At 41.5% G+C, this 56,570-nt stretch carries 47 protein-coding genes, 2 tRNA genes, 2 pseudogenes and 1 riboswitch (1 of these 52 cut by a window edge); of the genes and pseudogenes, 15 read left to right on the top strand and 36 right to left on the bottom strand.

The window, feature by feature from the left end:
• Window positions 1-628 carry the 5' portion of a formyltetrahydrofolate deformylase gene (purU, locus tag KQP79_RS15400; protein WP_004297049.1) on the bottom strand. Its footprint begins 230 nt before the window's first position, so the window shows 628 of its 858 coding nt (coding positions 1-628); the start codon lies at window positions 626-628; its stop codon lies off the left edge, out of view.
• A 442-nt stretch (window positions 629-1,070) separates the two neighbouring features.
• Here purU and KQP79_RS15405 point away from each other — a divergent pair.
• Together KQP79_RS15405 and KQP79_RS15410 are read left to right on the top strand one after the other, a co-directional pair.
• Window positions 1,071-1,144: transfer RNA gene (locus KQP79_RS15405), tRNA-Asp, on the top strand.
• Window positions 1,145-1,199: 55 nt separating this feature from the next.
• Window positions 1,200-1,273: transfer RNA gene (locus KQP79_RS15410), tRNA-Asp, on the top strand.
• A 217-nt stretch (window positions 1,274-1,490) separates the two neighbouring features.
• Here KQP79_RS15410 and KQP79_RS15415 read toward each other — a convergent pair.
• The 6 genes and pseudogenes from KQP79_RS15415 to KQP79_RS15440 all read right to left on the bottom strand — a co-directional run.
• Window positions 1,491-1,913 (bottom strand): GNAT family N-acetyltransferase, encoded by a 423-nt coding sequence (locus KQP79_RS15415; RefSeq protein ID WP_004311505.1) that lies wholly within the window; start codon window positions 1,911-1,913, stop codon window positions 1,491-1,493.
• A gap of 64 nt (window positions 1,914-1,977) precedes the next feature.
• On the bottom strand, window positions 1,978-2,556 hold the full coding sequence (locus tag KQP79_RS15420) for a Crp/Fnr family transcriptional regulator (protein ID WP_004311506.1): 579 nt from the start codon (window positions 2,554-2,556) through the stop codon (window positions 1,978-1,980).
• 105 nt (window positions 2,557-2,661) lie between these two features.
• On the bottom strand, window positions 2,662-3,225 hold the full coding sequence (locus tag KQP79_RS15425; protein WP_004311507.1) for a flavodoxin: 564 nt from the start codon (window positions 3,223-3,225) through the stop codon (window positions 2,662-2,664).
• 98 nt (window positions 3,226-3,323) lie between these two features.
• Window positions 3,324-3,398: pseudogene (locus KQP79_RS15430) on the bottom strand (sugar O-acetyltransferase); the annotation flags it as partial.
• A gap of 55 nt (window positions 3,399-3,453) precedes the next feature.
• A complete protein-coding gene (locus KQP79_RS15435; protein ID WP_004304034.1) occupies window positions 3,454-4,281 on the bottom strand; it encodes a carboxymuconolactone decarboxylase family protein in 828 nt (275 codons plus the stop codon).
• 11 nt (window positions 4,282-4,292) lie between these two features.
• A pseudogene (locus KQP79_RS15440) lies at window positions 4,293-4,661 on the bottom strand (putative quinol monooxygenase); the annotation flags it as partial.
• An 831-nt stretch (window positions 4,662-5,492) separates the two neighbouring features.
• Here KQP79_RS15440 and KQP79_RS15445 point away from each other — a divergent pair.
• Entirely contained in the window at window positions 5,493-9,704 is a 4,212-nt protein-coding gene (locus KQP79_RS15445; RefSeq protein WP_004311436.1) for an acyl-CoA dehydratase activase, read from the top strand.
• Between the two features lie 4 nt (window positions 9,705-9,708).
• The gene (locus tag KQP79_RS15450; RefSeq protein ID WP_004304037.1) at window positions 9,709-10,329 is read left to right on the top strand and encodes a TetR/AcrR family transcriptional regulator; all 621 of its coding nucleotides are present in this window, start codon (window positions 9,709-9,711) and stop codon (window positions 10,327-10,329) included.
• Window positions 10,330-10,518: 189 nt separating this feature from the next.
• Here KQP79_RS15450 and KQP79_RS15455 read toward each other — a convergent pair whose 3' ends face one another.
• From KQP79_RS15455 to KQP79_RS15500, 10 genes are all read right to left on the bottom strand, one after another.
• Window positions 10,519-10,941 carry a pyridoxamine 5'-phosphate oxidase family protein gene (locus KQP79_RS15455; RefSeq protein WP_004309698.1) on the bottom strand — a complete coding sequence of 141 codons (423 nt, stop codon included), beginning with the start codon at window positions 10,939-10,941 and terminating at the stop codon, window positions 10,519-10,521.
• A 92-nt stretch (window positions 10,942-11,033) separates the two neighbouring features.
• Entirely contained in the window at window positions 11,034-11,912 is an 879-nt protein-coding gene (locus KQP79_RS15460; RefSeq protein WP_008648609.1) for a helix-turn-helix domain-containing protein, read from the bottom strand.
• Window positions 11,913-12,035: 123 nt separating this feature from the next.
• Entirely contained in the window at window positions 12,036-12,584 is a 549-nt protein-coding gene (locus KQP79_RS15465; protein ID WP_004297054.1) for a Crp/Fnr family transcriptional regulator, read from the bottom strand.
• 40 nt (window positions 12,585-12,624) lie between these two features.
• Complete coding sequence (locus tag KQP79_RS15470) at window positions 12,625-13,989, bottom strand: MATE family efflux transporter (protein WP_004304040.1); 1,365 nt, start codon at window positions 13,987-13,989, stop codon at window positions 12,625-12,627.
• A 236-nt stretch (window positions 13,990-14,225) separates the two neighbouring features.
• Complete coding sequence (locus KQP79_RS15475; protein ID WP_061448637.1) at window positions 14,226-15,791, bottom strand: STM4011 family radical SAM protein; 1,566 nt, start codon at window positions 15,789-15,791, stop codon at window positions 14,226-14,228.
• An 11-nt stretch (window positions 15,792-15,802) separates the two neighbouring features.
• On the bottom strand, window positions 15,803-17,080 hold the full coding sequence (locus tag KQP79_RS15480) for an STM4012 family radical SAM protein (RefSeq protein WP_022199476.1): 1,278 nt from the start codon (window positions 17,078-17,080) through the stop codon (window positions 15,803-15,805).
• Window positions 17,077-17,931 (bottom strand): STM4013/SEN3800 family hydrolase, encoded by an 855-nt coding sequence (locus tag KQP79_RS15485; protein ID WP_004304043.1) that lies wholly within the window; start codon window positions 17,929-17,931, stop codon window positions 17,077-17,079. Before KQP79_RS15485 ends, KQP79_RS15480 begins: the two co-directional genes overlap by 4 nt.
• Window positions 17,918-18,928 (bottom strand): STM4014 family protein, encoded by a 1,011-nt coding sequence (locus KQP79_RS15490; RefSeq protein ID WP_004309702.1) that lies wholly within the window; start codon window positions 18,926-18,928, stop codon window positions 17,918-17,920. The genes KQP79_RS15485 and KQP79_RS15490 overlap by 14 nt, the downstream gene beginning before the upstream one ends.
• 3 nt (window positions 18,929-18,931) lie before the next feature.
• On the bottom strand, window positions 18,932-20,005 hold the full coding sequence (locus KQP79_RS15495; protein WP_004304045.1) for an STM4015 family protein: 1,074 nt from the start codon (window positions 20,003-20,005) through the stop codon (window positions 18,932-18,934).
• Window positions 20,006-20,206: 201 nt separating this feature from the next.
• Window positions 20,207-21,343, bottom strand: a complete 1,137-nt coding sequence (locus tag KQP79_RS15500) for an OmpA family protein (protein WP_008774604.1) — start codon at window positions 21,341-21,343, stop codon at window positions 20,207-20,209.
• A 430-nt stretch (window positions 21,344-21,773) separates the two neighbouring features.
• A riboswitch (cobalamin riboswitch) is annotated at window positions 21,774-21,995 on the top strand.
• A 129-nt stretch (window positions 21,996-22,124) separates the two neighbouring features.
• On the opposite strand from KQP79_RS15500, the gene nrdD reads away from it, so the two are divergent.
• The gene (gene nrdD / locus KQP79_RS15505) at window positions 22,125-24,218 is read left to right on the top strand and encodes an anaerobic ribonucleoside-triphosphate reductase (protein WP_061448636.1); all 2,094 of its coding nucleotides are present in this window, start codon (window positions 22,125-22,127) and stop codon (window positions 24,216-24,218) included.
• Entirely contained in the window at window positions 24,202-24,687 is a 486-nt protein-coding gene (nrdG, locus tag KQP79_RS15510) for an anaerobic ribonucleoside-triphosphate reductase activating protein (RefSeq protein WP_004297064.1), read from the top strand. The genes nrdD and nrdG overlap by 17 nt, the downstream gene beginning before the upstream one ends.
• Window positions 24,688-24,766: 79 nt before the next feature.
• On the opposite strand, the gene KQP79_RS15515 is transcribed toward nrdG, so the two are convergent.
• The 6 genes from KQP79_RS15515 to KQP79_RS15540 all read right to left on the bottom strand — a co-directional run bounded on the left by KQP79_RS15515 (window position 24,767) and on the right by KQP79_RS15540 (window position 30,453).
• Window positions 24,767-25,927, bottom strand: a complete 1,161-nt coding sequence (locus tag KQP79_RS15515) for a MalY/PatB family protein (RefSeq protein WP_004304046.1) — start codon at window positions 25,925-25,927, stop codon at window positions 24,767-24,769.
• A 3-nt stretch (window positions 25,928-25,930) separates the two neighbouring features.
• Window positions 25,931-26,794: a DUF3737 family protein gene (locus tag KQP79_RS15520; RefSeq protein ID WP_022199478.1), complete on the bottom strand. Its 864-nt coding sequence runs from the start codon at window positions 26,792-26,794 to the stop codon at window positions 25,931-25,933.
• Window positions 26,795-26,805: 11 nt separating this feature from the next.
• Window positions 26,806-27,357 carry a cyclophilin-like fold protein gene (locus KQP79_RS15525; protein WP_249363212.1) on the bottom strand — a complete coding sequence of 184 codons (552 nt, stop codon included), beginning with the start codon at window positions 27,355-27,357 and terminating at the stop codon, window positions 26,806-26,808.
• Between the two features lie 17 nt (window positions 27,358-27,374).
• Window positions 27,375-28,406 carry an alpha/beta hydrolase gene (locus tag KQP79_RS15530; RefSeq protein ID WP_004326669.1) on the bottom strand — a complete coding sequence of 344 codons (1,032 nt, stop codon included), beginning with the start codon at window positions 28,404-28,406 and terminating at the stop codon, window positions 27,375-27,377.
• Between the two features lie 129 nt (window positions 28,407-28,535).
• Window positions 28,536-29,741, bottom strand: a complete 1,206-nt coding sequence (locus KQP79_RS15535; RefSeq protein ID WP_022199480.1) for an MFS transporter — start codon at window positions 29,739-29,741, stop codon at window positions 28,536-28,538.
• 16 nt (window positions 29,742-29,757) lie between these two features.
• A complete protein-coding gene (locus KQP79_RS15540) occupies window positions 29,758-30,453 on the bottom strand; it encodes a flavodoxin family protein (RefSeq protein ID WP_004309708.1) in 696 nt (231 codons plus the stop codon).
• Window positions 30,454-30,643: 190 nt separating this feature from the next.
• On the opposite strand from KQP79_RS15540, the gene KQP79_RS15545 reads away from it, so the two are divergent.
• Both KQP79_RS15545 and KQP79_RS15550 read left to right on the top strand, forming a co-directional pair.
• On the top strand, window positions 30,644-31,549 hold the full coding sequence (locus tag KQP79_RS15545) for a helix-turn-helix domain-containing protein (RefSeq protein WP_022199481.1): 906 nt from the start codon (window positions 30,644-30,646) through the stop codon (window positions 31,547-31,549).
• 141 nt (window positions 31,550-31,690) lie between these two features.
• Window positions 31,691-33,448 (top strand): 1-deoxy-D-xylulose-5-phosphate synthase, encoded by a 1,758-nt coding sequence (locus KQP79_RS15550; protein WP_022199482.1) that lies wholly within the window; start codon window positions 31,691-31,693, stop codon window positions 33,446-33,448.
• Between the two features lie 174 nt (window positions 33,449-33,622).
• On the opposite strand, the gene KQP79_RS15555 is transcribed toward KQP79_RS15550, so the two are convergent.
• Window positions 33,623-34,513 (bottom strand): helix-turn-helix domain-containing protein, encoded by an 891-nt coding sequence (locus tag KQP79_RS15555; protein ID WP_004304051.1) that lies wholly within the window; start codon window positions 34,511-34,513, stop codon window positions 33,623-33,625.
• Between the two features lie 155 nt (window positions 34,514-34,668).
• Here KQP79_RS15555 and KQP79_RS15560 point away from each other — a divergent pair, with 155 nt between their 5' ends.
• Window positions 34,669-35,340 (top strand): YczE/YyaS/YitT family protein, encoded by a 672-nt coding sequence (locus KQP79_RS15560; protein WP_004297076.1) that lies wholly within the window; start codon window positions 34,669-34,671, stop codon window positions 35,338-35,340.
• Window positions 35,341-35,496: 156 nt separating this feature from the next.
• On the opposite strand, the gene KQP79_RS15565 is transcribed toward KQP79_RS15560, so the two are convergent.
• The 3 genes from KQP79_RS15565 to KQP79_RS15575 all read right to left on the bottom strand — a co-directional run bounded on the left by KQP79_RS15565 (window position 35,497) and on the right by KQP79_RS15575 (window position 40,642).
• A complete protein-coding gene (locus KQP79_RS15565) occupies window positions 35,497-38,856 on the bottom strand; it encodes a S41 family peptidase (protein ID WP_061448635.1) in 3,360 nt (1,119 codons plus the stop codon).
• A gap of 17 nt (window positions 38,857-38,873) precedes the next feature.
• Entirely contained in the window at window positions 38,874-39,695 is an 822-nt protein-coding gene (locus KQP79_RS15570) for an MBL fold metallo-hydrolase (RefSeq protein ID WP_022199484.1), read from the bottom strand.
• Between the two features lie 407 nt (window positions 39,696-40,102).
• Window positions 40,103-40,642 carry a flavodoxin family protein gene (locus tag KQP79_RS15575; RefSeq protein WP_138343473.1) on the bottom strand — a complete coding sequence of 180 codons (540 nt, stop codon included), beginning with the start codon at window positions 40,640-40,642 and terminating at the stop codon, window positions 40,103-40,105.
• Window positions 40,643-40,836: 194 nt separating this feature from the next.
• Here KQP79_RS15575 and KQP79_RS15580 point away from each other — a divergent pair, with 194 nt between their 5' ends.
• The 6 genes from KQP79_RS15580 to KQP79_RS15605 all read left to right on the top strand — a co-directional run bounded on the left by KQP79_RS15580 (window position 40,837) and on the right by KQP79_RS15605 (window position 46,790).
• Window positions 40,837-41,526: a Crp/Fnr family transcriptional regulator gene (locus KQP79_RS15580; RefSeq protein ID WP_004304055.1), complete on the top strand. Its 690-nt coding sequence runs from the start codon at window positions 40,837-40,839 to the stop codon at window positions 41,524-41,526.
• A gap of 136 nt (window positions 41,527-41,662) precedes the next feature.
• Window positions 41,663-42,499, top strand: coding sequence for an AraC family transcriptional regulator (locus KQP79_RS15585; RefSeq protein WP_004304056.1), 837 nt, complete (start codon window positions 41,663-41,665; stop codon window positions 42,497-42,499).
• Between the two features lie 376 nt (window positions 42,500-42,875).
• Window positions 42,876-43,949: an alpha/beta hydrolase gene (locus KQP79_RS15590; protein ID WP_061448633.1), complete on the top strand. Its 1,074-nt coding sequence runs from the start codon at window positions 42,876-42,878 to the stop codon at window positions 43,947-43,949.
• A gap of 9 nt (window positions 43,950-43,958) precedes the next feature.
• The gene (locus KQP79_RS15595) at window positions 43,959-45,152 is read left to right on the top strand and encodes an MFS transporter (protein WP_061448632.1); all 1,194 of its coding nucleotides are present in this window, start codon (window positions 43,959-43,961) and stop codon (window positions 45,150-45,152) included.
• Window positions 45,149-45,988, top strand: a complete 840-nt coding sequence (locus tag KQP79_RS15600; protein ID WP_004309718.1) for an aldo/keto reductase — start codon at window positions 45,149-45,151, stop codon at window positions 45,986-45,988. The genes KQP79_RS15595 and KQP79_RS15600 overlap by 4 nt, the downstream gene beginning before the upstream one ends.
• A gap of 40 nt (window positions 45,989-46,028) precedes the next feature.
• Window positions 46,029-46,790: an NADPH-dependent oxidoreductase gene (locus KQP79_RS15605; protein WP_004297088.1), complete on the top strand. Its 762-nt coding sequence runs from the start codon at window positions 46,029-46,031 to the stop codon at window positions 46,788-46,790.
• 66 nt (window positions 46,791-46,856) lie between these two features.
• On the opposite strand, the gene KQP79_RS15610 is transcribed toward KQP79_RS15605, so the two are convergent.
• From KQP79_RS15610 to KQP79_RS15645, 9 genes are all read right to left on the bottom strand, one after another.
• Complete coding sequence (locus tag KQP79_RS15610; RefSeq protein ID WP_008648626.1) at window positions 46,857-48,137, bottom strand: alginate export family protein; 1,281 nt, start codon at window positions 48,135-48,137, stop codon at window positions 46,857-46,859.
• A gap of 29 nt (window positions 48,138-48,166) precedes the next feature.
• Entirely contained in the window at window positions 48,167-48,958 is a 792-nt protein-coding gene (locus tag KQP79_RS15615) for a cytochrome c biogenesis protein (RefSeq protein ID WP_004297090.1), read from the bottom strand.
• Complete coding sequence (locus KQP79_RS15620; protein WP_004304069.1) at window positions 48,955-50,190, bottom strand: cytochrome c biogenesis protein ResB; 1,236 nt, start codon at window positions 50,188-50,190, stop codon at window positions 48,955-48,957. The genes KQP79_RS15615 and KQP79_RS15620 overlap by 4 nt, the downstream gene beginning before the upstream one ends.
• Before the next feature lie 12 nt (window positions 50,191-50,202).
• Window positions 50,203-51,684 (bottom strand): ammonia-forming cytochrome c nitrite reductase, encoded by a 1,482-nt coding sequence (gene nrfA, locus KQP79_RS15625; protein ID WP_004297092.1) that lies wholly within the window; start codon window positions 51,682-51,684, stop codon window positions 50,203-50,205.
• A 39-nt stretch (window positions 51,685-51,723) separates the two neighbouring features.
• Entirely contained in the window at window positions 51,724-52,323 is a 600-nt protein-coding gene (gene nrfH / locus KQP79_RS15630; RefSeq protein WP_004309722.1) for a cytochrome c nitrite reductase small subunit, read from the bottom strand.
• Window positions 52,324-52,485: 162 nt separating this feature from the next.
• The gene (locus tag KQP79_RS15635) at window positions 52,486-52,977 is read right to left on the bottom strand and encodes a DUF4625 domain-containing protein (RefSeq protein WP_004309723.1); all 492 of its coding nucleotides are present in this window, start codon (window positions 52,975-52,977) and stop codon (window positions 52,486-52,488) included.
• Window positions 52,974-55,133, bottom strand: coding sequence for a TonB-dependent receptor (locus tag KQP79_RS15640; RefSeq protein ID WP_022199488.1), 2,160 nt, complete (start codon window positions 55,131-55,133; stop codon window positions 52,974-52,976). The genes KQP79_RS15635 and KQP79_RS15640 overlap by 4 nt, the downstream gene beginning before the upstream one ends.
• A gap of 87 nt (window positions 55,134-55,220) precedes the next feature.
• Window positions 55,221-55,535 carry a hypothetical protein gene (locus tag KQP79_RS25910; RefSeq protein ID WP_004297096.1) on the bottom strand — a complete coding sequence of 105 codons (315 nt, stop codon included), beginning with the start codon at window positions 55,533-55,535 and terminating at the stop codon, window positions 55,221-55,223.
• Between the two features lie 145 nt (window positions 55,536-55,680).
• Window positions 55,681-56,301: an HU family DNA-binding protein gene (locus KQP79_RS15645; protein WP_004309726.1), complete on the bottom strand. Its 621-nt coding sequence runs from the start codon at window positions 56,299-56,301 to the stop codon at window positions 55,681-55,683.
• Window positions 56,302-56,570 lie beyond the last annotated feature (269 nt).

The following is a 56,570-nucleotide window of genomic DNA, read 5'->3' on the forward strand; positions in this document are numbered from 1 at the left end:
AAGCTGCGTGATAAGGCTTCGCCCCTACAAACGCAGGAAGGAAAGAATGATGAATATTGATAATCTTATTCGGATAAGCATTAATCATCTGTTCGGAGATCACCTGCATATAGCGTGCCAATACAATAAATGTAATCTTATGTTTGGCAAGCAATTCCATCTCTTTGCGCTCCTGTTCTTCTTTCGTCTCCTTGGTGATAGGGAACAGATAGAAAGGAATTCCGAAACGTTCTGCCACGTGCTGCAAATCCGGATGATTACTTATAATAAGAGGTATCTCTACATTCCACTCTCCTGCCGTATACCGGGCTAACATATCGAAAAGACAGTGTGACAGCTTGGATACGAAAATAGCCATACGTGGTTTTACATCAGAGAAATAAAGACGAAAATCCATTTCATATTTTTGCCCGTAGAGTGTTCTGAAATAATCTTCAATTTTTTCCTGTGGAACCAGAAAATCTTTCAGTTCCCATTCAATACGCATGAAGAAGATGTTCTCTACATGATCTACATACTGATCCAAATAGATAATATTTCCTTTGTTTACCGTAATAAAGTCTGTCACTTCCGCTAGGATTCCCGGTTTGTCGGGACAGTGCAATAACAGTTTGGCTGTTGTCATCATTCTTTCTACTAATTAACGATTCTAGGCAGATTATTTTCTACCTTTCTAATTTTAGTCCGCAAAAATAACGATTTATTGCAAAATTACGAATTATTCAAGCAGAAAGTTGATATAAAAACGGTGATTTCTTACAGATAGAAAGATATCGAGAGTTATTTTCAATGAAAAGAATGACAAACTTTAGGATAGTGACGCCATTGCCTTCGGATAGTGACGGTATTCCATCGTGATAGCGTCACTATAACGATCAGATACCGTCACTATCCGAAGAGAAGAAAAACGAATATTTTTTTTCATTACAAAAGTACTCAAAATGAGACACTAAGCATTTTTCTTGTTTTTTCTTGAAAAAAACTTTTCTCAAAACGCTTGCAGGTTTACAAAAAACAACTACCTTTGCACCCGCAATCGAGAGAGATGCAGATTAATAAATTGAAATTCTGGTGCGTTAGTTCAGTTGGTTAGAATACATGCCTGTCACGCATGGGGTCACGGGTTCGAGTCCCGTACGCACCGCTTCTTTCACTAAGAAGCAGAGAGAAATATAAATGAGTTAATCCAATTAAAATTTGGTGCGTTAGTTCAGTTGGTTAGAATACATGCCTGTCACGCATGGGGTCACGGGTTCGAGTCCCGTACGCACCGCGAAAGCAAATAGTAAATTAAAGCAAAGCTCTGAAATTCAAGAAATTCAGAGCTTTTTTCTTTTTCTTCACTTCATTTAAAACAGAGTTTAAGTAGGCGATAGATGTGCCCATTCAAACTCTACAATGATTTTTTAACCAATCATTTTATTCAAATGTAACATTCATCTTCAATTAAAGGTACCTATACTAAGCATCTGTTTATAATTGAACAGAGACTACAACTGCATGTGTAAAATAGGATATTCCTTACCTTCTCCGTCCAAATTCGACCTTTTATATATGTTAAAACCCATATATTCATAAAAACCGACAGCTTGAACATTTTGCTCATTCACATCAACTTTAGTTACTTGCAAATTATCTATGGCATAAGTTATTAATTTTTTTCCGATTCCTGCGCCTCGATACTTATTGTCAATAAATAACATTTCAAGATTTCCTTCTGCAATTCCCATAAATCCGATTAAGATTCCCTCTTGTTCAAATCCGAATAGATTAACATACTGAAAATATACCGGAAGTCGTTCCTTATAATATAGAAAATCTTCCTCTTTAAGAAAATCATGTGTACTCAATACTGCACTTTCCCAAATTTCCATCAAACGTGGATAATCCGTAACTTTAATTTTTCTAATCATACTTGTAATTGCAATTTAAAGCCGCAAAGTTCGTTACTTATACATTCAAAACACTGAACCCAAGTTAAAAAATACGTTTACGGATTCTGCTTAGTGCTTGCTGTGTGATACCCAAATAAGAAGCTATATCTTTTAATGGTATATAGTTTAATGTAATACCATATTCTTCCATCATCTGTAGATAATACTGTTCAGGAGAATATTTAATCAAGTCGATATTTCTTTTCAAAAGTTTATTCAACAATATAGCATTTAAATCTTCAAATACAGTTTTTACTTTAGGGATAGCGGTATATAGTTCATTTACTTGCTTCTTGTCTATTCGGTAAATAACACTATCTACAATTGTTTGCACATTAAATGCAGACCTAGTTTGTAATGTAAAAGATATGTTTGACATTGAAAATGTACCCTCTTTACAAAACCAGAAAGTTTGTTCTTCCCCGTTATGATTTAAAAGCCAACAACGTAATATTCCATCAAAAACGAAATAACTATACCTCTCTGTTTCTCCTTCCTTAATCAAAAATGTACCTTTACTAACTAATATTCGTTCAAAATATTGGTCGAATAACTTAAACTCCTCCCAATTAAAAATATTAGTACTAAAATTAAATTCTTTAAGTAGTTTTTCTAAAAGCATAATCTAAATATGATTCGTAATATACTTACTCATTTAATATATTCACTATTACTTCCGCCCTATTTAACTTCTCATATTTAGTGAATATATTTTCAGTAGCCATTTTTATATTACTCCTTTCGCCCAGTCTCCGGCCTGCTTGACACTTCCGTTCAACAATCGGCTTTCTCCCCATACGATTTTTGGATAAAGTTTCTTGAGTTGTTTTACACTATTAGTTATTGAGCTTCCTCCGGAAGTAGCAAATGGAATAACGGTTTTACCGGAGAAATCATATTTCTCAAGGAATGTATTGACCGGACGCGGACATAAATTCCACCATATCGGGTAACCAAGGAATATCACGTCGTAATCTTTCAGATTAAGCGCTTCTCCCCCCAATTCTGGACGTGAATTTTCAGTCGTCATTTCAATTGAACTACGGCTACTCTTGTTGTTCCAGTCGAGATCTGCCGAGGTATAGGCTGTAGCGGGAGTTATCTGATAAAGTTTGCCGCCAACCGTTTTTGCAATGGCATCGGCGGCTTTTTCTGTAGTTCCAGTACAAGAGAAATAGGCAACCAGGATTTTCTTATCGGACTGTACATTAGTATCCGCTGTCTGATTCTGCGCTTTTGATGAGCAGCTAAAGCAAAGGAGACTCATAAATATGAATATAATCTGTTTCATTTTATTTTGATTTTAAATATTTCTTATCATTAATTAGTTTAGACATTATCACGATGGAGTAACCCCACAGGCGTTTTCATTCTTCCATTACTTTGATAATTGCCCATATCGTCCATCAAACGATGTATTTCTTCTGTATTAAGCGCTTTGCGCGTCTTTACATATTCCTTAAAATTCCTCGGTAGTCATATTATTTCCTTTCAAAAGATAAAGCAGGATTAGCAAAAATCATCGTTTAGTCTGTTCGAGTTTGTTATACTCGTCATCTGTGACCGGCTCAAGCCACTCATTGGAAGTGTTTTCACCGGAAACTTCGAAAGCCAGATGAGCAAACCAACTGTCGGCAGCAGCTCCGTGCCAGTGTTTCACATTGGCAGGAATATGGATAACCGTACCAGGCAGAATCTCTACCGCCGGTTTACCTTCTTCCTGATACCAGCCTCGACCGGCTACACCGATAAGCATCTGTCCGCCACCTTTCGTTGCACGGTGAATATGCCAGTTATTGCGGCAACGTGGTTCAAAAGTAACGTTAGAGATATTCACCTGCTCGCGCGAAACCGGAGCAAGATAACTGTTACCAATAAAATACTGTGCATAGGCTGTATTGGGTTCGCCAATAGGGAAAATCATCTCACGCTGGAAAGCTGTTTTGGCATCCTCACCAACAATATCTTCAGACCATACTCCTTTTGCCAAATTGAACGCTGCCCACGCTTTCGGCCAACCTGCATAGAAACCTATATGAGTGATAATCTCTGCGATCTCCGTGCGGGTGATGCCGTTCTTCTTCGCCGACTGAAGATGATAAACGAGCGAATTGTCCGTGATTCCCATACTGATAAGGGAGGTAATGGTTACTAAACTGCGGTCACGCAGACCGAGTTTGTCAGTGCGGCTCCAAACTTCTCCAAAGAGAACATCGTCATTAAGTTCCGCAAACTTGGGGGCAAACGTTCCTAACTGGTCGCGTCCTGCCGTCTGTACTATCTTTTCTTGTGCCATAACATTGAGTGTTAAAATACTAAATACTGAAAATAAAAGGAGTTTATTCATAATCATTTCGTTTATTGAATGAAGTTATTAATGCAATTTGCGGGGTTAAGCGGCATTTGGTCAGAGAGTACGAGAGTCTTAACCATGTGCAGCGTTCCTTGCTTGTACTTTTGAAAATGCTCCGATGCAATATGAGATTTATAAGCCTCCTGACTCGCGTAAGTTTCAAGAATAGTTATCCTGCCAGGATTCTCTTTTTCGCTGACGGCATACATAGTCAGCACTCCCGGTTCAGTACGCAAGGAGACTTCACCCACTTCGGTCGCATATTTCATATATTCTTCAAGATACTCCGGATAAACCTCGATTTTCGATAGCCGCACAATACCGTCAGCCGCCATAGGTAATTTGGCGCACATACCAGGCTGCTGTTTTATATCCTTTTTCCCTGTCATACTGCATGATAACATAACGAATAAAGACAAAACACTTAGAATTGTTTTTATCATCATCTTCTATCTTTTCATTGTTAAACTTCTGATTACAAATTTACTGCGATAAAACGAATGGAATTGTATATCAATTACGGATTTTTGTACCCAAATCCCCGATTCTGTAATAAAGCCGAATAAAAATCAGATATTAGAAGTAAAGTTATTCATCTGTTTTGAGACCGATAAGCTACTTTTCTCATCAGACTCTTGACAAATGACTTTTTATGTTGTATCTTTGAGAAAAGAAAAAGTATAAACAACATGAAAATAGAAAGAAATAATCATACATAAATCATAAATAACCTGGTATTTTACAATACCACTCCTATACGATATGGGGCAATAGTCGAATGATTATTGCCCCATTTTGTTTATAATTCAGCTTAAAATCTCTCGTCTGATCCTAGAACTGTTCTACAATAGTTTATAATAAACTCGAATACCGTTTTACTAAAACTATCAAAAAGTTTATTATAAACAGAATCCGGGTTTATTAAAAGCCACGTTACCTTTTGTCAAAAATAGAGTAAACAAGATTTCTAAGATTCACCATAAAAGATCTACTACAACCCAACAAGTAATATAAATACACAATTATTCATTTACGTCTTTTTTTACACGATCGTTTTCCTCCCTCACATTCCATCTTTCTTTTTTCCCAATTCGTTAATTAAATCAAAAACTTCAATTACGATTTGCCGTATCTACCATATTTTTACATACATTTGCGTCTGACACAGATGTCAAACACGAGGTCTAATTTAAGATATTTGGTATATGAATGTATATAAAGTGGGTTTAGATATAGGCTCTACTACCACTAAGATGGTAGTATTGGATAAAGATGGAACTACAGTCTTGTTTTCCGGATACAAAAGGCATCAGGCAAAAATACAAGAATGTTTACTCGGATTTCTTTATCAAATAAAGGAACAGTTGGGTGATATTCCTTTATCTTTCCACATTACGGGCTCTGTTGGAATGGGAATTTCAGAGAAATGCTCTCTGCCGTTTGTGCAAGAGGTTGTAGCTGCAACAAACTATGTGTGCCGGGAGCATCCGCACACAGCCACTATGATCGATATTGGAGGAGAAGATGCGAAAGTTGTTTTCTTTCAGGACGGACAGGCTACAGACCTGCGCATGAATGGAAATTGCGCCGGCGGAACCGGGGCTTTCATTGACCAGATGGCTATTCTGCTTGGAGTCTCCATCGACGAATTGAATGAACTAGCACTTCGTTCCAATCAGGTATACTCTATCGCTTCACGCTGCGGAGTATTCTGCAAAACGGACATACAGAATCTGATAGCCAAAAATATATCTAAAGAAAATATAGCAGCTTCCATTTTCCATGCAGTAGCCGTACAGACCACTGTCACACTTGCACGCGGTTGCAATATCGTAGCTCCGGTATTACTCTGCGGTGGCCCATTGACTTTTATTCCGGCCCTTCGAAAAGCATTTGCCAACTATCTGAATCTGTCACAAGATACAGATTTCATATTACCGGAAAAAGGAAATCTGATCCCTGCCTGGGGAGCAGCATTGGCAGAGAACAATGAAGAAAGTATTCATCTCTCCAACCTGATACAGGTAATAGAAAACAAACTAAGTGTTACCTCACCTTTCCAGAGTGATCTTTCTCCTATATTCGACAGTGAGGAAGAATATCGGTCATGGAAAAAAGAAAAAGACCAGTATAAAATTCAATATGCCAGTCTGCGTCCCGGATTACAGGAAGCAACTATCGGCATAGACTCCGGCTCTACTACCACCAAAATCGTAGTACTCGACAACAATCATCGTATCCTTTACTCCTATTATCACGACAACAACGGAAACCCTATAAAAACAGTAGAGAACGGCTTGCAGAAACTATATGAAGAATGCCGGAGACGAGGAACTACCCTGCGCATAAAAGGAGGATGTTCTACCGGTTACGGAGAAGATCTGATAAAAGCGGCTTTCCACATGGATGCGGGAATCATTGAAACCATCGCTCATTATGCTGCTGCCAAACATATCAGCAAAGAAGTTTCTTTTATCCTGGATATTGGAGGGCAGGATATGAAAGCCATCTTTGTGAACGACGGAGTAATCAACAGAATCGAAATCAATGAAGCCTGTTCCTCCGGTTGCGGTTCTTTTATCAGCACATTTGCGCAATCGCTGGATTACAGTGTGGAGGACTTTGCCAAAGCAGCTTGTTTTTCGCAAGCACCATGTGATCTGGGTACACGTTGCACAGTCTTCATGAACTCCAAAGTAAAACAGGTACTTCGGGAAGGAGCGTCCGTAGCGGATATAGCTGCCGGATTATCTTATTCCGTTGTTAAAAACTGCCTGTATAAGGTTCTGCAATTAAAAGACACGGAGATACTTGGCGACCATATTGTCGTGCAGGGAGGAACCATGCGTAATGATTCCATCGTACGAAGTCTGGAAAAGCTGACCGGGAAACAAACCTTCCGCAGTAACTGTCCTGAATTGATGGGTGCTCTTGGTTGTGCCCTATATGCCAAACAAATCGAAAATGCCCGGGTGACGGAGCTGAACGAGATGCTCCAATGGGCGCAATATACTTCCAAGCAACTTCAATGCCGGGGGTGCGAGAACCAGTGCGCCATTATGCGATATACGTTCAACAATGACAACCATTACTTCTCCGGCAACCGATGTGAAAAGGTATTTTCCAATAAAGGAAGCCATGCGGACAAAGGCATCAATACGTATGATAAAAAGCTGGAATTATTATTCGACCGGAGCGCAGACATTCCACAACCCCTATTTACCATAGGCATTCCACGTATTCTGAATATGTATGAGGAATACCCTTTCTGGCATACCTTATTTACTGCTTGCGGCATTCAGGTACAGTTGTCGGCCCCCTCTACATTCAGCAAATACGAGACTGCTGCCGGCATGGTGATGTCTGATAACATCTGCTTCCCTGCCAAACTTGTGCACAGTCATATCCGTAACCTGACACTGCAAAACGTCAACCGGATATTTATGCCGTTCGTTGTTTTCGAGAAAAAGGATAAGCAACAGCAAAACAGCTATAATTGCCCCATCGTTTCCGGTTATTCGGAAGTCATCAAAAGTGTACAGGAAGAGAATATACCGATAGATGCTCCGACTATCACCTTCAAAGATGAAGCATTGCTGTATAAACAATGCTATGAATATCTGAAATCTTTGGGTATCAGGGATGAGGTATGCAAAAATGCCTTCTCACGCGCATTACAGGAACAATATGCTTTCGAAGAAAAAATTGCTGCCTATAATCAGGAAGTTCTGAACGAGGGACGGGAAAAACACAAACTGATTATCTTACTCGCCGGACGCCCTTACCATAGCGATCCACTGATACAGCACAAGGTTTCGGACATGATTGCTGCGATGGGAGTTTATGTGATAACTGATGATATTGTCCGCCAGCAGGAGATTTCATTGGAAAAGACTCATTACCTCTCTCAATGGGCATTTACCAACCGTATTCTGAAAGCAACCAAGTGGGCGGCAATGCAAGAGGGTGACATACAATATATGCAGATGACTTCTTTTGGCTGCGGTCCGGATGCTTTCCTTATAGATGAAGTACGTAACTTGCTGAAACGATACGGCAAGAATCTTACTTTGCTCAAGATAGACGATGTTAATAATATCGGCTCCATCAAATTACGAGTCCGCTCGTTGGTGGAAAGCTTGAATTTCAGTTTGAAACATTCTCAAGCGAAAGATCCCGAGCCATTTGTTTCAACTGCTCCTTTCACCAAGAAAGACAAAAAGAAGAAAATCCTCGCTCCATTCTTTACGCCTTTCATTTCACCACTCATTCCATCCATCATGAAAGTGGCCGGATATGAAATGGAAACGTTACCGTTGAGCGACACCGCATCTTGCGACTGGGGATTGAAATACTCCAATAATGAGGTATGTTATCCGGCAACATTGATTGTCGGCGACATAGTAAAAGCCTTTAAAAGCGGACGTTATGATCCTGCCAATACGTGCGTTGCCATCACACAAACCGGTGGACAATGTCGTGCCAGCAACTATATTTCACTGATAAAAAAGGCATTGATTGAGAATGGATACACCAATACACCGGTGGTATCACTTGCTTTCGGCAGTGGTATTGAAAATGAGCAATCCGGTTTTAAAGTAAACTGGCTCAAGGTTTTGCCAATCATACTTGCGTCTGTGTTATACAGTGATTGTATCGCTAAATTCTATTATGCAGCCGTCGTTCGTGAGAAAGAACGGGGACAGGCCGCCCGTCTGCGCGATCTTTATCTGGATACAGCACAGCCCATCATCCAGAAAAATAAACCGGAGGACTTGTTGAGTTACTTATATCTCGCTGCCAGAGACTTCAACAAAATCTGTGAACAGAGATCCTGTCACAAAGTAGGTATTGTTGGAGAAATATTCCTGAAGTTCAACCCTTTTGCTCAAAAGGACGTCACCTCATGGCTCATCAACCAGAAGATCGAAGTGATTCCGCCACTGATAAGTGATTTCTTCATGCAGGGATTTGTCAACCTGAAAGTGAGACAGAACCAACACTTGCAGCGAAAACTCACTCCCGACTTTGTTATCGACTGGTTATACAAGAAAGTCCAGAAGCAGATTAATAAAGTGAATGAAATCGGCAAAAATTTCAATTACTTCACGCCGTTCGAATCAATCTTTGAAAAGGCAGAAAAAGCTAAACAAGTCATCTCCCCGGGCACCCAGTTTGGAGAGGGTTGGCTGATATCCGGTGAAATACTATCCTTTGCTTCCCAAGGAGTCAATCATGTCATTAGCTTGCAACCTTTCGGATGCATTGCCAATCACATTGTAGAAAAAGGAATAGAAAAACGTATAAAATCGCTGTGCCCTCAAATGAATATACTATCTTTAGACTTTGACAGTAGCGTCAGCGATGTGAACATAACAAACAGATTATTACTTTTTATTGACAACATAAACAACTAAAATTATGGCTACAACGGAACATAGCGATTTAGAGCAGCAAATAATAAAAACTGCCCAACAACTTTTTATAGAAAAAGGATTTGTGGAGACCAGCATGAGTGATATTGCTGCAACGGTAGGAATCAACCGGCCCACTTTACATTATTATTTCAGAACCAAAGATAAGATGTTCAAAGCCGTGTTCGGCTCGATAGTCATGTCTTTAATGCCGAAAATACAGGATATAGTAAAACAGGATATCCCATTTATGGAGCGACTAAGCATGATTCTGGATGAGTATATTGAGCTTTTCACAAGTAATCCCTGTCTTCCCAGATTCATTTGCGGAGAAATACAGCGTGATGTAAACCACTTGCTTGCCACTGCAAAAGAACTTCAGTTCGGAGATGCTTTATCCCAAGTGAAAGACAGTATACTGACAGCAATGGAAGACGGTAAACTTAAAAAGGTTCCGATACATATTGTATTTCTGACTGTCTACAGCCTATTGAGCTATCCATTTCTTGCCAAGAACCTGATAGTATCTTTATTCTTGGAAGATGAAGCCGCTTTTGCTGACTTCCTGCAAGAATGGAAACAAAACATCATCAACCAATTGCAGAACTTATTGTGTTATGAGGAATAGTATAGATACTATATAAGGAGGTGTGTCATAATGAATAATAAAACGCAGATTAACGCAAATTATCGCAGATTATTCCAATTATATTGATATATTAATCAACGACTTATAAAATTATTTCTGCGATAATTTGCGTTAATCTGCGTTTTGACACACTCCGTTATTACCATTCCAATCACCCCATCTTGCACCTTATTCGACCACAAAATCTTCCGATTTAAAATTACTATAGAAACGTCCTGAAATAGCAGTAAACTTCAATACACAGTAATCGGGATCCGTCACTCCCTCCGGATAATACATGGTATCTCCCTCCTGCCAGATCATCTCTTTACTGGCACTATCCGTCAAGACATCCATCGTACCGCGTAGCATGACACCTCTAAAGAATCTCGTATCACAGAAGTAGATACACGCATGGTTGTTCTCACGGTATTGCGCCACACGCATGGACGAAGTATTTGTTGTCAGATAAATAGTTTTTATCCCCTTTCTTTTTCTGGGTTGCAGCATTGCTTTGATGGTAGGAAATCCTTCACCGTCTATCGAACCGATAAAAGCTGTTTTCAGCTTATCAATCATGTTGCCTACTGTTTTTTCCGCGTCTCTCATCATTTTACTTTTTATTATTGGTTTATTATCTGATGCGAAAGTAGAGAAATGCCAGGAAAGCAATGCAATAAAAAGAAAGGTAGAAATAGCACTTTTTACGGTTTGTGTACTTTACGATACAATAACGGAGTTTCTCCCGTATGCTGCCGGAAGCTACGGATAAAATAAGAAACCGTTGAAAAACAGAGTTCAAATGCAATATCAGCTATAGGAAAGTCCGTATAAACAAGCAGCCTCTTAGCCTCTTCCATCACCTTGCTCTGAATATATTGTTTTGCGCTGATTCCCATGGTCGAGGTTATCATCTCATTCAGATAATTAGGAGTAATGCAGAGCTTATCCGCATAATATTGAACCGAATGTTGCTCTTTTGCATGTGTAGCAACCAAATTCATGAATTTACTTACATGATTATTGGAAACTTCCCTACTTCTGCCCTCCTCTATCGAAGTCATTTTAAGGTAAGCACGGTCCAGCAACATCAGGACTTCATAAAGCAATGCTCTCAAAACGTGTACATCGCCCTGTTGATACGAATCAATCTCCATCTTTATATCATGCAAGGTTTCAAGTATGCGTGTATAAAGCTCATCAGACAAATGTAGTAGCGATGAAGAACTTTCTATCTGAAAAAACGAAAGATGCTGTACAAACAAAGAATCTTTAAAGAGGAAAGACAAAAATTCTTCTTCGAAAATCAGAGCATACCCATTGGTGATATGATGAGTATCCCAGTTCCGGATTTCCCCCGGTTTAGAGAAAAGAACGTCACGAGGAATTGCTTCATAGGTTTGGTTATCGACTGAAAAAGCTCCCTTACCTTCTGTTATAAAAGTAATATCATAATAATTTAGAGTGTGGACAGCACTTTTAGCCAGGAACTTCTTCACATACTTCAGTTCTACTACATCGACCAAAAGTTCACTCCCATACTTATGCTTATAAAAAGTATATCGAGGTATTGAGTTTTTCATTCAGAATACAAAAATAGTATTCCTTACCAAATAATCCAAAGACTTTTCAAATTCGATTCGATTGAATAAGCCATGAACCATCTGATAAGGAATACATAGAAAAATATGTCTAGGTTATATTTCCTATTTAGAACTTCCGGCCAGATATCCCAAACTGGTCACATCTGCCCCCAAGTAATGATTAATGTGCTTCAATGGCACCCTGTACAGAATATCCGGAATTTCCGCCAATAAAGAGAGGTACCTTTCCCTTACTGTCAGCTTGCGGGCATTCATATCCTCTTCCTCTTTAAAGTAAAACTGATACTCCATCAGTTGACGGACCAGATTCGCAAATGAAATTGAAGATGCACACAACTCTTCAATCTCCTCTTCACTGATGTAATAAGCAGCACATTTCGTCAGTGTCTTGATAGAATACTGACTTGAATTATAGCATAACACAGCATCACCCGCAGAGAAAAACCGATTGGTTCTCTCTTCTCCTTCATGAGTGGTATATGTATGCAAAATACCGGAAACAATAATGTACAAGCTCTGTTCTGGCAATGTGGCAGAAGCAATCGTTTCTCCTTTATCCAGATACACCATTTCCATTCGAGCCAACAGCTCTTTCACTTCTCTTTCATCCACCTGATACTCAAAACAGAGTTTCTTCAAATAAGCTTCCATACAAAATAGATTTTAGTTAATATATGTCACTTAAAAACACCTAATTCGACATAGCAGGCATCATTGTGCCTCTCAAATATAATTTCCTTTGGGTATATCGTAAATACCAGATACAGATCAATAATGAAACGACCGTTGAAATGGGTGGAGCAAATCCCATGATAAACAGCGACGAGCTATCTATCTGGCTGAACCAGTATGACAACGGTATACGGAACAGGAAAGTGGCTATCAGACTGTGAATCATCGGGAATAACGAGTTTCCTTGTCCGCTGAAATAAGAATTAATGCAGAACACGAAACTAACCACGATGCAGTCGATGCTATACCCTCGCAAATAATCTGCCGCCATTGCCACCACAGCAGCATCTTTCGTAAAGAAAGCAGTAAGAGTCTCCGGCAGGAATTGCGAATACACGCAAACCGACACACCGAAAACAAGAGCAATCCCAATCCCCGAAGCCAGACATTTATTCATTCTCTTGATAAGTCCCGCTCCATAGTTCTGTGCAGTCATGGTTGCCACAGCCGATGATATAGCCATCGGAGGCAGCATAGCAAACACGATGATTTTCTCAACAACACCCAGGGAAGCAGATGCAATGACTCCCATCTGATTGACAATGACAGTGATAATCAGAAAAGAAACATTGATTAAAGCATCCTGCAAAGCAATAGGTGCTCCCAACACCAAGATCTTTTTAGACAGATTCCGGTTCAATCGAATATCTTTCCGTGAAAAGTCAAAATGGAATCCGTGCCGGTATAAGAACCAGAGCGCTATTCCAAAGCTGACTCCTTGTGCAGTTACAGTAGCGATAGCCGCTCCCGTAGCCCCCCAATGGAAATAACCGACCAATATAAAATCGAGCACTATATTTATCACACATGCCAGCCCAACAAAATAAAGTGGTGTTTTAGAATCACCCAATCCACGCAAAATACCACATACAACATTATATCCTACTATAAACAGAATACCCAGAGAGCATACCAAAATATAGTTTTTCGTATCTACCATCGCTTCGACAGGAGTATGCATCAGTTCTGCTATCCGACTATGAAAAAGCACCATGACCAAAGTTAGCACTACGCCGGTTATTGAAAACAACCATACGGAAGACCCGATAGTAAAAGCTACTTTTCGATTGTCTTTAGCTCCGGTAGCAATAGCAATCAGCACTGTTGTCCCGGTAGTAATACCCAGAATAATACCTGTAATTGTCTGCATCACCTGACTACCAATAGCTACGGCTGCCACACTTGCCGAATCATCATATTGTCCGACAACGAAAAGGTCAGCTCCGCCATAAAGTGCCTGGAGCACATTGGCAATCAGAAAAGGTACTGCAAACTGCAACAATACCTTCGGTACGCTTCCTTGTGTCAAATCTAACTCTTTCATAGTTTCTTCGATACTTTTCCTCTTTATCTTATTTTGTTACAACAAAAAAAAGTGCCGGACAAGCGAATGATTTGCACCATTCATCTTATCCAGCACTATAATTATTATTATAGCACCCTCCGATGAGGATTTTTATGCCTGTCCCTATTTCAGGGCTGCAAATATGGGCTTTGTTTTCATAATTACCAAATTTTAACCGGTTTTTATTTTCTTATGAAGATGTAACTAGCTATATATCAACTATTATCAGACGAGGTTTGGTCTATAGGATCTCCGTTAGAAAAACGAAAGAAAGCTGCCAACCGATCCGGATTCAGCGTATAACGTGCGCATTCTTTTAATAAGGGTTCCGCATTCATTACGGCACAAGAATGAGAAACCACGGACATCATCGGCCAGTCCTTTAACGAATTTCCTACAACTAAAGTGTGTTCAGAAGCTAAACCCAAAGCCTTACATAACTGAAGCATCCCCTCTTTTTTACTCGCTTCAGGATGAATGACTGTTATCAGCGGAGCTTTATGAAAGACCTGGCAGGGATTTTCTTTCAACCGGGTAAGAATAGATTCTCTCTGTTCTTTATCACGTACCAATATACTATACTTGTAAACCACTCCTTCATAACTATGAATAGTAACTTTTGACGATTCTCCATATACCTCCGGATATACTTTCACCGGCAAACACTTAATCTGCCGCGAATAAGATAATAAACCTCCATCTGCAAACACTCCTCCCCTGAATAAATCAAAAAGAGCCTTTCCCAGCTTTTTCTTCGCCTGCTCCATCGACAGAGAAGTGGCAAGATATAAGGAAACGGACTGTGCCATATATCGCAAAGCGTTAGCATAACTTTCTGGAACTTTTCCCTGTGAATCAGTCAGTGTTCCATCCACATCGAAGAAAACAGTCGTAATAAGTGGCTTGTCCGGTATTCGCCAGAATGCCCCTTCTCCCATTATTCGATGTAAAGGGTGATTGTTCAGGTTACTAAATGCAATATAACAGTCACAAACCTTCCTCTTGCAAGATAACGGCACAACAGCTCCATCACCTTGATAAAAATTACCTATCTTCACCCGGCTTCGGGGACAAGCATACATATCCCCTTTCCAATCGATAAAACAATTATCCCTTCCTCCTGCGCAAACTTCCCATTGTACCGGAGCATTCTTCAAGTCATACTCAAAAAGATTATCCAGTTGACTGAAAAACTGAATATCTTCCTGACTTAATGGTGCCCTTAACCCTTGCATAGCATTAATGAATAAATAAATATCCGGCAAAAGAGCATTCCGTAAATCATTGAGTACGACCTTTGCAGAGGGATTTCCTACCGCTCCGACACATACCTGTATTCCCGCATGATGGAGTATATGAATCTGATGCGCAAATTTCTCTACCGAAGTCATCTCAGGATGAAAACTAGCCCAAAGCCTTATCTTACTTATCACAGTGGGAGCCACACGAATCTCATCAAGCCAGTGTTTAGCCGGAAAAGAAAGGTTAGTCTGACAGGAAATTCCGGTCACCTGTGGCAATGCCGCCAAATGCACCATTCCTTTCCGATAATAACGATGGATCAATACTTCACCGTAAGGAATAATAAATAACTGCAACGGCTCCCCTTTCCATTGTTCAATAGCTGCTATAAAACGATTCCATGCCTGTTCATCCTGTGTCGTATCTGCCAGATGCGACTTCTTGCCGAAAGGACAATAAGAACAGGTATAGTTGCAGCTATTCAATTTGCCGCGATAATATATATGCCTGAAGGAAAGTAAAGAGCTTTCGTTTTCCATTTCTATTTCGTTCAATAAGAATAAGTTTCCATCAGTTCTCTTATTTCAGGAGTAATGAACAACTGACCAATATAATCGGAGTATGCCATTCCGTCGGAAGTCAGACAAATACGACCGTTATCCGTATTTTCTATCCATTGCCGTTCAGCTAACTGTCGAAACAACATCACATTATCCGGTGATTCTCCAAAGCGACGCTTATATTCGGCCTTATCAAGCCCCATATAATACATCAGATTTTTAATGATGAAACGTTGTCGCCGTTCTTCCTGAGAAAGAATAAATCCATTACGAGCCACTGTAAAATCAGTAGTGCCCATATAATCATCTATCTCTCCGGCAATACAACGCTGGCAAACAGTATACCGGGTGGCATAATGCAAATTACCCAGGTAACTGCGTCCGCCGGAGCCACACGACAGCATCACTTCATCCCCACATGAGATTTCCGCATCAGTAGACGGATGATGAATAAAACGTCGCATCGACGTTTGTAGAAAACCTCTGTCTTTCAACAAATCACAAGCGGCACAATACATCTGAAAACAGACATCGTCGGATTCCCGCTCCGTGATAGCCGTTCCCGGTCGTACATATAGCGGATAGATAAAGAGTTCGTTAGGCTGAAACAGAAGAGCCTGTTCCAATGAATAAAGAAAGCTGGCCACAGTTTGTCCTCTGATTCCGTAAATCAAATCAATATTAAAAAACGGGAATTGTCTCTTCCGAATAGCCTCCAGCGCCTGATTAATCATGTCTCGCCGGGGACGTCTTTTCAAAGCTGTTAATTCTTCGTCAAGGAAACTCTGTACGCCAATACTCACACGAGCTACTCCTGCTTGCTTCAACAAGTCCAAACGGGTAGGATCGGCATATTCCGGCGATGTTTCTACGGAAGTAAAGGTATGTGAAGGATGCACTCCGAATAAGGCAGCCGTATCCAATAGGTATTCCAGTTGAGGAACAGTGAGGAGCAACGGTGTGCCTCCTCCAATGGCGAAACTATCAAATGCCAGTCCGGTAGTGAGTGGAGACAACTGTTGCGCCTGCTTGTGAAGAGTTTCCAAATAAGTTGCGATATAATCCGCACGATTTGTTTGCAGAGAAAACAGGTTGCAATATCCACATTTATGACTACAAAAAGGAATATGGAAATAAAGCGATGCTTTCTGTCCTTCCACCTGTTTCAGGTAAGGAACCAGCGAAACCGGGGACGGAAAAGAACGATAAGCAGTTTTATGTGGATAACTATACATATAGTCTACATATCGTGGTAGCGGTTGATTCATTTTTTCGTTAAAATAAAGTGTTTGTAAGGGACTGTATAAACCGTTTCGTGAGATATGCAATGATATTCATATCCATCCTCTCCATAGCAAGTGCCATGATCGGAAAGAGCAATCACCAGCGTATTTCCCCGCTTCTGAAAGGCCTGAAATAAACGGGGTAGCTGACTGTCGACATATTGCAGCGCGGCAGCGTGTGATTCCTTATCATCCTTCATTTTGCCTTCCACATAATGACAGTTCGGATAATGAATAGCAGAAAAATTGATATACATAAAAATCCGTTTGTCCTCCGGATAGTTTTCGAGTTTCTTCAATGCAAAATCAATTTGTTTTTCAGTACTATCGGGTGCCGTGCATCCAAAGGTCGGCAGCCAATAACTTTTAGTAAAGTAACCGGGAAACACACGCCCCAGTTCATTACGCTTGCTGAAGAAGTTCACCCCTCCTATACAAATCGTTTCATAGCCTACATTGGCAAGGCTTTGCACAAAAGTTGCTTCCGTAAACGGATAACTTCCCGCAGGCGGAATACGTCCCGTACCAGCTTGCACAGGGAAAAACAACCACTTACGGCTGCGTAGCGAATGAGGTTCCGCCGGAGAAGGCAGAAATCCTGCAAAGATGGCAAAATGAGACGGGTAAGTAAAATTTCCCGGCGCATGTCTTTTTTCCCATTCTCCTCCGTGACTGTTCAGTACCGGTGTTCTTCCTGCCTCTTCTTCCTCCTTGCTGACATCATAACGCAAGGTATCAAAGCAAAGCATCAATATATCATGAGTACCCACCACCTGATTCATATCCAGATCCGGATTTTGGGTCTGTTCGCCAGCCGGCAGTTCATCTATTTGCATGGTTATATCTCTTTTTTATGTTTTTTATCTGTTGAATATAAATAGAATTATGAGCAAACATATCCTGATACACATGATCTCCCTGTCCGTTGACTTCTATTATATAAGGAATATCTGTTCCTCTCTCTATCAGTACATCCACTCCGGCATATTGCAAATCCAAAGATTGAACCGCTTCCTGACACTGAAAATAGATTTGTTGCCGCACTACTTCCGGCAAAGACAATTCGTTCCACCAATGTGCCTTATTGTTCAGATGCAGATTGGTTATGCTTCCTTTACTGCATCTCACAACGATATAATCAATTTCAGATTCCCGGCACACTACACGAAGATCATAATTCTCTCCCTGCAACTGCTCTTTAGGAATCCATTCTTCTAAAATAGCTTCTGTTTGCATCACAGCTTCCGCCAACGGGATCATCTCTTTTTCCGTACTCAAACGGTTGATACGTTTAGTGTTATGAATGACTCCATCCACTTGTTGCAAGGTAGTATAGACTACCCATTTATTCCGGTTGGGTTGATAGCGAACAGCCATAATACCTCCCGCCCCCGAACCGTAACGGGGTTTCAAAAAGCATCCTCTACCGCAATCGGCAAGAAGCTCTCTCAACTCATCAAAAGAACGGGGAGAAGGTAACATCGGAGTCACTTTCAACCCTCTGTCCATCAACACTTGTTTAGTTTCCTTTTTATCAAGAGCACGTAATAAAGCATGGGGAGTATTCAAAAAGCACACGTCATCAGATAGCCTCATCTCGCCTAAACGTTGCAGTGTCTCCTTATATGCCTGATTCAACAGCGCATATTTCAGGAAATTCGTTTCATCGCTTACACAAGGTTCCAGTTTGATAACTGCCTGCCGTAGTTGCGGCAAGCAGTTAAAAAGTTCCCCGTAAGTCATAAAACGAACTTCCACCTGCAAGTGTTTGCCTGCTTCAATAAAGTATTCTATACGTTTGGACAGAGAGTTGCTGACAACGATTATCTGCATCTCCTATTCTGTAATCATCGGGTAATACCACAATTCACCATCATATTCATCTGCCTCTTCAGTTTCAGCAATATCTATTTTCATAGGGAGACTCTGCAACTGTTTCTTCATCTCCTTGCTCAAATAATTATAGCGCATATTGATAAACTTCAAATGAGCGATCTTATCCATATTATCCAGCAATAATTGGGCACCTTCATCTTTGAGAGTACCAGCCGAAACATCCATTGTTTCAAGTTGGGGAAGAATATCCGACTCCAGGAACATTTCTACAATCTTGTCCTGTTCTTCAGAGTTGACGATCCCCAGATAAGTCAGCTTCGGGAAACGTTCTTTGGAGAACAACGGACGGAATATCTCAATATCAGCTTCAAATCCATAATCTTCCACACCAACATATAGAATCAGTTTTTCCAGATTGGGGAAATCAGAACCAAGAATATCTTCTACCACTTCGGTAGGCAGGCCACCACTGATAATTTCGAGTGACCGCAACTCCGGCCGTGAAGTCTTTCCCAAACGCAGATTATTGGTTCCTTTGATTTTCAGATCTTTCAATTTAGGCATGGCATCGAGCAGCGGACTAATATCAGCTTGTTCAATCCATGAAATCTCCTGTTCTTCCTGCTCAATATCTCCCCAGAACAAGCCTTCTATTTGTGCGAACTTCTCCTTATTTTCAATCATTCCCTGTAATAAGGCAGAACAGTCGCCACCCTCATAATCCCAACAACCGATTGTTATTTGTTTATATTCAGAGAGATGTTTATCTTTCAATATCTTATCCAGAAGATTCACATTGTTTTCATACTCATCATAACTCAAAGTATATTTCTTGGCTTCCACTTTCATTTCACGTGCAGTTTCTTCAGCAGTTTCTACATACCCTTTTTTGGTCTTTTCCGCAATCAGTTTGCTGGCTGCTTTTTCAGCTTCTTCAGTCGTTGCGTAGTTTTTCACTTGTGTTTGTCCGTCGGTCCCCAACTTACCATAATTTACAGTAATATCTGTTCCGACTACCTCTATGCTCCAGAATTTCTGCGATTTAAAATCTTGAAAAACGAATACTCTCTTCATAATACAGTTTTTAATGGTTGATATTTGCACACTCAACACAGAACGCGCATGAACAATACCTGCAAAAATAACCATTTTATGTAATGTACAAAGAAATCTGTTTACTAAACTTTCAGAGTATTCAAAAATACAACCCAAGATATGCAACAAAGGCTGCCTTTTGGGGCAGCCTTTGTTATTCTATTTCTGTAATATATCAGTTTAATCTTCAATAGTACATATACTTACACGGTTCCAATCCGGTTCAGTAAACATATCGCCTACACCCTGACCTTCAGCAGTGATACGAGATGCACTGATTTTATACTTGTTGACCAAGATCGTTTTTACAGCTTCTGCACGTGCTGCGGCAATTCTGGCATTCACTTCAACACTACCTTCCGGAGAAGCGTATCCCTTAATAACCACTTTAGAATCAGCATATTTCTTCAGGTAAGAAGCTACACGTTCCACATTAGGAAGTTGTGAAGCGTCAACTGACGATTTACCTTGTCTGAAAGTAATGATAGATTCGGGTACACGGGCGGTTTTCACTACAGTCTCCACCGGAACCACTTTTGTGCGGCATGCTTCAAGTTCTTCCTGCAATCCGTTGATACGTTGGTTTGCATTGCTGATCTCACCATCTTTGTTGTTTACATCTGCACGAAGTGCATTGATTGAAGAGTTCAGTCCGTCAATTTCGGCTTGATTATATACTCTCACTTTGGCAAAATGATGTGTTCCGTTACTTGTCTTAAAGTGATATGTCAATCCGGCTGTCAACTCAAAACCTGCGTTATTAGCATTGAAACGGCTCTTTGTTTCAGGGTAAGTACCTTGCATATCATACACAATGGCAGGTTTGATTCCTAATGTCCATGCTTTACTTTCACCCAAGTTGAAATTGAAATTCAATCCCAAACGCGTAGACCAGGAGTTCTGATCGCCATCGCCATTCACATAATAATGTAACCAACCCATTCCGGCCACAGCTTCCACTTCAAACAAACGAGGTTCGCCCGTGTAACTTGCAAATAGATTCATCAAATTGACTTTACCCAATACGCTGACATCCGAAGCATCGAAAGCCGTTTTACTGGATGTGGTATTGATATATCCCATTCCTTGGAATCCCAAACCGAAGATAGGAGTTAATTGCTTTGAGACTCCCACTCCAAAAGTGGGACGCATACCTTTAAAGAAAGCACTGTGAGTAAGGGGAGTAACTCCACCGGCATTTACTCCGACAGACCAATTATCTGTAAGTTTGGTACCTTCTACAACTGATTGGGCATTTGCTACTGTAAAGCCACCCAATATAAAAGCTAATAAAATAATAGATTTTCTCATATTCATAAGTTTTAAATGTAATGTTTTATCTGCTAAATCATTAGAAATGTATTGTTTGTTCATGTCTAACTTTCTAGTTCATTTTTTAATTCGTTATTCACTTTAAACAACATATCATATCAAAAATTAGTTCGCAAGCCATGAGCCCTATTAACATCTATTATGCTTTCGAAAAATCTAAAATATGGAAACATCAATGCAAACGCCTCATTCCCTGAAGAGAAAGGGATCCCAACATCGCTAACCATTATGCATCTTGTTTCATTATTCTACACTTTCATTCATCCATCAGGCAGGAAATACATAAACCGGACTCTACTAAAATACGAAGAATAGAACATAAACGGAAAGTTATCAGGTTGTTAATGCCATATATCGTTCTGATAAAGAGCGAATATTTTTCTTCCTTTTCAATTGGAATCTTGATTTAATTTCTAACTTTGCCGCCAACATCGGTTTCCGGAATGGCATTATCACCAGACGGAATTAAAAGGGAATCCAGTGAAAATCCGGAACTATCCCCGTAGCTGTAAGTTTTATCTCTCTCATAAAAAAGAGAAATGTTATGGCATTCATTTGCCACTGATTCATGAAACGGATCGGGAAGGCGCCACAACAAAAACAAGTCAGAAGACCTGCCGATAAAATTTCCGTTATTCCAGGCTTTCGGGTGAAAGGCAATAGAACGAATCGTACAGGTCCATTTTATTACAAGTCTCCAGAAATTGTCGTGCATGAATAACTATGTAGGCACTAAATCTATTTTGTTAATTCTTAAAATATAGGTATGATTAGTTCGGAGATATTCATTATCAAAAGAGACGGAAAAAAAGAAGCTTTTTCCCTCGACAAAATCAAAAATGCCATATCCAAGGCATTTTTATCAGTAGGTAGTTTTGCTACGCAAGATGTGATAACCAATGTGTTAAGCCGTGTCAGTATCAGTGACGGAACAAACGTAGAGGAAATCCAAAACCAGGTGGAAGTCGCCTTGATGGCAGAACATTATTACAGCGTGGCCAAAGCGTATATGCTGTATCGTCAAAAACATTTGGAAGACCGTGAAGTCAGAGACAAACTTAAATTCCTCATGGATTATTGCGATGCTTCCAACCCTGCCAGCGGTAGCAAGTACGATGCCAACGCCAATGTGGAAAACAAGAATATCGCCACGCTGATAGGAGAACTGCCCAAATCCAATTTCATCCGCCTCAACCGCCGCCTGCTGACAGACCGTTTGAGGGATATGTATGGTAAAGAGGCTTCCGACCGTTATTTGGAACTCCTGAATCATCACTTCATCTACAAAAATGATGAAACCAATCTGGCAAACTACTGTGCCAGTATTACTATGTATCCCTGGCTGATAGCAGGAACAACAGCAGTAGGAGGCAATTCTACCGCCCCGACCAATCTGAAATCCTTCTGCGGAGGATTTATCAACATGGTATTTATCGTATCCAGTATGCTAAGCGGCGCATGTGCCACTCCTGAATTCCTGATGTACATGAACTATTTCATAGGTTTGGAATACGGACAGGACTATTATAAACACCCTGATAAACTGGCAGACTTGTCTCTGAAACAAAGATCGATCGATAAAATCATCACAGACTGTTTCGAGCAAATCGTATATTCCATCAACCAGCCTACGGGTGCCCGCAATTTCCAAGCAGTTTTCTGGAATGTGGCTTATTATGACAAGTATTATTTCAATAGCCTTTTCGAGCACTTTGTTTTCCCCGACGGAAGCAAACCCGACTGGGGTTCGCTTAGCTGGTTGCAGAAGCGTTTTATGAAATGGTTTAATGAGGAGCGTACACGCACCGTTCTGACATTCCCTGTAGAGACAATGGCACTCCTGACCAAAGACGGCGATGTACTGGATAAGGAATATGGCGACTTCACCGCTGAAATGTATGCCGAAGGACATTCATTCTTCACCTATATGAGTGACAATGCCGACTCTTTGAGTAGCTGCTGCCGTCTGCGTAATGAAATACAGGACAATGGCTTTAGCTATACATTGGGAGCCGGAGGAGTCTCTACCGGTTCGAAGAGCGTGTTGACCATCAATCTGAACCGTTGTATACAGCATGCTGTAAAATCAGGTATTCTCTACCCTTTCTTCCTGGAAGAAGTAGTAGACTTGGTTCACAAAGTACAGCTTGCCTATAATGAGAACCTGAAATTATTGCAGGCAAAGGGTATGTTACCTTTGTTTGATGCGGGTTATATCAATATGAGCCGCCAATATCTGACTATCGGCGTGAACGGACTGGTGGAAGCAGCCCAATTTATGGGAATCGACATCAACGACAATCCGAAATACGAGGCTTTTGTGCAGGAGATTCTCGGCATGATTGAGAAATACAATAAGAAATATCGTACCAAAGAAGTACTTTTCAACTGCGAAATAATTCCTGCCGAAAATGTGGGTGTGAAACACGCGAAATGGGACAAGGAAGCCGGATTCCAGACTTACCGCGAATGTTACAACAGCTATTTCTATATTGTAGAAGACAAATCGCTGAACATTGTCGATAAATTCCGCCTGCACGGGCATCGTTATATCGAGCATCTGACGGGTGGTTCGGCTTTGCACATGAATCTGGAAGAGCATCTTAGCAAAGAGCAATACCGGCAGTTGCTTCGTGTTGCCGCTACCGAAGGTTGCAACTACTTCACATTCAATATTCCGAATACAGTATGTAACAAATGCCATCATATCGACAAACGGTATTTGCATGAATGTCCCGAATGTCACAGCGAGAATGTGGATTATCTGACCCGCGTCATCGGATATATGAAGCGTATCAGCAATTTCTCCCAAGCACGGCAAAAGGAGGCCGATTTAAGATATTATGCTCCGGTACGCTGATTATGATATTGTTTTTCAGGAGATACCGGATGAGGTGACATTAGCCATCAACCTCTCCAACTGCCCCAACCATTGTAAAGGGTGCCACAGTGCATATCTGATGGAGGACGTAGGAGAACCGTTGACGGAAGAAAGTCTCTCTACCCTGCTCGGTAAATATGGAAAAGCGATCACCTGTGTCTGTTTCATGGGCGGTGATGCTTCACCCGCAGAAGTGGAACAACTAGCTGCTTTTTTACACAAGCAGACCATCACTCCGGTAAAAGTCGGATGGTACTCCGGGAAGAGCAAACTGCCGGAGCACTTTGATGTATCTCATTTCCAATATATAAAGTTGGGACCTTACATCGAGTCTCTGGGAGGATTAAAATCTGAAACGACCAATCAGCGGTTGTACCACATAGAAAATGGAATAATGGAGGATATAACTTATCGTTTTCTCCCCCATCATTCCAAAAAGATTTCTTAATAAGAGAAACGCTCAAACGGAGTATGTCATATTTACCGTTTGAGCGTTCTTTTTTCTAACTACTTCTTTTCATTCGTATTTATGATTTCAGTACCCGCTTCAATCTGTTTAATCCTTCTATCAACCGCTGTCGCGGACACGCAATATTGATACGGATAAACCCTTCACCAGTCTCTCCATACAGACTGCCTTCGTTCACCCAAAGTTTTTCTTTCTTCAACAAGTCTTTTACTATTTCTGCTGACGTTTGATTCAAGACCGAGCAATCCACCCAAACCAGATATGTACCTTCCAACATCATTACGGGAAATTCCGGAAGATATTCATCAAAATAACCTTTTAAATAGATGTAATTCGCAAACAAATAGATTTTAAGTTCTTCCAGCCATTCTTCGCCCTCATTGTAAGCAGCCATCAACGCCTCCACTCCGAAAGGATTCACATCACATACCTCATTTATATTAATCGCTTTATCTATTCTCACCCGTACATTTGCATCTGCAGAAATAATATTGGCTATCTGAAGCCCTGCCAGATTAAAAGCCTTGCTAGGCGAAACAAAGGTTACCGAATTCATAAGAAACTCTTCTGATATAGAAGCGAAAGGAGTATATTCATGCCCCAGAAAAACCAATTCACAATGAATTTCATCAGCAACCACAAACACATTATTCCGAATACAAATCTCACCTATCCGCCTTAACTCTTGTTTGCTCCACACTCTTCCGGCAGGATTGTGCGGATTACATAACAACAGAAGTTTGACCTTCGGGTCTGAAGCTTTCCGCTCCAAATCATCAAAGTCAATCTGATAGCCCCTGTTTCTATATACCAAAGGATTGGCAATCATCTCGCATCCGTTATTACGGATAGAGGAGAAAAAACAGTTATATACAGGTGTCTGCACCATTACTTTATCTCCGGGCAGTGTCAACGCTTTAATAACAGCAGATATTGCCGGCACAACACCGGTGGTGTAAATAATCCACTCTTTTTCTATCCGCCAGGCATGTCGTCGAACAAACCAATTTACAACTGCCTCGTAGTATACATCAGGTACACGTACATAACCGAAAATCCCATGTTCCACCCGTTTCTTCAGTGCCTCCACGACAGGGGGAGCCGTACGGAAATCCATATCAGCTACCCACATCGGCAATACATCCGCATCTTCAGCCGAATCCCATTTATAAGAATTCGTTCCTCTGCGTGGAATAATTTCATCGAAATTATACTTCATATTTCAATTAAAACAGGTTAGATCGTCCCAAAGTTTCAATTCGCAATTTGCTGGTGATTTAATATTTTCGTCCAAAATGATTGCTCCGAAACTTTCGGCAACAATACTTCCCGTACGAGGATTTTTTACGCTATGAACGGGACTTTTAATCGTTGCCTTCACACTACTGTATTCAAAAGCAAGGTCAGCATCTTCTGCCATCGTACAATTTTCCATCACCAAATCATGTGCGTAGCAAAGCGGTTGAGTCCCCGAAATCCTGCAATTTACCAAACGTAAGTTTTTAGAATGCCATCCCAGATATTCTCCGTTCAACTCGGAATCATAGACTGTTACATTTTCCGTATTCCAGAAAGCATCTTTGGAGTTGATAACTGCATTATGGATTTCTACATTCTTGCAATATTGGAACGAATAGTTCCCGTTTTGGGCATAGTTTTGTATCTTAATATTCTCACTGTGTATAAAAAGGTAATCCGCTTTATCAATCTGTACGTTCTTCAGCTCTATATTATGACAATACCAAAACGTTTCCAAAGCATTAGGCAACTGCACGTTTTCGAGTTTTATTCCGTCCATTTCACGGAACATCTTCGGTGCTTCTACCAAGGTATCTGCCATTTGCAGACTTTGAGAGTACCATAGAGCAGCACGGGCTCCCTCTGTAAAGAGACAGTTTTTCACAATGAATCCGTTGGTATGCCAAAAAGGATATTTTCCTTCAAAGCGACAGTTGATTGCTATAATATTACTACATTCTTTCAATGCAGATTCACCGGCGTGAATTGTTACATCTTCCAGTTGAAGGTCGTGGGTCGCGAACAGAGGACGTTCGCCTCCATATTCTTTATTTCTTATTTGTTCCATTAGTTTATTCTTTAATCTGTTATTTCAAAAGTTACATTTACGCCTCCTGAACCAAGGGTGGAGGCCAGTCCTGAAGGATTTGTTATACGTCCTAAACGGGTATAAGTATATGAAGTGGAAAAGGTTTCATAAAATAGGACCACACAAGTGGAACCGTAAAGCATCAAGTCACCTGTCCGAATAGTCCCGGGATTGGACGACGCTGTCGGCAAACCATTCGACAGATAATAATATTTTTCATTACCATGCAGTTCGGACATATCCACTGTCATAGGGAGTAGTCTCTTAAATGCTTTCGCTGTCTCATTATTTTCCAATGTGGCATTGAATGAAACAGGTCCGATTGTTATTTTAAGATTATTGCTCACTGGGGTATCATCGTTATTGTCGTCATTATCATCGGGATTATTGCCATTATTGTTACTGCCATTATCACCGGAACCCGAACCATTACCCGGAGTCACTTGTTGACCTGTTCCCTGTATAGGTTCATCTTCGCTACATGATGCGGAACCGACCGATAATGTCAGCATAGTAAGAATTGCTATTATATAGTATCTCATATTTATAGTATTAAAACTTATTTCTTTAGATATTCCTTAAAGAAAGATTCCAGTTTATTAAATGGAATAAGGCTCACACGATCGTAAAGATCTACGTGTCCGGCACCGGGTACTATATACAGTTCTTTAGGTTCGGCGGCCAATCGGTAAGCGTCTTCACTAAATTCACGTGAGTGGGCATTTTCACCGGTGATGAAAAGCATAGGGCGAGGTGAAATAGTCTCAATATCTTCGAAAGGATAGAAATTCATAAATTTCACATTACTTGAAAGTGTAGGATGAGTGGTGGTCATAGGAGTTGCTCCGTCGGGGGTAAATTCTCCTCTTTGTGTACGGTAGAACTCATAGAACTCCCGTTCAATCGGACTGGACTTTTCTGTCAGTTGATGTACAGTACCACCTGTATATTTAGTTTCTCCACCTAAAAATTCAGCATAACGCTGTTCTGCCGCTTCAGCCATTATTTGCTTTCTCTGTTCCAATGTCAATGAGTGTTTTAACCCATTACGGCTAGCCGTACCCATATTGTACATACTGATTGTCGCAATGGCTTTAAGGCGAGGGTCTATTTTCGCTGCACTGATAGCAAAACTTCCACTGCCGCAAATACCGATTACTCCAATTAGATTCCGGTCAACAAACGGACGGGTACCTAAAAAATCAACTGCGGCACTAAAGTCTTCCGCATAAACTTCCGGCAGAACAGCATTGCGCGGCTCGCCTTCACTCCCACCCCAAAAAGACAGGTCTATGGAGAGTGTTACAAAACCCCGTTCGGCCATTTTCGTTGCGTAAAGATTCGCGCTCTGTTCCTTGACAGCTCCCATTGGATGTCCGACAATGATTGCAGGGTATTTGTCCCCTTCTTTCATATTCTTAGGCAGAAACAAATTTCCGGCTACCTTCATTTTATACTGGTTGGAAAAAGAAACTTTCTCCACACTTACCAAATCACTTTTATAAAAGTTATCTGCATCTGTCTGTGCAGAAGAAAAACTAGTTCCAAGCATCATCATAAATACAGTTGTTAATAATAAAATCCGTTTCATATCTCTTATTTTTAATTATTAAAGAATTGATTGTCTACTTTCTACATTACAAAAATACGATGAAAGAAAGAGACCGTTTGTAGATGAATTACTGACATAATAACCCCAATTACGGATTATATTTTTTTATTATTCTGTTACAATATTGATATTAACCTGCTTCCGGATATGCACTACGCGAACCCGCAGATAAACGAATACAATACTCGCAATCAGGAAAAGCAACGAGCCGAAAACAGAATATCGTGTGCCCATTTCCGTAATAAAAGTTCCGCATATACCTGTACCAATCGTTGTTCCTAAATTGGCTGAAGTCAGAAACATTCCATTGGCAAAGTCTGGAGCTTCGGGAGCGGCATCTGTTATCATATATTGCATATTATTACTTGCTATACCCGCCAATACGCCTAAAATAAGGATGACAATTACCATAGCTCCAATCCATTCTCCAACAATGAACAGACAGATATATGAAACCAATAACGCAAAAGGCATGAGGATAATTGAACGCCTGGCGTTTATTGATAGCAGTTTTCCCGCCATCACATTACCCACAATATTTGCCAAACCATATACGAGCAACACTGCACTTATCACATTATATGAGACCTCCGTTACTTTTTTCAGGTAATCCGACATATAGCTAAAGAATCCGAACATAGCTCCATTAATCAAGGTAACAGCAATAATTGAATACCACATCGTTGTTTTCTTCAATACGCTAAGCTGTGCACCATAAGATACTTTTTCTTTTACAGGCATGGAAGGGATAAACAGAATCGTAGCAACAAAGACTAATGCGTTTACAACAGTGAAAAACAACATCGCCATGGAGAACGAAACTTCGCTGGCAATAAAACTGGTCACCGGAACGCCCAGCACCATGCCGGCGGACACACCGACAAAGACTTTAGAAACAGCCTTGGGAGCCTGTTCCTTGCTGACAGACGCCGCGGCTACCGTAAAAGCCATAGAGACATATACCGGATGCAGGAAAGCGGGAAGTATCCGTGCAATCAACAATACTGTGAAATTAGAGGTGAACATGGATATTACATTACTTATTGTAAACAATCCCAATGCCAGCAACATTACTTTCTTCCGGTTAATCCCCGAAAATAATAAAGGTGTCGCAGGGGCTGACGCAGCCACCACCAATGCGAAAACACTTACCGTCCAGCCGGCTTGAGGTACGGAAACATTAAAAGTTGTGGCTATCAAGGGCAGGATCCCCACTACTCCCATTTCGGTGTTTATAATTCCAAATACACCGACCGTAAGGATAAAGACGAGCAAACCGCCCGAATTGAGTTTTAATTTATTTTTTTGTTCCATAGTTACTATATGCTATTTATAATTCCAATCCCATTTTATAGGCGTTTTCAAGATGTACTTTATCAATCTGCCGTGCCAGTTTCTCGCATCCGGTACAACCGCCGGCACAATATAATCCCACTTCATTCCAACCTAACGCCTGATTGAGAAGACGAAAATATCGTATGGGCTGTTCGAAGGTCGTATCATTATCATCACCGGCTGTCATCAGCAATACCGAATCTTTTTGAGGATATTTATCATCGACAGAAATGGCATAAAGTCTATCAATGAACGATTTCAGCTTTGCCGTGATTGTCCAAAAGTAAAGAGGAGAAGCCATAACCACTGTATCACATTCCGCAAACAAAGGATATATATCCTGCATGTCGTCGCGAACAGTACACTGATGTGCAAGACGCTGACAAACTCCACATCCCCGGCACCCTTCTATCCGCATACTACCCAGATAAACCTTCGTCACAGAATGTCCGCGCTCTACCAATCCTTTAATGTATGCATCGGTCAGTCGGTCTGTATTGCCGCGTTTTGTGCCTGCACTCATTATTACAAGTATCTTTTTCATATTTCCCTGATGTGTTTTATCGATTAGCGAAGGAAGTGAAGTGTCTGTCGTTTCTTTACTATTCAAACACCGATAAATAGTCGTACCACCTAATAGTACGCCTCCGGTTGTTAGTAACACGCTTTTCAAAAAATGCTTTCTATCCATATTCTCTCATTTATTAATTTCCTCTGATTCATCAAGTTTTATTTAACATGGCAAAGGTCGGAAGAATATAAAGAAGCCGTTGTAGACGGATTACGGGTATGATAACCCCAATTACAGATTAGTCATTTCCCTACTATGAAAACAGAACATTTATCTGTATCTTTGTTACCGATTCCAAATACCAAAAGCCATGGATAAAGTTATAAAACTAGAGAATGTAAATCAGTATAACGAACTGTACGGACTGGAAACATTGCATCCTTTGGTTAGTGTCATCGACTTGACCAAAGCAACGAAAACAGTTAACCATATCCAGATGAACTATGGTCTTTATGCTCTTTTCCTAAAAGAGAGCAAGAGCTGTGACATTAAATACGGTCGTCAGTATTATGATTACCAAGAAGGAACCATTGTCTGTTTTGCCCCAGGTCAGACAGCCGGTGTAAGTACCATTGAAGATGAAATCAATCCGGCTGTTTATGGTATTATTTTCCATCCGGACCTGATTCGCGGCACCTCACTTGGAAAAGATATTAAGAAATATACTTTCTTCTCTTATGCAGTAAACGAGGCTTTACATCTTTCAGATCAGGAAAAGGAAATAGTCATGGATTGCCTGAAGAAAATCAGTATCGAACTTGAGCATGGTATCGATAAACATAGCAAAGCATTAATCGCCATGAATATCGAACTGTTACTGAACTACTGTATGCGTTTTTATGAACGGCAGTTTATCACCCGGAACAGTGCCAATAAAGATGCTCTTACAAAGTTTGAACAACTTCTGGATGAATATTTCCAAGATCAACTTCCCATACAAAACGGGTTACCTTCCGTGAAGTACTTTGCTGATAAAGTCTATCTCTCCCCCAACTACTTTGGTGATATGGTAAAAAAAGAAACAGGAAAAACTCCACAGGAACATATTCAGACCAAAGTAATCGAACTAGCCAAAGAACGTATTGTCGATACGAAAGAAACCGTCAGCCAGATAGCTTATTCGTTAGGATTCCAATACCCGCAACATCTCTGCAGATTATTCAAAAGACGCGTCGGATGCACGCCTAATGAATACAGAAATCAGGCTTTAGCATAAAAATATAGTCCCTCAAATAAGGGAACTGTAATATAGGTAAAACAATCCGTAATTCATATACAAACAGATTTCAAATCCTGCTGTATCTTTGCAGTGTCATAAAGAAATAAGTAAAAACATTATTTAGAAAAACTGTTTGATATGTATTTAGAAAATATTTATTCTCCTGCAGATGTTAAGAAACTGTCGGAAAAAGAGCTAAACGAATTAGGTGGAGAAATCCGTGCAGCGCTCCTGCAAAAATTAAGTGAGCATGGCGGGCATTTCGGACCTAATTTCGGAATGGTGGAAGCAACGATTGCTTTACATTATGTATTCAATTCGCCCAAAGACAAAATTGTATTTGACGTATCGCACCAGAGTTATGTACACAAGATGCTGACCGGTCGTAAAGATGCGTTCCTTCATCCGGAAAAATACGACAACGTATCAGGTTATACCGAACCGCAAGAAAGTGAACATGACTTCTTCATCATTGGACATACTTCCACTTCTGTCAGTCTGGCCAGCGGATTGGCAAAGGGACGCGACCTCACAGGCGGCAATGAAAATATCATAGCTGTCATAGGCGACGGCTCCTTAAGCGGAGGGGAAGCTTTCGAAGGACTGGATTATGCAGCAGAGCTTGGCACCAACATGATTATTATCGTCAATGATAACCAAATGTCTATCGCTGAAAATCATGGAGGTCTATACAGGAATCTGAAAGAATTGCGTGACAGTAACGGTCAGTGCGAATGTAACTTCTTCAAGGCGATGGGACTGGACTATATATATGTAAATGACGGTAACGATGTACAGGCGTTGATTGAAGCATTCTCCAAAGTGAAAGATATTCAGCATCCGATAGTAGTACACATCAACACTTTGAAAGGTAAAGGTTATGCATGTGCCGAACAAGATAAAGAGACTTATCACTGGCGCACTCCATTCAATCCGGAAACCGGAGAAGCAAAAGTCAGTTATGAGGAAGAAGATTACAGCGAAGTAACTGCTCAATGTCTGCTGAAAAAGATGAAAGAAGATTCTCGTGTGGTGACAATCACTTCGGGTACTCCTGCCGTTCTCGGATTCACTCCGGACCGCCGCAAGGAAGCTGGCAAACAGTTTGTAGATGTCGGCATTGCAGAAGAACACGCAGTAGCTCTTGCTTCGGGCATCGCAGCCAATGGCGGAAAACCTGTTTACGGAGTGTATAGTACATTTATCCAACGTTCATACGATCAACTTTCGCAAGACCTCTGTATCAATAATAACCCGGCTGTTTTGTTGGTATTCTGGGGAACACTGTCCGGAATGAATGATGTAACTCACCTCTGCTTCTTCGATATTCCGCTCATCAGCAATATTCCTAATATGGTTTATCTGGCACCGACTTGCAAAGAGGAATATCTTGCTATGCTAGAATGGAGTATCCGCCAAAATGAATACCCGGTTGCTATCCGTGTACCGGCAACAGATGTAATTACTTGTGGGGAACCGGTGGAGACTGATTATAGTGTTCTCAATCGCTATAACGTGACGCATCGTGGAGCGAAAGTAGCCATTCTTGCTTTAGGTTCGTTCTATGGATTGGGACAGTCGGTTGCATCACTTCTGAAAGAAAAAGCCAATATTGACGCAACACTCATTAATCCGCGTTACATCACCGGTGTAGACAACGAACTGATGGATGAACTGAAAGCAGATCACGAATTAGTGATTACGTTGGAAGACGGTGTATTGGATGGCGGTTTCGGTGAAAAGATTGCCCGTTATTATGGTGCTACAAACATGAAAGTTCTGAACTTTGGAGCTAAAAAAGAATTTGTTGACCGATATGATATACAGGAGTTTCTCCGTGCCAATCATCTGACGGATGAACAGATTGTAGAAGATATCACAGCAGTGATCGGTTAAAATCAGACCCATTCACTATATATTCAGGTAGGTTGATGTATACGGTCTTTAAGGACAGTTGAGTTGCATCAACCTACTTCCATTTTTATTCAAATCAGCCAACTTATTATTTAGATTCATTATATTCACTATTCAGTTCAGTAATTCCCCATTCAGTTCAGCAATCCTTTCCGTTCAAATCAATAATCCTTTCCGATAATTCAACGGAGTCTGTCCCGCATTTCTTTTAAAGAACTTACAAAAACCGGCTGCATCACTAAACCCCAGTTTAGCAGCAATCTCGCCAACCGTAAATTTGGTAGAACTCAATAAAGTACGCGCTTCCATTACTAACAATTCATTAATAAGGCTATTGATAGTCTTACCTGTTCCAAGACGTACAATGCGTGCCAGGTACTGTTCACTAATAGCCAGTTTATCCGCATAAAAGCTCACGAAATGTTCTTCCCTGAAATTACGGGTAACGAGTGCATGAAATTCTTGCAGAACGTGATCTTTACGACTGATCTCTTTTTTGATAACGGTCTTTCGGGAAAGAAAATCTGCTATATCCAAAAACAGAGAATTGCACGCTGCCTGTATACGCCGGAAAAGGAAATGATGTTCAATATTCATCAGATGCATCAATACTTCCAGCTCCTTATGGATGATTTGAGCTTCATACTCTGTCAACTGAATCGTATATTGCTTATTCCGCCTCATGGTTGCCAACAGGATTGCCGTGATTTGTGTCAGATATGAATCGTCCGTCCGCATAGATTCGGAAAGGGCGAGAGTGATAAATTTAATATCCCGGCTTGAATAAAGATGTTCCGTGAGATAATTTGCTCCGTGAATAAGTAACATATTCGGTTCTATCGCAATAAACTCTCCATTCAGTAGAATTTCCGAACGGCCTTCAAGAACGAATATCATATAAAGCTCCCGATTGAAATAACATTCATTTGCCGGATAACTTCTATCTTTATATTCACTCCGGAAACAGACTACCTCCTCTTTATAATGAGGAAGTTCAGGATGCTCCTTCAATAGTTGCGTATTATCAAATATACGAGATTTTACCATTTACACCTTTATTTTATGACGTAAAAATACGATTTGTTTCGGATATGACAAAAACTGTATGGAATTAGATAATCTATTTCAGAGTAAAAAACAAGACCTTTGCATATCCTTTTCAATACATGAAAAAGGAATCAATAGAAAGAGGTTAAAAAGACATGGAAATGAAAGAGATTTTTAAGAGGTATTTAGTGTTTGTTATCGGACTCTATTTTTTAGCGGCAGGTATCGTGTTGATTATACGCTCGGCATTGGGAACTACTCCCATATCGAGCATCAATTATGTATTAAGCCTGAATAGTCCTTTATCGTTGGGTACTTGCACATTTATCATCAACATGGTGCTTATCCTGGGACAGTTCTGGTTAATCCGAAAGAATAGAACCCGACAGGATATTATTGAAATTCTTCTTCAACTACCGTTCTCTTTTATCTTTTCGGCATTCATTGATTTCAATATGATGCTGACAAGCGAACTGCATCCCGCTAATTATGGTATGTCGATTGCTTTATTACTTACAGGATGCATGGTGCAGTCTATCGGAGTAGTGCTTGAACTGAAACCAAAAGTAGCCATGATGAGCGCAGAAGCATTTGTGAAATATGCATCCCGCCATTATAACAAGGAATTTGGAAAGTTCAAAGTTTATTTTGATATTACTTTGGTTACATTAGCCGTGATTCTCTCGCTGCTGCTGACTCAAGGTATTCAGGGAGTACGAGAAGGATCACTCATTGCCGCTTGTATAACGGGGTATATCGTCAGCTTCCTGAATCAGAAGATAATGACTAGAAAAACCCTCCATAGATTACTGCCGGTCTGGAAGTAAGCCCTATATCTATTTAAAATAAACGCCTTATAAAAGGAGTCATATAAAAAGGTCAATATAAGAAAATCACTATAAAAGAAAGTCGCTTCTCTGTTAGAATCTGATTGATTCTTTCAAAGAAGCGACTCTTTATTTTAGATATAATTATACTCGTATTTACTTCTTCTGACTATCTATCTCTTTCAGAAGTTCATCCACAGCCACCTTTAGTTGGGTATCCTCTCCTTTGACTACTGTTTCCGGATTATTGGCAACCTTTACATCCGGTTCCAATTGGGTATTTTCCAAATAACTGCCGTCAGGCAAACGATAACCGACGATAGGAATACCAAAGACCAGTGAAGGATCTTGTAAAGTTTCCCAAGACACACTTGTCATAGTACCCGGAACAGGCATACCGACAAGTTTGCCAATCTTTTGATGTTTATATACCCACGGAGTTCCGTGTGCATTCGAGTAGTTGGCCTCACATTGCAGCATAATGGAAGGTTTGTTCCAACGACGACTCGGCATATCACAGGCTTCACGTCCGCGTACCACCTGTGTGAAGTATTTCTGACCGCTGAACAGTATTTCAATATCTTCATGCAGACGGCCACCACCGTTGAAACGGGTATCAATCACAATGCCTTCGCAGTTGTTATATTTTCCCAGAATGTCCGAGTATACAGTACGGAAGCTGTCATCTCCCATCGACTGAATATGAACATATCCCAAACGTCCTTTCGACCATTTTTCAACATCTGCCGCACGTTGTTTTACCCAACGTTTGTATAACAATCCATTCAGTTGCCCGTTGGTGACCGGCATCACCACTTCTTCCCAACGCTCTTTATTTTGTGGATTGTAGATTGAAATCAATGTTTTCTTCCCTGCTTTATTATTCAGCAAGCAGGTTATGTCATTATCGAGAGTTATCTCTTCTCCATTAATCTTTTCAATGATGCAACCAGCCTTTACTTTGGTACGTGAATGATCGAACGGACCTTTTTCTATTATTTCAGCAATCTGCATTCCTTTTCCCTGATAATTCCAGTCGAACAAGAGTCCGAGATTAGAAGTGACATCTCCTTTTCCTTTGGGAGAATAACGTCCTCCGGTATGTGAAACATTCAGCTCACCCAACCACTCACTCAATAATTCTGCAAAGTCATAATTGTTATCAATATGAGGCAAGAACTTACGATAAGCATTAGTCATAGCATCCCAGTCAACCCCGTGCATATTGACATTGTAGAAGCGTTTTTGATGCTGTTTGTACACATGGTCAAACATCGTTTCACGTTCGGCAGCCAAATCCATTTTCATTTCAGCCTGATAGCTGATGGACTTCAACGCATCCGACTTGGCATCCATCTTTTGCATAATCCGGCTTCCCAACAAAAAGATATCTCCTTTTTTGTCCAACATCAACGATGCCCAACCGGTATTGAGTTTGTGCAGACGCTTCGTATCTTTTTCACGGAGATTCATTTTCCAAAGGTCATATCCACCTTCGAACGCGGAGAAATAGTAAAGATCTTCCCCGTCTTTTGAAAGTATGGCACTACCCAAGTCGGAAGAATTGGGAGTCAAACGTACGATACGGTCTTCAATGCCGTTCAGCTCGACAAGTATCTCTTTTTGATCTGCCTTATCATCAGCAGACTCATCCTGATTACTGTCTTTGCTGCTATCTACTTTGCTCTTTTCCTTGTCGGCCTTGCTTTTATCAGTCTTTCCCTTGTTAGCATTTCCTTTATCTGCTTTTTCCGCCTTAGACTTCTTTCCGTCTTTCGTCTTCTCATCGTCTTTCTCCTTTGCCTTCTTCTGTTCCTTTTCAAATTCCTTGAGTAATTCGAAATCTTCCTTACTCAAACGGTAACGATCATAAGCATCCTGATTGAGAAACACCAACATCACATCTTGCTGCGATCCCCAGGAAGCGTGCGCACGCATACCATAGCGCTCGGTTTGGAAAAGAATAGCATTCCCATCGAGTACCCAACGCGGAGCACCACTGATATATCCACTATTTGTCAGATTAGTAATTGCACCTCCCTGTGCGCTGACAATGCCTACATCCGAATAAGGATCGTGGCGGTTGCCTATAAATTCAAGAGTGAACCATTTACCGTCAGGCGACCATTCGTAATCGAATCCACCTCCGGTGTTATACCATGTAGAACCATCCGTTACCTGACGTACCTTTTTTGTTTTCAAATTGAGTACCATCAAACGATTACGGTCTTCGATAAAAGCCAATTCTTTACCGTCCGGTGAATATTGCGGATAAGTACGTTCTACCGTTTTAGACGGTAATAATACTTCCTCTTCAATAAGAGTGGCATTAGGGAAATTCGGGTCTTCCTTACGACTTATTTTGGCGGTATAAAGTTGCCAGTTACCGGTTCGCTCGCTGGCATAAACCAGTGTCCGGTTGTCCGGAGCAAAAGAAACGGCAGCTTCTTTTGCCGGAGTATTTGTGATTTGCTTGGTGGTAGCATAATCAGTTGAAGTCACAAACACATCACCACGTACAATAAAAGCAATTTGTTTACCGTCCGGAGATACAGAAGCGGAAGTTGCTCCCTGCGAGAATTTAAGTGTAGCAAGCTGCTGTTCATCATCACGAACAAGTTCTACTTTTACTTTTTCCGGACGTGCACCAGACTTCTGTGTGTATAACTCACCATCATAGGTATAACATAAGGTACCTTTATCGCTGACAGACAAAAAACGTACCGGGTGAGTTTTGAAAGTAGTCACAGCTTTCACTTCCTGTGGGGTATTCAAAGGGAAAGTATACACATTGAAGGAACCTCCATCACGCTCACTTAAAAAATAGACAGCATTAGCATCAGGTGCATACACAGGATTACGGTCCTCTCCTCCCCGGTTTGTCAGGTTCGTATGTTTTCCCGTTTGGGTATTATATAACCAGATATCTCTTGTAATGGAAGAAGTATGATGCTTTCTCCATTCATCTTCAAACCCTTTACGATCCTGATAAAGAAAGTTCTTCCCTGTTTTATCAAAACAGACCAGTTCGGCAGGAGTGCCCAGCACTTGCTCGGTACGTCCGCCGGCAACAGGAACTTTATATAATTCCGTCATCGCTCCTGTAGGAAACAGGGCACTGCTTGCCGGATCCTGTATAGAGGCAGAGAAAAAGACATACTTTCCATCCGGAGTAAAAGCCGACGGTATTTCTGATGCAGAATGATAGGTCAGTCGCCGGGCGGCACCTCCGTCAGCAGGCATAATGAATAAGTCAAAATTTCCATTCCGGTCACTGGCAAACGCAATTTGCTTGCCATCGGGCGACCAAACCGGATTGGCTTCATAAGAGGTTTGTGTGGTGAGTTGAACAGCTGTTCCTCCTTGTGCAGGGACTTTATAAATGTCACCCTTGTAACAAAAAACAATTTCTGATCCATCCGGTGATATACGTGCATCACGCATCCACAAAGGAGTAATTGCATAGCTGGATAATGCTGATAGTACCAGCGCTAAAGAAGTTATTAGTTTCCTCATATCAAATTATTATAAATTTATTCCGATAAATCGGTTTGAATTAGTTTTCCCGTGTAATTATAAAATGTGCTGTCACCAAAGTCCTTGTAAAAGAAGGCATATTTATCCACTCCCGTACAATGACAAACGCCAATCTGTCGGGGAAGATATTCCTGTAAATAATCTGCAATGACCTGATATTTTTGTTTTTCCGCATTATGGATATGAAAACCTCCCAGAAGTAACTTACAAGGAGATTCGGGAAAGGCAGCCTGAACCGTACGCAAAATATTGGTTATTCCCCGATGAGAACAGGCACTTAATACGGAAAATCCTTCTGGTTCCACCAATACCACCGCCAATTCATCCTGAAAAGTATCCGGTATTTTGCATCCATCTTCTTGCTGAACCCAAAAACGTTCAAAATGGGTATCTGCCTGATTTATAATATCAATAGAGGGAAAAAGGAAAACTCCGGGAAGCAGTTCGGTCTGCTTTGTAATAAAGCGGAAACGGGAACGATCGAGGTTTTGTGTATGCATCATCCCGTTCTCACGTTCATCCTTGAATTTAGGAGAAAAAATCTCACGCTTACAGACAACGGTTGCCTGCGTATTCAATTCCAAAAAATAACGTAGTCCGCCCGTATGATCGCTATGACCATGAGATAATATCAAATAATCGACTTTTTGCAAGTCAATATGCAACAAGCGGGCGTTACGGATAAACAAGTCGGATGCTCCCGTATCGAAAAGTAACCGATGTCCCGATGTCTCAATATAAAGAGAAAGACCATGCTCTGCCTGCAATTTACGTCCATAGACACAATTCTCCACAAGAGTCGTTATTTTATAGCCCATGACACTTAGTTAGTTATCAAACGAATTAGACAAAATAAAAAGTTCTGCCACAAAATTATAATAATTCTGTGGCAGAACAAGCAATCCAGTCAATTAAGTAATCGTAAAAAGGGGAAAAAGGTGAGGGTAGTGAGGGAGGAATTGCAACCTTTTATTTTTATATTTTATTTTTTCCTATCTATATTTTCTCTAAAAAAAAACACGAATGTTAGAAATCCTCCCTCACTACCCTCACCTTTTCCCCTCTTCTTGTAAAAAAAAGACGGCGGAAAATCTGGAAAACATAACCGTCTTTTCCAGATTTCCCGTCAGGTTTTAAAAGTTAAGTTCGAAACTATATCTCAAATATTCGAACAATCCATTTTATCATATTCTTTATGAATATCTTTAATATGGAAAACAAACAGTTACACCATCTTTCCCATATTATATGCTTCCTGCATGTAGGGAGTATCTTTAATCTCTCCTACTTTCCATGCACCGATTCCATAGACCGTCCCTTTTTCCTGTGGTCCTTCCAAGCAATCGAGGAAGCCACGGAAGCCGTCGATAGTACGCTCCATCATTGCTTTATCGTTTTCTGCTGCCGCAATAATGAAATAAAATTCCTTATTGGTTATTTCCGTATAACGTGCGCAACAACGGTCAATCATTATCTTCATCTGCCCGCACATGGTGTAAAAATAGACCGGGGTTGCCATTACAATCACATCGGCAGCAATCATCTTCTCCACGATTTCCACTGCATCATCCTTCTGCGGACAAGGTTTACCGTACATACTGCAAACACTGCATCCCGTACAAGGATGAACCGTTTTGTCTTTCAGAAAAATCTTCTCTACTTCATTGCCCGCCTCAATAGCACCTTTCATAAATTCATCACAAAGCAAATCCGAATTACCACCTTTACGTGGACTGGACGAAATTATCAAAACTTTTTTAGCCATAACTTTCTTTTATTACTTTTTATTTTCAGAATTAATCAGTCTTTTCACTCTGCAAAAATAGACAATTTATAACATAGCGAATGTATATAAATTACAGAGAAATATACCCAGATTACAGATTCAAACATAACAAAAGATTTTTTCTACCAATATTTAATTTATATCTTTGTCCACAATACGAACAACATGATACAATGAAAAAAATACAACTGACCGACACACATAAAGAAAAGCTGTTTCAAATCCCCCTTTTCCGGAATTTGCCCTTAAACATTAAAGAATCCCTATTGGAGAAACTAGATTTCGTAGTCTATATAGCAAACAAGAAAGAGATAGTTGTTACGCAGGGAACGCCTTGCAACAAACTGTATGTGTTGTTGGAAGGGAAATTGCGCACGGATATTATCGACGGACTGGGAAATGAAGTGATGATTGAATATATCATTGCGCCACGCACTTTTGCCACTCCACATCTTTTTAGCTCGGACAACACATTGCCGGCTACTTTCACTGCCCTTGAGGACAGTGTGATACTTATGGCAACAAAGGATTCTACCTTTAAAGTTATCAGCCAGGACCCGCAAGTATTGCACAATTTTCTCTGCATTGCAGGCAATTGCAATATCTGTACCGTATCACGTCTGAAACCACTCTCCCGCAAGACTGTCCGGGAAAGATTTATCGTTTATCTGTTCGAGCACAAGAAGAAAGATTCCCTGATAGTGGAGATTACACATACGCAATCCCAACTTGCCGAATACCTGAATGTATCACGTCCCGCCTTATCGAAAGAAATTAATAAGATTATCAAGGAAGGGCTTATCACTATGGAAGGGAAACGGGTGGAAATTTTGAATAAGGCCGCTTTAGAGAAATTCATATAATAAAGAAACAGGGGCAGGGTTGAAACTAAGGAATAATTTAGCTCTTATATCGAAAACAAGTTAAATATATAAATGAGCCGAAGAGAAATAAAACTGTTTTTGCTATATTTGCAATCAGAAAGAAAAGCAAAAAAATATGACAGATGAACAATTAGGGCAAATGAAGCTTATCTTCAATTACAACGATGTATTCTACAGCTTCTTCTATGATGACCTCAGCGGCTGCGTACATCGCTCCCGCGAATATGCCATCAATTACGTCTATTCGGGTGAGATGATTCTCGACAATGGCAATGAGCAAATTCATGTCGGAAAAGGCGAATGCGTCTTCATACCGCGCGACCATCACATTACGATGTACAAGAAGACGAAAGATGGTGAACGCTACTGCGGTATCTTCCTGATGTTCACACGTCGTTTCTTACGTGAAATGTACGGTAAGTTGGAACAACGTAAAGTACCGACCAATACCGCGAAACTCAATTCCGGAGTGATAAAACTTCCGAAAACGGCCGAACTCGCCAGTCTGTTCGCTTCGATGACGCCCTACTTCGATCCGAAGGTGAAACCTGCGGATGACCTGATGCAACTGAAATTGCAGGAAGGTCTGCTCGCATTATTACATATCGACAAAAAGTTCGCGCCGACGCTTTTCGACTTCAATGAACCGTGGAAAATAGATATTCTGGAATTTATGAACGAGAACTACATGTACGAGCTCACGATGGAAGAGATGGCACACTACACGGGACGCAGCCTTGCCACATTCAAACGGGATTTCAAGAAAATCAGCGACCTCACTCCCGAAAAATGGCTTATCCGTAAACGACTCGAAGTAGCTTACGCCCTGATGAAAGAGGGCGGCAAAAAGGTCGTGGATGTTTATGCCGAAGTCGGTTTCAAGAACCCGTCTCACTTCTCAACCGCCTTCAAAAAACAGTACGGTATGCCGCCGACCGCCACATTCGTGTAAATCGGAGCAAAATATATTGAGTTTTTTAATTAAATTATTTAAGCCTCACTGCGACATCGCAGTGAGGCTTAAATATCAACTTACAGCTTGTTCCTTACAGTAACCTTACGGTAAGGGCAGCCCTGATAATTTACCGGAAAATATAGAGCATACAATCTTCATAGCAATGTGTATGCTGATGCCATATTGTCCACCGCCAAACTTGATTATCATAAATTCAGAACTACTTTTCCAGCCATTTGCATGGAGCTTTTAAGAAAATAGATAGTTGAGCTTTTGAGTAACTCCTTTTGAGCCCGACAATAATGTGCCGCTTATTTTATAGCCGTACCTTTGCAATATGAAATAGAACAATAACCATTTAAATAATAGAATGATGAGAACAGCGAATTTTAAATCCGCAGCTATCGCAGCCTTGTTAAGTATGGGGTTGCTTACCGGCTGCACGAACGGTATTACAAATCAAAAAACAAGTAATCATATGGACACATTGAATCTTACACAGGAATGGGACAAAAAGTTCCCACAGAGCAACAAGGTTAATCATCGTAAAGTAACCTTCAAAAACCGCTATGGCATCACACTTGCCGCCGACTTGTACGAACCCAAGAATATCGAAAGTAAAGTCCCTGCCATTGCCGTTAGCGGCCCTTTCGGGGCTGTGAAGGAACAATCATCGGGACTTTATGCGCAGACAATGGCCGAACGCGGATTCCTCACCCTTGCGTTCGACCCCTCTTATACGGGCGAGAGCGGTGGCGAACCCCGTAATGTGGCATCGCCCGACATCAACACCGAAGATTTTAGCGCGGCAGTGGATTTCCTGATTGCACACCCCAATGTAGATGCCAAACGCATCGGTATCATCGGCATCTGCGGATTCGGTGGTATGGGACTGAATGCCGCGGCAATGGACACGCGCATCAAAGCAACAGTAGCTTCTACAATGTACGATATGAGCCGCGTGAATGCCAACGGCTATTTCGATGCCGAGGACAGTGCCGAAGTACGCCGCAACAAACGCGAGGCGATGAATGCTATCCGGACCCGTGATGCACAGAACGGCACGGCCACTCCCGGTACGCCCGGTCTGCCCACTAGCATCAAGGGCGACGAGCCGCAATTCGTCAAAGACTACTTCGATTATTACAAGACTGAACGTGCTTTTCACGCCCGTGCCATCAATTCTAATGGTGCATGGAACCCCACGATGGCTCTTTCGTTCATCAATATGCCATTGTTAACCTATATCCACGAGATTGATAATGCTGTATTGCTCATTCACGGCGAAAATGCCCATTCGCGTTATTTCAGCGAGGATGCCTTCAAACGCCTCAAGGGCAACAACAAGGAGTTACTAATCGTTCCCGGAGCCAACCACACCGACCTTTACGACCGGAAGATTCCGTTTGACAAACTGGAAGCATTTTTCAAGTCAAACCTCAAATAAAATAAAAACATGAGTATATCAACTAAAAATAAGCATAACCACTTGTTGATGTTCATCCTCACACTCGGAGTATTCGGAATATTGAATACTGAAATGGGAGTAGTGGGCATCATCCCTATCATTGCCGAAACCTTCGGTGTTACGGTGCCGGATGCGGGTTGGACGGTCAGCCTCTTTGCGCTGATCATTGCCTTCTCTGCTCCCGTCGTACCGTTACTTTTTTCACGGGTAAACCGTAAAACGGTCATGGTGCTCGCCTTGTCCGTGTTCGTGATTTTCAACCTCGTTTCGGTCTTCACGACGAACTTTACCGTACTGTTGATAACCCGTGCGATTCCGGCATTCTTTCATCCGCTCTATGTATCCATCGCTTTCTCAACCGCAGCCTCTTCCGTTAGTCGGGAGGATGCTCCGAAAGCCGTTTCCAAAATCTTTGCCGGAGTATCGGCAGGAATGGTGCTCGGAGTGCCCGTGACGAGCTACATCGCCAGTGAATTTTCATTCTCTGCAGCAATGGTATTTTTTACCGTTGTCAATGCATTTGTACTGCTCGCCACTATTTTCCTCATACCGTCCATGCCCGTTAAGGAACGGTTATCGTATGGCACACAACTCAGCGTATTGAGAAAGCCCGTATTGTGGAACTCCTTCCTTGCGGCATTACTGATGAATGCAGCCATGTTCGGATTTTACAGCTACTTGTCCGATTACCTGATAACGGTTACAGATGTCTCCTTCAAGGTAATCAGCCTTCTGCTGTTTGTTTACGGCATGGCAAATATCGTCGGAAATATCGCAGCCGGAAAATTGTTGGCACAACGTCCTTTCGCCACGTTGAAATACGTACCTGCCATCATGGCGATACTTTATCTCGTACTTTACGGACTAGGGAAACTGACCGTACCAACGTCAATCGTCATTCTGATATTGGGAATATTCGCAGGTATTGCAAATAACGGGAATCAATTCATGGTATCTACGTCGGCAACCGAAGCACCCGATTTTGCCAACGGATTGTTCCTGACCGCCGCAAATCTCGGAACAGCGTTGGGAGCGGCAATATGTGGCATGTTCATAACTGTATGGGGAACACAATCATCTCCGTTGGGAGCTGTGGCATTCCTGCTTGTCGGAGTGGCAAGCATTATTATCAGGAATAGCTTAATGAGCCGCAATAAACACATAATGGCAGTGACAATATGAAGAAAACAGAACGACCAATAATCACTTTCCCAAATGGACAAACTGTTTGTCCGTTGGGACAAGGCACATGGAAAATGGGACAATCCGCCGCACGGCGGCATGAAGAAATACGGGCATTACAACATGGCATCGAGCTGGGAATGAACCTTGTCGATACTGCCGAGATGTACGACAACGAGGAACTGGTAGGCGAAGCTGTCCGCGACTGTAGAGAGAAAGTGCTTCTCGTGAGCAAAGTTTTACCGAGTAATGCAAGCTATCGTGGAACGAAACTCGCCTGTGAACGAAGTTTGCTGAAGCTCGGAACGGAGTATATCGACCTCTACCTGTTGCACTGGAAAGGACGCCATCCTTATGAAGAAACCGTTCGGGCGATGACCGAATTGCAACAAGAGGGAAAAATCCGTTTATGGGGTGTCAGTAATATGGACACAGCCGACATGGAACGTATTGTTTCACTGTCCGGTGGAAGCGGCTGCGCCACCGATCAGGTACTCTATAACCTCGGCGACCGGGGCATAGAGTTCGACCTCATGCCGTGGTGCGCTGCCCGTAGAATGCCGCTTATGGCTTATTCGCCCATCGGAGAAGGACGACTTCTGCACCACCATACATTGGTGGAAATCGCCCGGCGACACGATGTATCGCCTGCACAAATCGCATTGTCGTGGACGATGCGTCAGCCCGGTATCATTGCCATACCCAAAGCCGGTAATGTAACCCATGTGGAAGATAATTTCCGAAGCCTTTCCATTCATCTGACAGAGGAAGATTTGCATGATTTGGATACCGCGTTTCCCGCACCGGCACGGAAAATACCATTGGCAGGTTGGTAATAACATGAAATGCTATAAATTATGAACTATAATAAGAAAAATGAATAAAGTCATAGATAGTATGCTGGCACATCGTTCCATCCGTTCATACACCGACAGAACGGTAAGTGATGAAGATTTAAACTCCATCATCCGTGCCGTACAAGCCGCACCGAACTGGGTAAACCTGCAACTCGTTTCCATAATTGCAGTAAAGAATACCGACCATAGAAGACGTTTAGCCGAATTATGCGGAAATCAGGTACACATTGCCGAAGCTCCCGTATTCCTCGTGTTCTGTACTGATTACCATAGGGTGGCTCTTGCCTGCCATAAGAAAGAGCAAACGCTCGATGAAGTAATGCAGGACATTGACACATTGCTCGTGGGAGCTCATGAAGTCGGTATCGCTCTCGAAGCGGCTGTCGTGGCTGCCGAATCATTGGGATTGGGAACAGTCCCTATTGGAGATGTACGTAAAAATGCGCTGGAAATTGTCCATGAATTGCAACTTCCGGAATATGTCTTTCCTATGTTGGGATTATGTATCGGCTACCCCGCAGAAGAACCGGGATTAAAGCCTCGTTTTCCACAACAGGCTGTCTTTTTCGAAGAGACATATAAGACTGATTTAAAAGATAAACTCGCTGAATATGACGTTATCTACGCCCATTATCTTAAAGAACGTCCATGGAATAATCGTGTAGGCAACTGGACAGACCTGGCAGCTGATTTCTACCGACATCCGTTTCATTACAAAGGAGTTGCGGATGCCTTAAGTCAACAGGGATTTACCTCGGCTAAAAGCAGATATTCGGTATAGAGATCAAAGTCCTAAAATCCCGGTCAACATAAGTCAACCGGGATTCTCATCATTCTGTTTATTTCTCTACCATTTAGTGAAAAATACTTTCGGATTGATATTCAACGATACCCATCCCCAATCCTGCCAGCTTTTATGATTGCCGGTTTTCACAGCGTCCATCGTCTTCGTACCACGCATAAAAGAATATCCGGCAGAGAGTTTCACATCTTTCATGATCGACCAGTTTATCTGATAATCGACTTCCGAACCTAAATATTTCTTCAAGTCCTGAACCTTTACAGCTGTACTAAAATAATGGTAATTAAGTTCCATATCTACCTTGCCAGATAGACGGAAACGACCTCCGATACGAGCATCCATCAATCCCGGTGCATAACCGTTTGCAAATGTAGAAGCATAAAAATAATCCATTGCTCCATAGAATTTATGATGGGTCCCATAAAGAGGATCAAAAGCCTTATACTTACCGCCATTTCCTTTATCACCGCTTAAATAATCAAAACTAGCCACGGCTCCCCATGTCTGATTAAACGTATAGGCGGCTTGTATGCTACCCATCAAAGCTGAAACTTTCTCCGCAGCTTTATTCTTACCCATCTGATAGTAGAAAGCACCATCCAGATTCCAGTTACTATTCTTATAAGTGAGGTAAGTACCCATTGTTTGTAAATAGCGGGTATGAGAATCATCCGTGGCTTTATCACCCGTTTCCAATCCCAGATTCATAAACAACAAAGAAGCTCCGAACGGAACATTATCCGCTTTATAATGATACCAGACGGTTTGCATATTCTTATAAGGCTGTCCGGTAGAAGAATCATAGTAAGTACCTCCACTTGTTCTATTGTCATTATTCTGGTTAAAAGCAAGAATCAGATGGACTTCATTATTTTTGTTGGCATATCCCAGCTTCAATGCATCGTGGTAACGGCCCGCTACATTCCAATCCAGTCCTCCCAAAATACGTTCATCATCATAAATCAATGACTGACGTCCCAGTTGAGCAAAGAACCCTTCACCAAAGTTCAGTTTCGCCCAAGCCTCATTCAACATAAAACGCCCATTCTTCTCAATCTGCGGGTCTTGTCCCCAAACACCGACATGCTGTGCCGACATCTTTAGTTCCAGATCCGAACGTTTATAATCCATCGAGAGGCGTGCACGGTTATTGATGAAAGATGTAGGAGCTACCCCTTCATCCCGTGGAGTCAATGCACCATTCCGATACTCCGCACGAGGTCTGATTTGCATAGACATCGTAAATTCATTCTCTTTCTCCGTGTTTTGTGTATATGCCATGCTTGGCAATAGCATAAGCAAGAATGACCAATAAAGTGTTTTCATTGATATTGAAGTTTAAGTGATTCGATATTTCAATTTAAATTATAAGTATGCACACTGACTCCTTGCGCGGCCGGAAGGTAATTGATTCCATACCAGCACATTTGCAACAGGACAAATGATACTAACAGAATAATCAACGCAGGACGTGCCTTCAATGGCTTGCCCAATCTGAAATGGATATACACCAGATAAGCGAACCAGGTAGCTGCCGCCCAAGTCTCTTTCGGGTCCCAAGCCCAGTAATGTCCCCAGGCTTCTTTTGCCCAGATAGCTCCGGTAAGCATACCTAATGTCATAAATGCCAGACCTACATAGGTGAGGTTGTCACACAAATCCATTTCTTTCCGTTCAATCTCCTTCTTTTTGAACCAAAGCAGATAGACGGCCATCACCGTCGCCGCTCCCAACATAGCATAAGCAAACATATACACAATGACATGAGGGGCAAACCACGGGCTTTGCAAAGCAGGCATCAACGTCTTATTATGAATCTCCGGTTTGAAGATATTGATACAAATAAAGACCAATGAAAGGATGCAACTGAAACTTAAAATCCATTTATACTTCCAGCGTGCATAGGTTATCAATCCCGCCAACGGAAGGAAGAAAGAATACCACAGCCGTGTCTCTCCCATTGTCCGCATCGGAGGACGTTCTAATGAAATCCACATTCCGATAATGAAACTGAAGAAAATAGCCAGACCTAAGAAAGTAAATCCATAAGCCCATCCCGTTTTTGTACCTTTCCAGGCAGCAAAAGCTCCCAAAGCCCAACAAACCAGTGCGGCTATTGCAAATAGTATAAAGTATTCCCAACTCATGCTTTGTCCTCCTCTTTCCTCTTTTGTGCGCTGACAAACAGACAGATGGCTCCTGCCATCATCATTATTATTCCTGTGTAAACAACCGGCAACCACGGATCGCGAACCAACTCGAAGACACTGATATCGCTCCATCGTCCCTTTGTTTCATCGTAACTAAGTTGATAAATTTTCCAACCTTCTATCTCCATCGGGCGGTTCACTTCAATGGTTCCTCCCGTGATCGTTCCTTCTTGTGTGTAAATCTTCACTTCCGATACAAATCGCTGCGGTTCCCGTTCCGGCATTACAATACTGGTTAAAGAATCCAGCCGGATTGCCTTATAGGGAAAAAGAAAACTACCGCAACTTACCCATCCCTCTTTGGTTGTTTGATTCTTCTGATTGACTGCTTTCAGATAGACAGCATAAGTCGCTCCCATCGAATGAAATTCAGTAAACTTCAAAGTATCTTCGGTAGCCACAGAAGCAGCCATCGGAATAGATTGCTCAATAGTTAGCTGCCAGTCCTGCAAGCTGCCATTTGTCACTCCCTCTTCCAACAATACATGTACAGGAGATTTTTCGGGAAGCGTACGGCCGGTTTCATTATCAATCAGCATCAGTTTCGGAGGATATTCGTCGATAGTGAAATCCTTCAGTTCGATAGCCAGCGGAAGTTCAATCAGTTGACCTTTATCATCCGTAGCCCGCCATTCGGCACTTCCCATCCGGGTTGTCATTTTCAACCTTTGCATATCGGCATTTCCCAAAGTGGCTGTTATCAGTGCAATAAACAATCCGATATGATTCAGTAGGAAAGAAATCCTGCTGATCTTCAAAGAGAAACCGGTGCGAAGGATTGTCAGCCCCAAGGCGGTGACCATCCAAAAGTAGAGCAGGACAAAAGGCCAGGAAGAAATCATCTGCGAAAATCCCAGCAGATCAGCCGGAGCATGACCGGAAGGAGCCTGCCGGATCAGTCCCATCACTACCGTCATGCCGACCACCCACAATAGAGACGAGACAGCAGCGGAATAATGACTCAACCATCCGAATAAATAGACACGTTTGCGAAGAAGGTGCATGGCTACCAAAGCAATGATATAAACCACTAACACAATCACATTGACCGGACAGGCAAACAGGTCCCAATGTATGGCTCCCACTGTCATTTGCAGCAATAGCCCTATCACCAGTAATCCTGCGCCAATCACCAGCCCTTCTTTATAACTCCATGGTTTGCTCCACATATATAAATTCTCTTATTTCTGTGCCAGACGGCCGTTTTCTTTCGCTTTCTCCAACCATGCCGGAACAGTTGTTTTCAGGAATTTCTCCTTAGCCGCTCTTTCAGCATCCATATCCAAGCCGATATATTCCTGTGCTTTTGCCTTTGTTGAAATGTCCGGCATCGGAACATCTCCCGTATATCCATTCTTTGCCAATACTTTGGATACAGCCAGACGGGCTTGCATGGCACGATCCAATCCATGAGAAAGAATTCTCTGAATTTCCTGCGGTGCGTGGAAAGAACCTCCGTGTGAAGCTACTCCGAAATCCCAACGCCATTGTGCCTGACGAATCAGTGCGAGCACATCTTTCATCTGTGTTTCTGTAGCACCCTTGTCCCAGGCAAATTTAGCTTCGATATGTGCTTTTGCCAATTCCTGTTCCAGACGGTTACGGATTTCATTCGCTTTACGTTGGCGTTCGTACACATTATTACGTAAAGTCTCTTCACTTTCGCGGTGACAAACCTGACAGGTGCGGTCAATCATAGCCAACGGGCTTTGGATATGGTGATCGCTGAATTTCACACCACCTTCACTCTTATACGGCATGTGGCAATCGGCACAAGAGACACCTCTCTGTCCGTGGATACCCATCTGACAAATCTCATAGTCAGGATGCTGCGCTTTCAGAATCGGAGTACGGCTCAATTTATGAATATAATCATAAAAACCGGCCTCATCATAATAAGCCTCCATATCTTCTACCGTAAAACCTTTGTCCCAGGGGAAAGTCAGGTATTTACCATCCCCTTTGAAATAATATTCCACATGACATTGTGCACATACCAATGAACGCATCTCCTGCGGAGTAGCTTTAGTGATGTCTTTACCCTGACGTTGGAAAGCCTCTATCAAAGCGGGACGACTGATATGAAGATTCATTGTTTCGGGATCATGGCAATCGGAGCATCCGATAGGATTCACAATTTCAGCGCCCATAGCCCCCCATTTATTGTTATAGAAAGAATCGACACCTAATGCCTCCATCATACGGGGAACATCCGGACTCTTACAAGTCCAGCAGGTAGACGGTTGAGGACCTTCAGTCGGGCTCATGGGCGAACCGGTACGCAAAGATGCCGTAATATCCTCAATGGCATGCATGTGTCCCCGTGGAGTGGAATAATCTTTTGAGAAAGCATATCCCGCCCATAGAATCACCATTTCAGGACGTTTTTCCAAAGCATCTACAGCAATATTTCCATTAAATTCACTCTCAAAGTCAGTCTTTGCAGTCTCCGTCCAAGTCTGGTATTCACGGGGAAAGTCATTCTTAAACAGTTCATTTCGTGCTTCAATCCCTTTGATAACGTTTTTACGGTTATTGAAAATGCTGGCAACTTCCGCCCTCCGTTCCATCAACGCAGAAACGCATAATCCCAAAACAAATACAACGACCATTGAACCTCCGAACAACAGCCATCCTTGCCATGATTTTAATTTCTTTTCCATTGTATATCGGTTTTATTATTTTATTACGTATTTCATTTCTTATTTATCTTTCTGATTCACCATCTTCCGGAGCCATTCGGGAACAGGCGATTCCGGAAGAGGAACAATCGCTCCCGGAGTACCGGACAGGGAATTCTTTCCACCATGAGGAACATCACGATGGCAATCCCAGCAAGCCTTCCCCTCTCCTACCTGTGACATCATATAATCAATCTTCCCCGTCTTCACAAATTCCGTATTGAGTTGTGTATGACAGCGGATGCAATTATTCATAATCACTTCGGAACTGGCTTTATGAGCCTGAATGACCTGCGGCTCGCTTTTGGTAAGAAATGCAGCCACGTGTTTCATACCGTCCATACCTTTAAAGGTCCATTTCTTCACAGCATTTTCATGCGGCACATGACAATCATTGCAAGTGGCATTCCGGGCATGTGAACTATGGAACCAGGTTGCATAGTAAGGAGTCATAATGTGACAATTCACGCATGCAGCCGGGTCATCTCCAAGATAGGTATGCGCCCGGAGCATATACATAAACAGTGCTCCTCCACCCACAATAACACCGCCAATGATGACAGCCGCTACCTTCCATTTATAAGAAGGAAAGAGTCGATTTATTATTGGAAACTTCATCATACGAAAAAGTATTTTTCACAAAAGTAAAGGATTGGAAACAAAAAAGGTGTAATAGATATTACACCTTTCGAAAGAAAAAATACTCATTACGTAAAAAAACAGAATGGGAATGTGTCAAACGTCCCTTTTTGACCTCACCTCATTCTTTCTCTATGTATTGTCTTATTCATCATGGTGATGGTCTTCGTCTTCCACCTCATTACTTAATTTGATATTGCGTGCGATATAAGATTCGTTACCTGCGGCATCCGTGCAATAAACCATCAAATGATAATCTCCTGCAGTAGCATTGGCCGGTATTACAATATCGTGATGATGAATATGGGCGGTTTTCTGTCCGGACACATCGTAGGATCTGTTGAAACTAAAATCTACTGTTTCCTGTGCAGCCCTGCTATTACCTCCGTGTGAATGGTGGTCGAAATTACTATGAATTTCAATCTTATAGGATTTCAGCATGACATCATCCGACAAATCCATTTCAAAATGAACCCCATGTTCGTTTCCTATCTCCAAAGCCTGACCTTCTTCCGGTTCGTGAAGTTCAATCAGAGGTTTGGTCGTATCACTGGAGTCATCATTATCACAAGAGGAAAACATGAAAGTAACTGTTGCCAAAAGGCTAATCATTGGGAGATAAAATTTATTTTTCATTTCAGTAATTTTTTAAATGGAACTTTGATTAATATCTGGAAGTTACGTCCCGGTTCGGGGATTTCAACTTTCCTGTAAAAACTAAGATGATTGTAATATCGGGTATCGAATATATTCCGGGCGGTCAGGGTTATTTCAATCTCATTATTTCCACCTATCGGAATATTCAATGAACCACCCAGATGAAAGAGATTTGCTCCGGCTGTACGGTCTTCGTTACGGTCCACTCTATTTTGCCGGGCAATGCTCTGCCATTCTGCATACAACATATACCGATTCTTTTGCCAGGTTAATGTATTGCGCATAACAGGAGGTGGCGAGAAACTCAATGGAATATGTTCATCACAATTATAGGTGTAAACGTATTCAGCGGAAATCCGATAATTGAAGTTGCGTAGAAAATCAACATCTACGGTAGCTTCAGTTCCTGCGAATAGTGCTTCCGCTCCGGTATAGCGATAGATTTGTCCGGCATGAGGTAACACAGACCACTCTCCGGTAGGACGCAGAAAGATGTAATTGCTGAACCAACTGACAAATGGAGAGACGGAGAAAGAAATTCCCCGGTACTTCAGATGATAAGAAGCATCCAGTTGCCAGCCTTGTTCGGACTTTAGATTTGCATCTCCCTGTTCATGGCGGAAAGTGCCGTGATGTACACCGTTGGCAGCCAACTCATTCGCACCGGGCAGGCGGAAACTACGCCCGATATTCACCTTTACCAGATGCTTGTCGGAGGGAGTCCATACCAGTCCCAGAGAAAGAGAATAATCACCATAGTGCTTATTCACAGAGTGACTGTTCCACTTGTAGAAGTCTATCTGTTCCGGATCATAGCCCTGTTTCCGAAGATAATCGGCAAGGTAAGTATCTTCATGCGAAGAGATATTCATATATCCGTAGTCATATCGCATTCCTCCGCTGACAGAAAACACATTGTTGGGTCTGTATGTCGTAAGCCAAAGCATTCCGGTAGTGGAACGGCGATATTCAGGCAGTAAAAATGAATAGCCGGAAACGTCGTTCCGTTGATGTTGTCCATCCCACCCCAATGTATGTTCCCACGAAGAAGAACCAATAAAACGAGCTTTCACCGAAGCACTGAAAGTGTTCAGATTAAAAGCAAGTTCCTTGTCGGGGTCTTTCTCCGGTGCGGGTTGCGAACCATAGTGAGTATGGAAAGCACTCCACTCTTCACGGTGATTGTTCTGGAAACCTAAATCGCCTGACAAAATCAGTTTCTCCCATGCATATTGCTGGTGGGTGGTCACTTTCAGGTGATTCACTTTACTGAATGGCAATTCAATATTACGGCTGTCTCCATCATCTTCCACACGTGACGCATCGGGTATGCCATGTGCCCCCGGAAAGAATCCCGTCTTTTGATATACATTACTCACAGCATAATTCGCTTTATAGGCTCTTCGTTGATATTGGGTAAAAAGTCCGATATTGCGTTCAATGCCTGCTGTATTCTTGAGTTTACGCCCATATATGGGAATTCTTTGTGTCAGGTAGACAATAGAATCCGTCGGAATACGATAGTCACCGAAATGTTGTTCCGAATAACGAATATGGGAGTACCAGGCATTCTTCCTGATTCCCAGCATCAGTGATCCTCCGATGGTTCCATTGACTGATTTACCCAGCAGTGTGACATCTCCGAATACACGATTATCAGCAGGAACAGCCGACGGAACAACATCAATCACTCCTCCCATTGCATCACTGCCATAAAGCAGTGAGGAGGGTCCTTTCAATACATTGACTGCTCCGATATTGAAAGCATCCAGTTCTAGTCCGTGATCGGCTCCCCATTGTTGTCCTTCCTGTTTGATTCCGTTTTCCAATACAGCAATCCGGTTGAATCCCATTCCGCGAACCATCGGTTTGGAGAAGCCCGAACCAATATCCATTGCCTGTACTCCGGGAATATTCTCCATCGCCTGCATGAAGTTTCCTGTAAAATGTTTGCGCAAAAAATCCTGATCGGCTACATCAACCGTAAGGGCAGACTTTTTCGCTTGACGTTGCTGGTACGTTTCGGTTACCACAACATCAGGCAAAAGCATGCTCTTGATTGAATCGGATTTCTGTGCATGGACGGATAAGGTTACAAATAGCCCTATTACGCCCGAAATAATTCCGATACGCATCAATTACAATCTTTTATTTAATGTGTAAAATGAATGTAAGGATAGATTAAAAGCCAATCTATCTCCATTGAAAATATGAGTATGTAATCATGCGACCGGAGGCCCGCGTAAATGATGCGAATAAGTTCGTTTGCAAACAACCTTATCCTGGTAAATAATCGGCTCGTAGGGCACGAGCGTCAGTGTGCAATGAAATTCTATCGGTTGAGGTTCAGTAAAGAAAGAAAGGGAGTATTGGCAGATCGCACAATCATCAGATGATTGGTGAGAATGCTTTGCATGGGAACACGACTTTTCATCCTCACTTCCATGATAGTGAAAGGTCTTCACTACAAAGAAGGGAATGAATGTCATGAATAACATCCATGCTATATATACCCTTATATTTTTCTTTTGATACATTCTCCCTCTATTGATTAATAGAATAGCGGGACAAATATAACAGTATGAAAAATAATCAGCAAGTTATACATCTTAATATGTGTTACCGTGAATGACAAAAAACACAAAGCTGTCAGTAACAGCACGAGGATTTTTTAGTTGATTATCATTCTTCCTGTTGCCAGACATAAAACACGGTTCTTCCAGCTCCACGTTTACGAAGAATCCCTTTCTCAATGAAAGTATTCAAATCATCTATTGCTTTCAGTCGGGAAAGTCCGGTCAGGCTACTATATTCCAATCGGGTAATACCACCATTTTTCTTTAGAAATTCCTGTAAAAGCTGTTGGCGTTGCTCCATAGAAAATTCCACTTTTTGAGAAGAGTGTTTGGATTTATCCACACGTTCCAACTCTATTTCACGCTTAATCTTCCTTTTGAACTCTTTGGAAGTGCGCAAATGCACATTATCAAAACAGATTGATTCGGCACGAATCTCACGTTTAGTCATTACTTTATGCGTACATTTCAAAGAGATGCTAAAATGCCCGAGTTCGCCAAGTTCTACGATATATCCCTCTGCTAACGTTTCGGCTAGTTCATCCAATACAACTCCTACTACCGCATCTATCACGTTATAGTTAAAAGTCTGGGAAGAACGAGATACACGTTCCATGAATTCTTTCTTCGAGTAAGTTCCATTTGGAACGATACGGGCATGCAAAGGCTTTTGTTCTCCGGTACAATCAGGATCCGGTGTTTCATACAAATCATATTGAGCACTCATAAGTATATCTTTTTATTAGTTCATACATTTATTACTTTCACTACGTATATTTAATCGCCTGTTCATTGAACTTTAATCTTCAGTTCATATAAAAATAATCGTCTGACAGTTGTATCTTTTTCGTCTGACAGTTGTCAGACGGAAAGATAACAGTTGTCAGACGAAAGTTCAACAGCTGTCAGCAGGGCAGACGCATTATATTTTTTACTATATTCTCGTTTGTAATTTCCTTACTATATTGTTGGTTATTAACATATTATCATTTGCTA

Origin of the sequence: Bacteroides sp. DH3716P, assembly GCF_025914115.1 — a bacterium.
GTDB classification, from domain to species: Bacteria; Bacteroidota; Bacteroidia; order Bacteroidales; family Bacteroidaceae; genus Bacteroides; species Bacteroides ovatus.

Excerpts from the sequence above, each read along its gene's own strand:
- KQP79_RS15635 (WP_004309723.1), bottom strand. The coding sequence starts at position 52,977 with ATGAAAAATAAATTTTATCTCCCAATGATTAGCCTTTTGGCAACAGTT.
- KQP79_RS15420 (WP_004311506.1), bottom strand. The coding sequence starts at position 2,556 with ATGCTTTTAGAAAAACTACTTAAAGAATTTAATTTTAGTACTAATATT.
- KQP79_RS15640 (WP_022199488.1), bottom strand. The coding sequence starts at position 55,133 with ATGCGTATCGGAATTATTTCGGGCGTAATAGGGCTATTTGTAACCTTA.
- KQP79_RS15560 (WP_004297076.1), top strand. The coding sequence starts at position 34,669 with ATGGAAATGAAAGAGATTTTTAAGAGGTATTTAGTGTTTGTTATCGGA.
- KQP79_RS15530 (WP_004326669.1), bottom strand. The coding sequence starts at position 28,406 with ATGAAACGGATTTTATTATTAACAACTGTATTTATGATGATGCTTGGA.
- KQP79_RS15540 (WP_004309708.1), bottom strand. The coding sequence starts at position 30,453 with ATGGATAGAAAGCATTTTTTGAAAAGCGTGTTACTAACAACCGGAGGC.
- KQP79_RS15580 (WP_004304055.1), top strand. The coding sequence starts at position 40,837 with ATGAAAAAAATACAACTGACCGACACACATAAAGAAAAGCTGTTTCAA.
- KQP79_RS15555 (WP_004304051.1), bottom strand. The coding sequence starts at position 34,513 with ATGGTAAAATCTCGTATATTTGATAATACGCAACTATTGAAGGAGCAT.
- KQP79_RS15535 (WP_022199480.1), bottom strand. The coding sequence starts at position 29,741 with ATGGAACAAAAAAATAAATTAAAACTCAATTCGGGCGGTTTGCTCGTC.
- KQP79_RS15595 (WP_061448632.1), top strand. The coding sequence starts at position 43,959 with ATGAGTATATCAACTAAAAATAAGCATAACCACTTGTTGATGTTCATC.
- KQP79_RS15520 (WP_022199478.1), bottom strand. The coding sequence starts at position 26,794 with ATGGAACAAATAAGAAATAAAGAATATGGAGGCGAACGTCCTCTGTTC.
- KQP79_RS15450 (WP_004304037.1), top strand. The coding sequence starts at position 9,709 with ATGGCTACAACGGAACATAGCGATTTAGAGCAGCAAATAATAAAAACT.
- KQP79_RS15465 (WP_004297054.1), bottom strand. The coding sequence starts at position 12,584 with ATGGAAGCTTATTTGAAGAAACTCTGTTTTGAGTATCAGGTGGATGAA.
- KQP79_RS15460 (WP_008648609.1), bottom strand. The coding sequence starts at position 11,912 with ATGAAAAACTCAATACCTCGATATACTTTTTATAAGCATAAGTATGGG.
- KQP79_RS15485 (WP_004304043.1), bottom strand. The coding sequence starts at position 17,931 with ATGCAAATAGATGAACTGCCGGCTGGCGAACAGACCCAAAATCCGGAT.
- KQP79_RS15525 (WP_249363212.1), bottom strand. The coding sequence starts at position 27,357 with ATGAGATACTATATAATAGCAATTCTTACTATGCTGACATTATCGGTC.
- KQP79_RS15605 (WP_004297088.1), top strand. The coding sequence starts at position 46,029 with ATGAATAAAGTCATAGATAGTATGCTGGCACATCGTTCCATCCGTTCA.
- KQP79_RS15590 (WP_061448633.1), top strand. The coding sequence starts at position 42,876 with ATGAGAACAGCGAATTTTAAATCCGCAGCTATCGCAGCCTTGTTAAGT.
- nrfH (WP_004309722.1), bottom strand. The coding sequence starts at position 52,323 with ATGATGAAGTTTCCAATAATAAATCGACTCTTTCCTTCTTATAAATGG.
- KQP79_RS15475 (WP_061448637.1), bottom strand. The coding sequence starts at position 15,791 with ATGGAAAACGAAAGCTCTTTACTTTCCTTCAGGCATATATATTATCGC.
- KQP79_RS15435 (WP_004304034.1), bottom strand. The coding sequence starts at position 4,281 with ATGAATAAACTCCTTTTATTTTCAGTATTTAGTATTTTAACACTCAAT.
- KQP79_RS15470 (WP_004304040.1), bottom strand. The coding sequence starts at position 13,989 with ATGAAAGAGTTAGATTTGACACAAGGAAGCGTACCGAAGGTATTGTTG.
- KQP79_RS15570 (WP_022199484.1), bottom strand. The coding sequence starts at position 39,695 with ATGGGCTATAAAATAACGACTCTTGTGGAGAATTGTGTCTATGGACGT.
- KQP79_RS15490 (WP_004309702.1), bottom strand. The coding sequence starts at position 18,928 with ATGCAGATAATCGTTGTCAGCAACTCTCTGTCCAAACGTATAGAATAC.
- nrfA (WP_004297092.1), bottom strand. The coding sequence starts at position 51,684 with ATGGAAAAGAAATTAAAATCATGGCAAGGATGGCTGTTGTTCGGAGGT.
- KQP79_RS15610 (WP_008648626.1), bottom strand. The coding sequence starts at position 48,137 with ATGAAAACACTTTATTGGTCATTCTTGCTTATGCTATTGCCAAGCATG.
- KQP79_RS15600 (WP_004309718.1), top strand. The coding sequence starts at position 45,149 with ATGAAGAAAACAGAACGACCAATAATCACTTTCCCAAATGGACAAACT.
- KQP79_RS15425 (WP_004311507.1), bottom strand. The coding sequence starts at position 3,225 with ATGAAACAGATTATATTCATATTTATGAGTCTCCTTTGCTTTAGCTGC.
- KQP79_RS15620 (WP_004304069.1), bottom strand. The coding sequence starts at position 50,190 with ATGTGGAGCAAACCATGGAGTTATAAAGAAGGGCTGGTGATTGGCGCA.
- KQP79_RS15575 (WP_138343473.1), bottom strand. The coding sequence starts at position 40,642 with ATGGCTAAAAAAGTTTTGATAATTTCGTCCAGTCCACGTAAAGGTGGT.
- KQP79_RS15480 (WP_022199476.1), bottom strand. The coding sequence starts at position 17,080 with ATGAATCAACCGCTACCACGATATGTAGACTATATGTATAGTTATCCA.
- KQP79_RS15500 (WP_008774604.1), bottom strand. The coding sequence starts at position 21,343 with ATGAATATGAGAAAATCTATTATTTTATTAGCTTTTATATTGGGTGGC.
- KQP79_RS15515 (WP_004304046.1), bottom strand. The coding sequence starts at position 25,927 with ATGAAGTATAATTTCGATGAAATTATTCCACGCAGAGGAACGAATTCT.
- KQP79_RS15565 (WP_061448635.1), bottom strand. The coding sequence starts at position 38,856 with ATGAGGAAACTAATAACTTCTTTAGCGCTGGTACTATCAGCATTATCC.
- nrdG (WP_004297064.1), top strand. The coding sequence starts at position 24,202 with ATGCTCCGGTACGCTGATTATGATATTGTTTTTCAGGAGATACCGGAT.
- KQP79_RS15615 (WP_004297090.1), bottom strand. The coding sequence starts at position 48,958 with ATGAGTTGGGAATACTTTATACTATTTGCAATAGCCGCACTGGTTTGT.
- KQP79_RS15585 (WP_004304056.1), top strand. The coding sequence starts at position 41,663 with ATGACAGATGAACAATTAGGGCAAATGAAGCTTATCTTCAATTACAAC.
- KQP79_RS15415 (WP_004311505.1), bottom strand. The coding sequence starts at position 1,913 with ATGATTAGAAAAATTAAAGTTACGGATTATCCACGTTTGATGGAAATT.
- KQP79_RS15645 (WP_004309726.1), bottom strand. The coding sequence starts at position 56,301 with ATGAGTGCTCAATATGATTTGTATGAAACACCGGATCCTGATTGTACC.
- nrdD (WP_061448636.1), top strand. The coding sequence starts at position 22,125 with ATGATTAGTTCGGAGATATTCATTATCAAAAGAGACGGAAAAAAAGAA.
- KQP79_RS15495 (WP_004304045.1), bottom strand. The coding sequence starts at position 20,005 with ATGAAGAGAGTATTCGTTTTTCAAGATTTTAAATCGCAGAAATTCTGG.
- KQP79_RS15445 (WP_004311436.1), top strand. The coding sequence starts at position 5,493 with ATGAATGTATATAAAGTGGGTTTAGATATAGGCTCTACTACCACTAAG.
- KQP79_RS15455 (WP_004309698.1), bottom strand. The coding sequence starts at position 10,941 with ATGATGAGAGACGCGGAAAAAACAGTAGGCAACATGATTGATAAGCTG.
- KQP79_RS15545 (WP_022199481.1), top strand. The coding sequence starts at position 30,644 with ATGGATAAAGTTATAAAACTAGAGAATGTAAATCAGTATAACGAACTG.
- KQP79_RS15550 (WP_022199482.1), top strand. The coding sequence starts at position 31,691 with ATGTATTTAGAAAATATTTATTCTCCTGCAGATGTTAAGAAACTGTCG.
- KQP79_RS25910 (WP_004297096.1), bottom strand. The coding sequence starts at position 55,535 with ATGTATCAAAAGAAAAATATAAGGGTATATATAGCATGGATGTTATTC.